The sequence below is a fragment of the Staphylococcus capitis subsp. capitis genome (assembly GCF_040739495.1).
Taxonomy (GTDB): domain Bacteria; phylum Bacillota; class Bacilli; order Staphylococcales; family Staphylococcaceae; genus Staphylococcus; species Staphylococcus capitis.
Genome location: NZ_CP145263.1, coordinates 1 through 57671 on the forward strand (window position 1 = coordinate 1; position 57671 = coordinate 57671).

The window sequence follows — 57671 nt, forward strand, 5'->3', positions numbered from 1 at the left end:
ATGTCAGAGAAAGAAATTTGGGACAAAGTTTTAGAACTTGCTCAAGAAAGAATTTCACATACCAGTTATCATACGTTTATTAAAGATACTCAACTCTATTCACTTAAAAATGACGAAGCCATTATTTTAACGAGCCTATCTTTTAATGCGAATTGGCTTAATCAAAAATACTCTGAAATAATGCAAGCTATTATATATGATGTCATTGGTTATGAAGTGAAACCGCTATTTATTACTGAAGATGAACTCGCCGACTATAACAATGGTGCATCTAATGAACCTCAAGAACCACAAACGTCAACATCTACAATTGAAGATAATGATGGTGGTAAAGAACAATTTAATATTCATAACACATTCGATACATTTGTTATTGGTCCAGGGAACCGCTTCCCACATGCTGCAAGTTTAGCTGTAGCTGAAGCCCCAGCTGAAGCTTATAACCCATTATTCATTTATGGGGGCGTAGGTTTAGGTAAAACACACTTGATGCATGCGATTGGTCATCATGTTCTTAGTAATCAACCTAGTGCTAAAGTGATTTACACATCTAGTGAGAAATTTACTAACGAATTTATCAAATCTATTCGTGATAATGAGACTGAAGCTTTCCGTGAGAAGTATCGAAACATCGATGTATTACTTATAGATGATATTCAATTCATTCAAAATAAAGAACAGACGCAAGAAGAATTCTTCCATACATTTAATGAATTACATCAAAACAATAAGCAAATAGTTATTTCAAGTGATCGTCCACCTAAAGAAATTGCTAAATTAGAAGATCGATTACGTTCACGTTTCGAGTGGGGATTAATCGTTGACATTACACCACCTGATTACGAAACAAGAATGGCGATATTACAAAAGAAAATTGAAGAAGAAAACCTTGATATACCACCAGAAGCGCTTAATTATATTGCCAATCAAATCCAGTCAAATATTCGTGAACTTGAAGGTGCACTCACTAGACTTTTAGCTTACTCCAAACTTCAAGGCAAACCGATAACTACAGAATTAGCTGCTGAAGCTCTAAAAGATATTATTCAAGCACCTAAATCCAAAAAGATTACAATTCAAGATATTCAAAAAGTCGTTGGTCAATATTATAGTGTACGCATTGAGGATTTCAGTGCTAAAAAACGTACTAAATCTATTGCATATCCGCGTCAAATTGCTATGTATCTATCCCGTGAATTGACTGATTTCTCACTACCAAAAATTGGAGAAGAATTTGGTGGACGAGATCATACCACTGTCATTCATGCACATGAAAAGATAGCTAACGACATCAAAGCAGACCCTACTTTTAAACAAGAAATCGAAAACTTAGAAAAAGAAATTAGAAATCAGTAACGGGAAATAACAAAATAAGTCTTATACTCTAAGCAACTAGATTTAAAAAGATAAATTTCGGGAATAATTACAATGAAAAAGAAGTAAATAATTTTCTCAAAATAAGAGGGTTAAGAAGTGGATAAAGCAAAGAATTGTGGATAATGTTTAAAAGTAATACACAGCATACACAGTTTATCCACATGTGCATAACTTTGCTATTTCGGACATTTATGGACTTATCCACCAATCCACAGTCCCTACTACTATTACTATGAATTTAAAACCTATATAATTATATATAAACGACTGGAAGGAGTTTAGAAATTAATGATGGAATTCACAATTAAAAGAGATTATTTTATTAATCAACTTAATGACACATTAAAAGCAATTTCACCTAGAACAACATTACCAATTTTAACTGGTATCAAAATTGATGCTAAAGATAATGAAGTGATTTTAACTGGTTCAGACTCAGAAATCTCAATTGAAATTACAATTCCTAAACAAGTTGACGGTGAGGACATCGTTGAAATCTCAGAAACAGGATCAGTAGTACTCCCTGGTCGTTTCTTCGTAGATATCATCAAAAAGTTACCTGGTAAAGATGTTAAATTATCTACAAATGAACAGTTCCAAACATTGATTACTTCAGGACATTCAGAATTTAACTTAAGTGGATTAGATCCAGATCAATATCCATTATTACCTGAAGTATCAAGAGATGACGCAATTCAATTATCAGTTAAAGTAATTAAAAACATCATTGCTCAAACAAATTTTGCAGTGTCCACCTCAGAAACACGCCCAGTGTTAACTGGTGTGAACTGGCTTATACAAGATAATGAATTAATATGCACTGCTACTGACTCACACCGCTTGGCTGTAAGAAAGTTACAATTGGAAGATACTTCTGAAAATAAAAATGTCATCATTCCAGGTAAAGCTTTATCAGAATTAAATAAAATTATGAGTGATAGTGACGAAGATATTGATATCTTCTTTGCATCAAACCAAGTTCTATTTAGAGTAGGAAACGTTAACTTTATCTCTCGTTTACTTGAAGGTCATTATCCAGATACAACGCGTCTATTCCCAGAAAACTATGAAATTAAGTTAGGCATCAATAACGGTGACTTCTATCATGCTATCGATCGTGCATCTCTTTTAGCACGTGAAGGTGGAAATAATGTTATTAAATTGAGCACTGGAAATGAGTTAGTAGAATTATCATCAACATCACCAGAAATTGGTACAGTAAAAGAAGAAGTAACTGCAAATGATGTTGAAGGTGGAAACTTAAAAATTTCATTCAACTCTAAATACATGATGGATGCTCTAAAAGCCATCGATAATGATGAAGTTGAAGTAGAATTCTTTGGAACAATGAAACCATTTATTTTGAAACCGAAAGATGACGATTCAGTAACTCAATTGATTTTACCAATTAGAACTTATTAGTTAGACTTTAAGAATTAAAACATAAAAATTTAATAATGCTATAATGAGTTTGGAGATTGTCACTTAGACAATCTCTTTTTAGTTACTTTAAATTCATTTTAAAGATACTGAGAGGCATTTTAAGAAACATCAATAAATTTTTTAGGGTAAACATCCTATTTGTTAAAATTAAGTAAAATACCCCTTTAAATTTAAATTAGAGAAGCATACACAATTAAAATATGATGTCTCTTAAAACTAAAAAAATTTACCAAGTAGATTGCAGATTTTGAAAAATAAAAATATATATCAAAGTAAACGATTTCATTCTTTATTTTAAATGAAATCTAAGGCAAAAAAAGGTATAATATATTAATGACACATAAAGAAATGGAGTGATAATTTTGGTTCAAGAAGTTGTTGTAGAAGGAAACATAACTTTAGGTCAATTTCTTAAAACTGAAGGCATTATTGAATCTGGTGGACAAGCTAAATGGTTCCTCCAAGATTTCGAAGTTTTAATAAACGGCCAACGTGAGACACGTCGCGGGAAGAAATTAGAACATAACGACCGAATTGATATCACAGAATTACCTGAAGATACTGGTTCTTTTCTAATCATCCATCAAGGTGAACAATGAAACTTAATACACTCCAATTAGAGAATTATCGTAACTATGAAGAGGTTACATTAGATTGTCATCCTGAAGTGAATATCCTCATAGGAGAAAACGCGCAAGGAAAGACAAATTTACTTGAATCAATTTATACGCTAGCGCTAGCTAAAAGTCATCGTACTTCGAATGACAAGGAACTCATACGTTTTAAAGCTGACTATGCTAAAATAGAAGGTGAGCTGAGTTATAGACATGGCACAATGCCACTTACAATGTTTATAACTAAAAAAGGTAAACAAGTTAAAGTCAATCACCTTGAACAAAGTAAACTGACTCAATATGTGGGACACTTGAATGTCGTTTTATTTGCTCCTGAAGATTTGAATATTGTTAAAGGTTCACCACAGATACGACGACGTTTCATAGACATGGAGTTAGGACAAATTTCAGCCGTTTACTTAAATGATTTAGCTCAATACCAACGTATTCTTAAACAAAAGAATAACTATTTGAAGCAATTACAAATTGGGCAGAAGACAGATACGACAATGTTAGAAGTGTTAAATCAACAATTTGCTCAATATGCTTTAAAGGTAACGTTACGTCGTGAGCATTTTATAAAAGAACTGGAAGAACTTGCGCAACCGATTCATTCAGGGATTACGAATGAGCGTGAGAAGTTAGGACTTAAATATTTACCAAGTTTAAAGTTAAGTGATTATGAAAAGGAAGAGTCAGAATTGCTCGAGGAGGTCATCGAATTATTAAACGATAACCTTCAAAGAGAGAAAGAAAGAGGTGTGTGTCTTTATGGACCACATCGAGATGATTTAGGATTCAATGTTAATGGCATGGATGCACAAACATATGGATCACAAGGACAACAAAGAACTACAGCATTGTCGATCAAATTGGCAGAGATTGAATTAATGAACATTGAAGTTGGAGAGTATCCAATATTATTACTGGACGATGTACTCAGTGAACTTGATGATTCACGTCAAACGCATCTTCTAAGTACAATCCAACATAAAGTACAGACATTTGTGACTACAACCTCTGTTGACGGTATAGATCATGAAATTATGAATAATGCTAAGTTATACCGTATAAGTCAAGGCGAATTACTAAAGTAATAAGAAAGTGATGGTGAATACATTGTCAGATGTAAACAACACAGATAATTATGGTGCTGGACAGATACAAGTATTAGAAGGTCTTGAAGCGGTGCGTAAAAGACCAGGTATGTATATTGGTTCAACTTCTGAAAGAGGCTTGCACCATTTAGTATGGGAAATTGTTGATAATAGTATTGACGAAGCATTAGCAGGTTATGCTAATCAAATAGAAGTCGTAATTGAGAAAGACAATTGGATAAAAGTTACTGACAATGGCCGTGGAATTCCAGTTGATATTCAGGAGAAAATGGGACGTCCTGCTGTCGAAGTTATCTTAACGGTATTACATGCTGGAGGTAAATTCGGCGGTGGCGGATATAAAGTATCAGGTGGGCTTCATGGTGTTGGTTCATCAGTAGTTAACGCGCTTTCCCAAGACTTAGAAGTATATGTGTACAGAAATGATACTATTTACCACCAAGCGTATAAAAAAGGTGTACCTCAATTTGACTTAAAAGAAATCGGTGAAACAGATCAAACAGGTACGGCAATTCGTTTTAAAGCTGATGGCGAAATTTTTACAGAGACAACTGTTTATAATTATGAAACATTACAACAACGTATACGCGAACTTGCTTTCTTAAACAAAGGTATCCAAATTACGTTAAGAGATGAGCGTGAAGAGGAAGGCCGTGAGGATTCTTATCACTATGAAGGCGGTATTAAATCTTACGTAGAATTATTAAATGAAAATAAAGAGCCACTTCATGAAGAACCCATCTACATACATCAAACAAAAGATGATATTGAGGTTGAAATCGCTCTTCAATATAACAGTGGATATGCGACTAACTTATTAACATATGCCAATAACATTCATACGTACGAAGGTGGTACGCACGAAGATGGCTTCAAACGTGCGTTAACACGTATTCTTAATAGTTACGGTATTCAAAGTAAGATTATTAAAGAAGACAAAGATAAACTTTCAGGTGAGGATACACGTGAAGGTCTAACAGCTATTATTTCAATTAAACACGGCGATCCTCAATTCGAAGGACAAACTAAAACAAAATTAGGTAACTCTGAAGTACGTCAAGTAGTGGATAAATTATTCGCTGAATACTTCGAGCGTTTCTTATTCGAGCATCCTGCCGTAGGTCGAATTATCGTTGAAAAAGGTATCATGGCGTCTAGAGCGCGAGTAGCAGCTAAAAAAGCACGTGAGGTTACACGTCGTAAATCAGCATTAGATGTATCAAGTTTACCTGGTAAATTAGCGGATTGCTCTAGTAAAAATCCTGAAGAGAGTGAGATTTTCTTAGTAGAGGGTGACTCTGCCGGGGGGTCTACAAAATCAGGTCGTGATTCAAGAACTCAAGCGATTTTACCGTTAAGAGGTAAAATTCTGAATGTGGAAAAAGCACGTTTAGACCGTATCCTAAATAACAATGAAATTCGCCAAATGATCACTGCTTTTGGTACAGGTATTGGTGGAGAATTTGATATTTCAAAAGCACGCTATCATAAAATCGTAATCATGACTGATGCGGACGTTGATGGTGCGCATATAAGAACGCTATTACTCACATTCTTCTATCGCTTTATGAGACCGTTAATTGAAGCGGGCTATGTTTATATTGCACAGCCACCTTTATACAAATTAACGCAAGGTAAACAAAAGTATTATGTATTTAACGATAGAGAGTTAGACAAGCTTAAAGCTGAATTAAACCCTACTCCTAAATGGTCAATCTCTCGTTACAAAGGTCTTGGTGAGATGAATGCAGACCAATTATGGGAAACGACTATGAATCCAGAACATCGTTCAATGTTACAAGTAAGACTTGAAGATGCAATTGATGCAGACCAAACATTTGAAATGTTAATGGGTGATGTTGTTGAAAATCGTAGACAATTTATAGAAGATAATGCAGTTTACGCCAACTTAGATTTCTAAGCATTATGAATTGAACTTTTGAAGGAGGATATCTTGATGGCTGAATTACCTCAATCAAGAATTAATGAACGAAATATAACCAGTGAAATGCGTGAATCATTCTTAGACTATGCCATGAGTGTTATCGTGTCACGTGCATTACCTGATGTTAGAGATGGTTTAAAGCCAGTGCACCGTCGTATATTATATGGTCTGAATGAACAAGGTATGACACCAGATAAACCATATAAGAAATCTGCACGTATTGTTGGGGACGTTATGGGTAAATATCACCCTCATGGTGACTCTTCAATTTACGAAGCCATGGTAAGAATGGCACAAGACTTCAGTTACCGTTATCCTCTTGTAGATGGTCAAGGTAACTTTGGTTCTATGGATGGTGATGGCGCAGCAGCAATGCGTTATACCGAAGCACGTATGACTAAGATTACGTTAGAACTTTTACGTGATATCAACAAAGATACAATTGATTTTATCGACAACTATGATGGTAATGAAAGAGAGCCGTCAGTCTTACCTGCACGTTTCCCAAACCTTTTAGTTAACGGTGCTGCAGGGATTGCCGTAGGTATGGCTACTAATATTCCTCCTCACAATTTAACAGAAGTCATTGATGGTGTATTAAGTTTAAGTAAGAATCCTGATATCACGATCAATGAATTGATGGAAGATATTCAAGGTCCTGAATTTCCAACAGCAGGTCTTATTTTAGGAAAAAGTGGTATCCGTCGTGCATATGAAACAGGTCGTGGTTCTATCCAAATGCGTTCACGTGCAGAGATTGAAGAACGCGGTGGTGGACGTCAACGTATCGTAGTAACTGAAATACCATTCCAAGTTAATAAAGCACGTATGATTGAGAAAATTGCTGAACTTGTTAGAGATAAAAAAATCGATGGTATTACCGACTTACGAGATGAAACAAGTTTACGTACAGGTGTTAGAATCGTTATTGACGTACGTAAAGATGCGAATGCAAGCGTTATTCTTAACAACTTATACAAACAAACACCGTTACAAACATCATTCGGTGTAAATATGATTGCCTTAGTTAATGGCAGACCTAAGTTAATTAACTTAAAAGAAGCATTAATTCACTACTTAGAGCATCAAAAAACAGTTGTAAGACGACGCACTGAGTACAATTTAAGAAAAGCTAAAGACCGTGCGCATATTCTAGAAGGTTTAAGAATAGCTCTAGATCATATTGATGAAATTATCACGACAATTCGTGAATCAGAAACAGATAAAATCGCGATGGAAAGCTTACAAGAACGCTTTAAGCTATCCGAACGTCAAGCACAAGCTATCTTGGATATGCGTTTAAGACGTTTAACAGGTTTAGAACGCGATAAGATTGAATCTGAATATAATGAATTACTTGAATACATTAAAGAATTAGAAGAAATTCTAGCTGATGAAGAAGTATTATTACAATTGGTTCGTGATGAACTTTCTGAAATCAAAGAACGATTTGGAGATGAACGTCGTACTGAAATTCAATTAGGTGGATTAGACGATATTGAAGATGAAGATTTAATCCCAGAAGAACAAATTGTAATTACTTTAAGTCATAATAATTACATTAAACGATTACCTGTTTCTACATATCGTTCACAAAACCGTGGCGGACGAGGTGTACAAGGTATGAACACACTTGAAGAAGATTTCGTGAGTCAGTTAGTTACTTTAAGTACACACGATAACGTGCTCTTCTTCACAAATAAAGGTCGAGTATATAAACTCAAAGGTTATGAAGTTCCTGAGTTATCTCGTCAATCTAAAGGTATCCCAGTCGTGAACGCGATAGAACTTGAGAATGACGAAACGATAAGTACGATGATTGCGGTTAAAGATCTTGAAAGTGAAGAACATTACCTTGTATTTGCTACAAAACGAGGTATTGTTAAACGTTCAGCGTTAAGTAATTTCTCACGTATTAATAAGAACGGTAAAATCGCAATAGGCTTCAAAGAAGACGATGAACTAATAGCCGTACGCTTAACAACTGGTAATGAAGATATACTTATCGGTACATCGCATGCATCACTTATTCGCTTCCCTGAATCTGCCTTACGTCCTTTAGGTCGTACAGCAGCAGGTGTGAAAGGTATCACACTACGTGAGGGCGACGTGGTTGTAGGTTTAGACGTGGCTCACGCAGAAAGTGAAGATGAAGTTCTAGTTGTTACTGAAAATGGCTACGGTAAACGTACGCCAGTAGATGAATACCGATTATCTAATCGTGGTGGTAAAGGTATTAAAACAGCAACAATTACTGAACGTAACGGTAATATCGTTTGTATCACAACAGTTACTGGTGAAGAAGACTTAATGGTTGTTACCAATGCAGGTGTAATCATTCGCTTAGATGTGGAAGATATCTCTCAAAATGGTCGTGCTGCACAAGGTGTACGTCTAATGAGATTAGGAGAAGGCCAATTTGTTTCAACAGTTGCTAAAGTTAAAGAGGAAGAAGATAATCAAGCAGACGCAGATGATACTGATGCGAGCGAGACAGCAACTGAAGAAGTTATTGATGACCAAACAACTGGTAATGCTATTCATACAGAAGAAGCCGAAGATGTAACTAATGAAGAAACAGATGATAACGCTAATGATGATAGAATCGATGTTCGACAAGACTTTATGGATCGTGTAAATGAAGATATTGAAAGTGCTTCAGACGACGATGATGACAACGAATAATAGATATCAAAGCAGGTTCTCGCTATATAGTGAGAACCTGTTAATTTTTAGACTACCCTGCTTGAGGGTAGTCTTTTTTATTATAAAAAAAGCACACCAGCAATAGGTATTCACAATAAGTGAACGCCATTAAGGTGTGCATCGTAAATAGAATTTAATATATAACGTGTCTATAACTTAACCTTCTAATTGTTTCATAACATAAGGAATTTCACTGATTAAACGAGAAGGTGGTACGACATACATAGACTCAGATAATTTCTCTCCAATATAACTATGTGTGTAAGTCGCACTTGTAACAGCATCTTTAAGACTATCAAATTGACCAACGAAGCTTGTAATCATACCAGCAAGTGTATCTCCCATACCACCAGTAGCCATTGCTGGTGTACCGATAGATAATTTGTAAGCATCATCTTTAAAGTAAATTTCAGTACCATGTTGTTTTAATACAACTGTAGCACCTAAGTTATTAACAGCTTCACGATTACGTTCATATGTTTGTTCTTCGATAGGAATGCCACTTAAACGTTCCCATTCTTTTTGATGAGGAGTGAAAATCACACGACATGTAGGAATTTGAGGTTTCAATTTACTAAATATAGTAATTGCATCTCCATCTACAATAAGATTTTGGTGTGGTTGAATATTTTGTAGTAAAAACGTAATTGCATTATTACCTTTAAAGTCCACACCTAATCCAGGCCCGATTAAGATACTATCGGTAGCTTCGATCATTTTAGTTAGCATCTTTGTATCATTGATATCAATCACCATTGCTTCAGGGCAACGTGAATGTAATGCTGCATGATTATTAGGATGTGTTGCGACTGTAATTAATCCACTACCACTATAAACGCATGCGCGCGCAGCAAGCATAATTGCGCCACCCATATTGGCAGAACCACCAATTAATAAAATCTTACCATAATCGCCTTTATGCGTTTCATCTTTTCTTATAGGAATGTTAACTGTATCTAACGTTTCCATAATGACATAACCTCCGTTAAAAAACTCACTTCTCGTATATCGTACACAAGACATCCGACCGTCTTAAATTTCACTTTATAAATTGTTGTGTACATCCATTTTTTAGAAATTAAAGTCCTTTAAAATTGCCCAATCTCTTTTAAATACAATAGAAAATACTATACCTGTAATACTCTTTAGTCAATAGCTATTTTAGAAATTTAATAATGAATACCTCTATCCTCACAAAATATCAAAAATACCATTTCCATCTACCTTATTAAAATAATAAATAATAATATTCCTATTTCTTTAACCTGTTAAATTATTACATTGATAATGCATTATAAAAAGTGCAAAAAGTGTTGTTAATATAAAAATGAAAACGTATACTTTCCTGTAATGGGGTTAAAATTTAAACAAAGGGGTTGTTTATATGACATTAATTTTAGATGGAGAGGCTTTGACTATTAAGGAAATTAAGACGTTTTTAAGCCAAGACTTACAAATTGATATTTCAGAGGATGCCATTGAACGAGTGACGAAAAGTCGCCAAGTCGTTGAACGTATCATACAGAATAAAGAAACAATCTATGGTATCACAACTGGATTCGGTCTATTTAGTGATGTTTTAATCGATCCAGGTCAATATAACGAATTACAAGTCAATCTCATTCGTTCACATGCATGTGGTATCGGGAAACCATTTTCAGAAGAAGTGGCATTAGTCATGATGGTGTTGCGCTTAAATACATTATTGAAGGGGCATTCAGGTGCGACACTTGAGTTAGTTGAACAATTAAAATTCTTCATTAACGAACGTATTATTCCAGTGATTCCGCAACAAGGTTCATTAGGGGCATCAGGGGATTTAGCGCCTCTATCACATCTTGCACTTGCACTCATTGGTGAGGGTGACGTTTATTATAACAATGAACAAGTTGACAGTCGCTACGTCCTTAATGAGTTAGGTCGTGAACCGTTAAAACTACAAGCTAAGGAAGGCTTGGCACTTATCAATGGGACACAAGCAATGACAGCTCAAGGTGTGATTAATTTCATTGAAGCGGAGGATTTAGGTTATCAAGTGGAATGGATTGCTTCACTCACGCATCAAGCTTTAAACGGTATTACAGATGCGTATAATCATAACGTGCACAAAGTCCGGAATATTAAAGAACAAGTAGATGTGGCAGCACGCATGCTTAACTGGCTTGAAGATTCACAGCTTACGACACGCCAAGCTGAATTACGAGTGCAGGACGCTTATAGTTTACGTTGTATTCCTCAAATCCATGGTGCAAGTTTCCAAGTATTCAATTATGTAAGAGAAAAATTAGAATTTGAGATGAATGCAGCTAATGATAATCCTCTTATCTTCGATGAGGATGATGAAACATTAGTGATTTCAGGTGGTAACTTCCACGGTCAACCAGTCGCACTTGCATTAGACCATCTAAAATTAGGCGTGAGTGAATTAGCAAATGTTGCAGAGCGACGTCTAGAACGTTTGATTAATCCTCAATTAAATGGAGATTTACCTGCATTTTTAAGTCCTGAGCCAGGGTTACAAAGTGGCGCTATGATTATGCAATATGCTGCTGCAAGCCTTGGCTCTGAAAATAAAACCCTCGCACATCCAGCGAGTGTAGATTCAATTCCATCTTCAGCAAATCAAGAAGATCATGTATCAATGGGCACAATTGCTTCAAGACACGGTTACCAAATGATTGAGAATACACGTCGTGTGATTGCGATTGAATGTGTCATCGCATTGCAAGCTGTGGAATTAAAAGGCGTAGATAAATTATCTCCTAAAACACGTGAAAAATATGAAGAATATCGTAAAATTGTGCCTTCAATCAATCAAGATCGACAATTCCACAAAGATATCGAAGCGGTAGCACAGTATCTAAAAGATGATGCTTATCACAGAGCATAAATACGAGGTAGTTTACACACATTTACATTTACTTGAAAAGTTCAAAAGACTTTGCTATATTAAAAATAACTTAATAAAACATTGTTCGTAGGCTAAGTAGCATTAACCGGACGATTTCAGAGAACTTGTGGTTAGTGAGAACAAGTAATCGACTTTGATGTGAATCTACCTACTTTATGAGAGCAATCGGTAATAACCGTTATTTTAGTTAAGTGCAGTTTAGAATAAGTGATTCAACGTTTATTTTAAATTGTTAAATAGGGTGGCAACGCGTAGACCACGTCCCTTGTCTGGGATGTGGTCTTTTTTTTATGATTTTATACATACGTGCCCCCAATAAATCTATATTTTATTTGGGAAAGGATGAAGGTTACATGTTAGATATTCGTTTATTTAGAAATGAACCAGAAAAAGTTAAGAGCAAAATTGAATTAAGAGGAGACGATCCTAAGGTCGTTGACGAAGTTTTAGAATTAGATGAACAACGACGTCAATTAATCAGTAAAACTGAAGAAATGAAAGCAAGACGTAATAAAGTCAGTGAAGAAATCGCTCAGAAGAAACGTAATAAAGAAGATGCTGATGACGTTATTGCAGAAATGCGTAACTTAGGTGATGAAATTAAAGAAAACGATGCTAAATTAAATGAAGTTGATAATAAAGTAAGAGACATTTTAATCCGTATTCCAAATTTAATTAACGACGATGTACCTCAAGGGGATTCAGATGAAGAAAACGTTGAATTGAAAAAATGGGGTACACTACGTGAATTTGATTTCGAACCAAAAGCACATTGGGACTTAGTTGAAGAACTAAAAATGGCAGACTTCGAACGTGCTGCTAAAGTATCTGGTGCGCGTTTCGTTTACTTAACTAAAGATGGTGCATTATTAGAACGTGCATTAATGAACTACATGATTACGAAACATACAACTCAACATGGTTACACAGAAATGATGACACCTCAATTAGTGAATGCAGATACTATGTTTGGTACAGGTCAACTTCCTAAATTCGAAGAAGATTTATTTAAAGTTGAAAAAGAAGGCCTATACACAATTCCAACAGCAGAAGTACCTTTAACAAACTTCTACAGAGATGAAATCATTCAACCAGGAGTGTTACCTGAAAAATTCACTGGGCAAACGGCATGTTTCCGTAGTGAAGCGGGTTCAGCTGGTAGAGATACAAGAGGATTAATTCGTTTACACCAATTCGATAAAGTTGAAATGGTTCGTATCGAAAAACCTGAAGATTCTTGGGATGCTTTAGAAGATATGACTAAAAATGCTGAATCAATTTTAGAAGAATTAGGATTACCATATCGTCGAGTTATCTTATGTACAGGCGACATTGGCTTTAGCGCTAGTAAAACATATGACCTAGAGGTATGGTTACCAAGTTACAATGACTATAAAGAAATTAGTTCTTGCTCAAACTGTACTGATTTCCAAGCACGTCGTGCTAACATTCGCTTTAAACGTGATAACTCAGCTAAACCAGAATTAGCTCATACATTAAATGGTAGTGGTTTAGCCGTAGGTCGTACATTTGCAGCTATCGTTGAAAATTATCAAAATGAAGACGGTACAATCACAATTCCTGAAGCATTAGTTCCATTCATGGGTGGAAAAACTAAAATTTCTAAACCTACAAAATAATAACTTAAAAATAGGCTGAGTAATTACTACAATACAACGATGAATGACTCAATTAATTATTTGAACTGTCGACAAGATCTTAACGATTTTGTCGACAGTTTTTTTGTTGAATAGGGTAGGGGAAGAGAAATAATTCAACTTCAAATCTTCAAAAATGATAGGGATGTCTAAAAGAAGAAACAAAATTCTGAAATTTTATAAATGTTGTAATTACAATGATTTTACTATGAGGTTTGTCTTACGTCGCACAAACCGTTGTCTAAAAAATATTGAACAACTTTTCCAAATATAATAGACTTATTTTACTATTTTAGAAAGTGGAATGGAGGCTGATCAAATGACCCATCTTTCATTTAAGCAAGGGGTAAAAGAATGTATTCCTACTTTATTTGAATACGCAGGAGTAGGTTTATCATTTGGTATCGTAGCAGCCTCTCAAAACTTTAGTATCTTAGAAATTATTTTATTATGTCTCATTATTTACGCCGGTGCCGCACAATTTATTGTTTGCGCTTTAGCGATTACAGGTACTCCAATATCTGCTATCGTGCTGACCACACTTATCATTAACTCACGTATGTTTCTATTAAGTATGACTTTGGCACCTAATTATAAACAATATGGATTATGGAATAGGGTAGGTCTCGGTACATTATTAACCGATGAAACCTTCGGAGTTGCCATTACGCCATATATTAAAGGTGAAAAGATTAATGATCGTTGGCTTCATGGTCTTAATATCACAGCATATCTTTTTTGGACTATTTCGTGTGTGGCCGGCGCCCTTTTCGGCAAATATATTTCTAATCCTAATGCACTTGGATTAGACTATGCGATTACTGCAATGTTCATTTTCCTAGGTATATCTCAATTTGAGTCAGTGAAGAAATCAAGATTTCGTATATATCATATTAATTATCTGTGTAATCACAATGATGCTTCTTTAAAGTTTAGTGATGCCTTCATATTTAGCAATATTAATAGCCGCAACATTCGCTGCAGCCTTAGGGGTGGTGATGGATAAATGACAACAGATTTACACACACTGATACTTATTATTTTATGTGGAATTGTAACGTTACTCATTCGAATTATTCCTTTTATGATGATATCTAGAGTTCATTTACCTGAAATTGTCGTTAAATGGCTTTCATTTATTCCTATCACATTATTTACCGCACTTGTCATTGATGGGGTCATACAACAACACGATAACACCTTTGGATATACGCTCAATTTGTCATATATTATTGCGATTATACCAACAGTTTTCCTTGCCATTTTCACACGTAGCCTTACTATCACAATAATTGGAGGTATTATTACTATCGCTTGTTTACGTTTAGTCTTTTAACTCCTGAAAATGACAGCAAAGTATTGAAGTCATAAACCATTTTAGTTAATATTATATTAATTAGAAAAATGCAGACTATTTAAGATTGAAACTTAATCAACATCAATATACAAATCAATCCAACAAATCTTATTTCGAGAAGCTGAGGGAATTGGCCCGACGATGCTTCAGCAACCGACTAATGATAGCACGGTGCTACAACCAACGAGAATCTCGAATGATAAGTACTGACCAGCTTCCTACTTTTTCATTTGAGTAGGAAGCTTTTTTGTAAGAGGAGGTAGCGTTAACGATGACGAATTACAGAGTAGATACGTTAGAATTAGGGACATTTACAACTGAATCAGGAGAAACCATTAATAATTTAAAATTACGCTATGAACACGTTGGATATAAAGGTCAACCATTAGTTGTTGTTTGTCACGCATTAACAGGTAATCACTTAACTTATGGAACAGACGAGAAACATGGATGGTGGCGTGAAATTATAGATGGTGGTTATATTCCACGTCATGATTATCAATTTCTAACTTTCAACGTCATCGGTAGTCCCTTTGGTTCAAGTTCCAAACTTAATGACCCTAATTTTCCACAGCATCTTACATTACGAGATATTGTTAAAGCGATTGAAAAAGGTATCAAAGCACTAGACTTCGATAAGATAAACATCCTAATTGGAGCAAGTCTAGGTGGTATGCAAGCAATGGAATTGCTGTATAATAATCAATTTCAAATCGACAAAGCCATTATTCTCGCAGCAACTGGTAAAACGTCATCGTACAGTCGTGCTTTCAACGAGATCGCCCGACAAGCAATTCATCTTGGTGGGAAGGAAGGCTTAAGTATCGCTCGACAACTAGGCTTCTTAACATACCGTTCCTCTAAAAGTTATGACCAACGTTTTACGCCAGATGAAGTTGTAACATATCAACAGTATCAAGGTAATAAATTTAAGAAAAACTTTGACTTACAATGTTATTTAACACTGCTCGACGTCTTAGATAGTCACAATATTGATAGAGGACGAGATGATGTTGATGAAGTCTATCAATCTTTAGATACAAAGGTTCTAACGATGGGGTTTATAGATGATTTACTTTATCCAGATGATCAAGTAAGAACAGTCGGAGAGAGATTTAAATATCATCGCCATTTCTTTGTGCCAGATAATGTAGGACATGACGGCTTCCTTCTAAACTTTAACGATTGGGCTCCAAACCTCTACCATTTCTTGAACTTAAAACAATTTAAAAGGAAGTAAACACAGCTATTTTTAAACATACTAAACTTTGGCTAAGCAAAGTAAGTACGTCTTTAGAATAAGTGCTACTAATTAATGACGAAGTCATTATTGAACTTTTAAAGATTACAATCGTTGATGCGATTGCATAATAGGTACTAACATTTGATACTCATCAAATGAAGCACCTATAATTGTTAATTTTGGGCAAAGAGGTTAAAATAGAAGTTATAGTCAAAAAGTATGGGAGTGGCGTGTGTGTTTTCAAAAATACAACCTAAAGCAACTATTATTGCAACTATTTCATTACTGATAGTCGCTTTAGTAACACATGTATTACCTATTCTCGGCTTAATTTTATGTTTATTTGCAACGATTCCTGGCATCGTGCTATGGAACCGCTCTGTACAATCATTTGGAATTAACGCTTTAGTAACAGTGATTCTAACAACGTTATTAGGTAATACATTTGTCTTAAGTATGATGGTACTTATCTTAATTTTAAGTTTTATCATCGGTCAATTACTTAAGGAAAGAACTTCAAAAGAAAGAATTCTTTATGTTTCAACGGCTTCATTAAGTTTAATAACATTGATTGGATTCATGTTATTACAAACATTCGAAAAAATTCCAAAAGCAGCCGTATTAATTAAGCCATTTAAAGATGCGATGTATGATGCCATCTTAACAAGTGGATTAGATTCTAACTATAGACAGATTCTTGAGGAAGGTTTCCGACAATCAACGGTCCAACTCCCTAGTTATCTTATTATAGTCATTTTCCTTTTAATCTTAATTAATCTGATTATTACATTTCCTATCTTACGTAAGTTTAAGGTCGCAACTCCGATCTTTAAGCCATTATTCGCATGGCAAATGAATCGTGTACTATTATGGATTTATCTTATAGTTCTTATTTGTGTAATGTTTGCGAACCAACCAAGTATATTCCAAAGTATCGTCTTGAACTTTGAGGTTGTGTTATCATTAGTGATGTATATCCAAGGTTTAAGCGTTATACATTTCTTCGGTAAAGCTAAGAGATGGCCGAATGCTGTAACGATTTTATTAATGGTAGTGGGGACACTACTTACACCGATGACACATATCGTTGGTTTACTTGGAGTTATTGATTTATGTATTAATTTAAAACGAATTATTAAAAAATGATTATTAACTAAGTGATTAGAGGTGGAAGAATGAACCGTCAATCCACTAAAAAAGCATTGCTCATACCTTTTATACTAATGGTACTTACAGCCATTGCATTAGTCATCGTATGGTTTATTTTCAACCAAATTGTCGCTGGCATTGGTGCAGCAATCCTCGTCGTGATGATTATCATTAGTGGCGTGTTATTGAGACAAGCTTTTCTTAAAATGGATAATTATGTGGATGATTTAAGTGGTCACATCTCGGCAAGTAGCAATAAAGCAATCAAACATTTGCCGATTGGGATGATTGTGTTAGATGAAGATAACCACATTGAATGGATGAACCAATTCATGACAGAACACGTTGAAACTAATGTGATTTCTGAAAATGTAAACGAAGTCTTTCCTAACATATTGAAACAATTAGAAAAAGTACAAGAAGTAGAAATTGAACATAACAATTATCATTACCATGTGCGATATTCAGAGAATGAACATTGTTTATATTTCTTTGATATCACAGAAAGTGTACATACCAACGAGTTGTATGAAGATTCAAAGCCAATTATCGCAACGTTGTTCTTAGACAATTATGACGAGATTACGCAGAATATGAACGATACACAACGTTCAGAAATCAACTCAATGGTTACACGTGTCATTAGCAGATGGGCACAAGAATACAATATTTATTTCAAACGTTATAATTCTGATCAATTCGTTGCATATCTTAACCAAAAGATATTAGCAGAACTTGAAGATTCAAACTTTGAAATTTTAAGTCAGTTGAGAGAGAAAAGTGTCGGTTACCGTGCACAACTCACTTTAAGTATCGGTGTCGGTGAAGGTACAGAGAACCTTATCGACCTAGGGGATTTATCACAATCTGGTTTAGACTTAGCACTCGGTCGAGGAGGTGACCAAGTTGCCATTAAAAATATGAATGGTAACGTTCGCTTCTACGGTGGTAAGACTGACCCTATGGAGAAACGTACGCGTGTACGTGCCCGAGTAATTTCTCACGCACTTAAAGACATCTTAACTGAAGGCGACAAGGTAATTATTATGGGACATAAACGCCCTGATTTAGATGCAATTGGTGCAGCAATTGGTGTCTCACGTTTTGCATTAATGAATAATTTAGAAGCCTTTGTCGTTCTCAATGATTCAGATATTGATCCGACTTTACGTCGTGTCATGGACGAAATTGATAAGAAACCAGAATTAAAAGAACGCTTTGTCACTTCAGATGAAGCTTGGGATATGATGACGTCTAAGACGACAGTCGTTGTCGTGGATACGCACAAGCCTGAAATGGTCTTAGATGAAAATGTCTTAAATAAAGCAAACCGTAAAGTCATTATTGACCACCATAGACGTGGCGAAAGCTTTATTTCAAACCCATTATTGGTATATATGGAACCATATGCAAGTTCAACTGCAGAGCTTGTTACTGAATTATTAGAATATCAACCAACTGAACAAAGATTGACACGTTTAGAATCAACAGTCATGTATGCAGGTATTATAGTAGATACTAGAAACTTCACATTAAGAACAGGTTCAAGAACATTTGATGCTGCAAGTTATTTACGTGCGCATGGTGCAGATACAATCTTAACGCAACACTTCTTAAAAGATGATGTAGATACTTATATTAATCGTTCAGAACTTATTAGAACGGTTCAATTACAAGATCATGGCGTAGCAATTGCTCATGGTTCAAATGATAAAATCTACCATCCTGTTACGGTTGCACAAGCAGCCGACGAGTTGTTAAGTTTAGAAGGTATCGAGGCATCTTATGTTGTGGCTAAACGTGAAGATAACCTTATTGGTATCTCTGCACGTTCACTAGGTTCTATCAACGTTCAATTAACGATGGAAGCATTAGGTGGTGGTGGACACCTTACAAACGCTGCCACTCAAATTAAAGGTGTCACTATAGAAGAGGCTATAGAACAATTACAGCAAGCAATTACAGAACAAATGAGTAGGAGTGAAGATGCATGAAAGTAATTTTCAAACAAGATGTTAAAGGTAAAGGTAAAAAAGGCGAAGTAAAAGACGTACCAGTAGGTTACGCAAACAACTTCTTACTTAAAAACAACTATGCTGTAGAAGCAACTCCTGGTAACTTAAAACAATTAGAACAACAAAATAAACGTGCTGAAGCAGACAGACAACAAGAAATTGATGATGCGAAAGCACTTAAAGAAAAATTAGAAAACATCGAAGTTGAAGTATCAGCTAAAACAGGTGAAGGCGGTAAATTGTTTGGTTCAATCAGTACTAAACAAATTGCCGAAGCATTAAATAAACAACATGATATTAAAATTGATAAACGTAAAATGGACTTACCACATGGTATCCATGCGTTAGGTTATACAAATGTGCCAGTAAAATTAGATAAAGAAGTAGAAGGTACAATTAGAGTACACACAGTAGAACAGTAATTCCAAAAATAACAAAGATGGATTGAAATAAGAGGTGTAAAACAAACAATGGATGGAATGTATGAGCAAAATCAAATGCCGCATAGCAATGAAGCTGAACAATCTGTCTTAGGTGCCATTATTATAGATCCAGAATTGATTAATACAACTCAGGAAGTCCTCCTTCCTGAGTCGTTTTATAGAGGCGCCCATCAACATATCTTCCGTGCAATGATGCATCTTAATGAAGATAACAAAGAAATCGACGTTGTCACACTTATGGATCAACTATCTAGTGATGGAAGCTTAAGTGAAGCGGGTGGCCCTCAATATCTCGCAGAGCTATCGACTAACGTTCCAACAACGCGAAACGTTCAATATTATACAGATATCGTCTTTAAACACGCGTTAAAACGTAAGTTAATTCAAACGGCAGATAGTATTGCAAATGATGGCTATAATGATGAATTAGAACTAGATACAATCCTAAGTGATGCCGAAAGACGTATCCTTGAACTTTCTTCTACAAGAGAAAGTGACGGGTTTAAAGATATTAGAGATGTCTTAGGACAAGTGTATGAGACTGCCGAAGAACTCGACCAAAATAGTGGTCAAACGCCTGGTATTCCAACAGGTTATCGAGATCTCGACCAAATGACTGCTGGGTTTAACCGTAATGATTTAATCATCTTAGCGGCTCGTCCTTCCGTGGGTAAGACTGCCTTCGCTCTTAATATTGCCCAAAAAGTTGCGACACATGAAGATATGTTTACAATAGGCATATTCTCGCTTGAGATGGGTGCAGACCAGTTAGCAACGCGTATGATTTGTAGTTCAGGTAACGTAGATTCAAACCGCTTAAGAACTGGTACGATGACAGAAGAAGACTGGAGTCGTTTTACGATTGCAGTTGGTAAATTATCAAAAACTAAGATTTTTATCGATGATACACCAGGTATTCGTATTAATGACTTACGATCTAAATGTCGCCGTCTTAAACAAGAACACGGCTTAGATATGATAGTGATTGACTATCTACAATTAATTCAAGGTAGCGGTTCTCGATTCTCAGACAACCGTCAACAAGAAGTATCAGAAATCTCACGTACACTTAAAGCCATTGCCCGTGAACTAGAATGCCCAGTTATCGCACTGAGTCAGCTTTCACGTGGTGTTGAACAACGTCAGGATAAACGTCCAATGATGAGTGATATTCGTGAATCTGGGTCTATCGAGCAAGACGCTGATATCGTTGCTTTCTTATACCGTGATGATTACTACAATCGTGGCGAGGATGAAGATGATGACGATGATACAGGCTTTGAGCCACAAACGAATGATGATAACGGTGAAATTGAAATCATAATTGCTAAACAACGTAACGGCCCAACAGGAACTGTGAAACTTCATTTCATGAAACAATATAATAAATTTACAGACATTGATTATGCTCATGCAGAAATGACATAAAATTTATTTTCCGTACAATAAACTTATTTTTTAGCTTTATTGTACGGTTTTTATTTTGTTTTCATTCTTTGCAATCACTTGAAGTATGTATATCATTTTCCGGAAAATGAACTCAAAAGCACTGATAACACAACGATGAAACTGTATAAAAAGCAAAAACAAGATGAATCAATTGCAAAAAACCTAAACAAATTTAATGTTCGATTTTTATTTGCAATCTCATAGGCATATTGGTAGAATATCTAATGGTTAAACGAGAAAAACTTGGAGGTGCTCTTATGTCATCAATCGTAGTAGTTGGGACACAATGGGGAGACGAAGGTAAAGGTAAAATCACAGATTTCTTAGCAGAACAAGCAGATGTTATCGCTAGATTCTCAGGTGGTAATAATGCAGGACACACAATTCAATTTGGTGGAAAAACATACAAATTACATTTGGTACCATCAGGTATCTTTTATAAAGATAAATTAGCAGTTATCGGTAACGGTGTAGTTGTAGATCCAGTAGCATTATTGAAAGAATTAGACGGTTTAAATGAACGTGGTATTTCAACTAACAACTTACGTATCTCTAACCGTGCACAAGTCATCTTACCTTATCACCTAGCTCAAGACGAATATGAAGAACGTCGTCGAGGAGATAATAAAATCGGTACAACTAAAAAAGGTATCGGCCCAGCATACGTAGATAAAGCACAACGTATTGGTATTCGAGTAGCAGACTTATTAGAGAAAGAAACATTCGAACGTCGTCTTAAAGAAAACATTGAATATAAAAATGCTTATTTCAAAGGAATGTTCAACGAAACATGCCCTACGTTTGATGAAATCTTTGACGAGTACTATGCAGCAGGTCAACGCTTAAAAGAATATGTCACTGACACAGCTAAAATCTTGGATGATGCTAATGTTGCAGACGGCAAAGTATTATTCGAAGGTGCCCAAGGTGTCATGTTAGACATCGACCATGGTACTTACCCATTCGTTACGTCAAGTAACCCAGTTGCTGGTAATGTCACAGTAGGTACAGGTGTAGGTCCTACATCAGTTTCTAAAGTCATCGGTGTATGTAAATCATATACGTCACGTGTAGGTGATGGTCCATTCCCTACAGAATTATTCGATGAAGATGGTCATCACATTAGAGAAGTAGGTCGTGAATATGGTACAACAACAGGACGTCCACGCCGTGTAGGTTGGTTTGACTCAGTGGTACTACGTCATTCACGTCGCGTAAGTGGTATCACAGATCTTTCAATCAACTCTATCGACGTTTTAACAGGTTTAGATACAGTTAAAATTTGTACAGCATATGAGTTAGATGGCGAAGAAATCACTGAATACCCAGCTAACTTAGATCAATTAAGACGCTGTAAACCAATCTTCGAAGAACTTCCAGGTTGGACAGAAGATATCACAGGCTGCCGCAGTTTAGAAGAACTCCCTGAAAATGCACGCAAATACCTAGAGCGTATTTCAGAATTATGTGGCGTACACATTTCAATCTTCTCTGTAGGCCCAGACCGTGAACAAACAAACCTATTAGAACAATTATGGTAAAACAAAGTATAAAAGAAAGCTGAGATCATAAATGATATCCTAGCTTCAAAAAGACCGACTCGTTTCATTACAACGAGTCGGTCTTACTTTATTTATATAGAAGAAAGTAGTTGAATACGTAATATATAATTCCGTTTTAAACGGTGCCATCAACACTTTTATAGCAATATTTCTCATTTATTAACCCTTAAAAAATATTGTTAAATTTATGTAAAAAATAGCTTGTCACGAAAAGATGAGCTATGCTATAATCTATTTTGTGCTTAAGAACGGCTCCTTGGTCAAGCGGTTAAGACACCGCCCTTTCACGGCGGTAACACGGGTTCGAGTCCCGTAGGAGTCACCATGATAGGTCCCGTAGTGTAGCGGTTAACACGCCTGCCTGTCACGCAGGAGATCGCGGGTTCGATTCCCGTCGGGACCGTATTGCCTACCCAATAGGGTAGGCATTTTTTTATACCTACATATCCGTTTTATTCCTGTTACAATCCATCCACTCATATAATATCCTCGCCCACACATAACGCTCACTTTACAATATCCATGACGTTGCAATAAAAACTTAACATTTACGCTATTTGTTTACATTTTCAAAAGGGAGAATCGCATAAGCATACGTCTTACACCAAATATTTATATTACAAAATAATGAAAATACTGATATATAGATAATTTGAGCTATTTGCAACTGTTCAACATATTTTGTAATACAGTATTTCAATGGTAAAATTATAAATAATATTATTCTATAATTTTTAATACAAAAATAGAATTACCCGTTCATAAATGGTAAATTATATATTAGGTAACTATGCGCTATATATATTACATACATCACCTTTCACAAGGTATAATAGAGAAAAATATAGCCTTCACATAATTAAACGAACGGAAGAATTACACTTTGAGAAAAGAGGTTAAAATATATGGCTAGAAAAGTTGTTGTTGTCGACGATGAAAAACCAATTGCTGATATTTTAGAATTTAATTTGAAGAAAGAGGGATACGAAGTATTCTGCGCTTACGATGGTAACGATGCAGTAGATTTAATCTATGAAGAAGAACCAGATATCGTACTCTTAGACATCATGTTACCAGGCAGAGATGGCATGGAAGTATGTCGCGAAGTACGTAAAAAATTCGAAATGCCAATCATCATGTTAACAGCGAAAGACTCAGAAATTGATAAAGTATTAGGACTTGAACTTGGTGCAGACGACTATGTAACAAAACCTTTCAGCACGCGTGAACTTATCGCACGTGTGAAAGCAAACTTACGTCGCCATTATTCACAACCAGCTCAAGAAGTGAGTGGCGCTACAAATGAAATAACAATCAAAGATATCGTCATCTACCCAGACGCTTACTCAATTAAAAAATGTGGTGAAGATATCGAATTAACACATCGTGAATTTGAATTATTCCACTACCTTTCTAAACATATGGGTCAAGTAATGACACGTGAACATTTATTACAAACAGTGTGGGGTTATGATTATTTCGGTGACGTACGTACAGTTGACGTAACGATTCGTCGTTTACGCGAAAAAATTGAAGACGATCCATCGCACCCAGAATACATTGTGACACGTAGAGGCGTTGGATACTTCCTCCAACAACATGATTAGAGGCAACATCCTATGAAGTGGCTTAAACAATTACAATCCCTTCACACTAAACTCGTTATTGTTTATGTATTACTGATTATTATTGGTATGCAAATCATCGGTTTGTATTTTACTAATAGTTTAGAAAAAGAATTACTCGATAATTTTAAAAAGAACATAACGCAATATGCGAAGCAGTTAGATGTTAATATAGAAAAAGTTTATAACGATAATGACAAAGGTACGGTAAACGCTCAAAAGGATATCCAAAACCTTTTGAGTGAATATGCCAACCGTCAAGAAATCGGAGAAATTCGCTTCGTTGATAAAGATCAAATCATTATGGCTACGACAAAGCAGTCTAACCGTAGTCTAATTAATCAAAAAGCGAATGACGGTTCCGTCCAAAAGGCACTTTCTCTCGGTGAAACCAACAACCACATGGTCCTTAAAGACTATGGTAGTGGTAAAGAACGTGTCTGGGTTTATAACATACCAGTTAAAGTCGACAAACAAACTATCGGTGATATTTACATAGAATCGAAAATCAACGACGTATATAACCAACTCAATAACATTAACCAAATCTTTATCGTCGGTACAGCTATATCATTATTCATCACAGTAATCCTCGGTTTCTTTATCGCCCGAACGATTACCAAACCAATTACCGATATGCGTAACCAGACTGTTGAGATGTCTAAAGGTAACTATACTCAACGCGTGAAGATTTATGGTAACGACGAAATCGGTGAGCTCGCACTTGCTTTCAACAACCTATCTAAACGTGTGCAAGAGGCGCAGGCCAACACCGAAAGTGAGAAACGCCGTCTAGATTCAGTTATCACACATATGAGTGATGGTATCCTCGCGACAGACCGCCGTGGACGCGTGCGTATTGCGAACGATATGGCGCTTAAGATGCTCGGTCTCGCGAAAGAAGACGTCATCGGCTACTACATGCTCGGTCTTCTTAACCTTGAAAATGAATTCTCACTAGACGAAATCCAAGAAAACAATGATTCCTTCCTATTAGATATTAACGAAGAAGAGGGCATTATTGCGCGTGTCAACTTTAGTACCATCGTGCAAGAAACAGGATTCGTCACAGGTTACATTGCCGTGTTACATGATGTAACTGAACAACAACAAGTTGAACGTGAACGTCGCGAATTCGTAGCAAACGTTTCACACGAACTACGTACGCCACTCACATCAATGAACAGCTATATCGAAGCACTCGAAGAAGGCGCTTGGCAAGATGAAAGCCTTGCACCACAATTCTTATCCGTTACACGTGAAGAAACAGAACGTATGATACGACTCGTTAACGACTTACTCCAATTATCGAAAATGGATAACGAGTCAGACCAAATTACTAAAGAAATCGTTGACTTCAACATGTACATTAATAAAATTATTAATCGACATGAAATGGCAGCGAAAGATACAACATTCGTAAGAGAAATCCCACAACAAACAATATTCACAGAAATCGATCCAGACAAAATGACACAAGTATTCGACAATGTTATCACTAACGCAATGAAATATTCACGTGGTGATAAACGAGTTGAGTTTCATGTGAAACAAAATGCACTTTACAATAGAATGACCATTCGTATAAAAGATAATGGTATTGGAATTCCAATCAATAAAGTAGATAAAATATTCGATAGATTCTACCGTGTTGATAAAGCACGTACACGTAAGATGGGTGGTACAGGACTCGGTCTCGCAATTTCCAAAGAAATTGTTGAAGCGCACAATGGACGCATCTGGGCAAACAGCGTAGAAGGTCAAGGTACGTCTATCTTCATCACACTTCCTTGTGAAATCATTGAAGACGGTGATTGGGATGAATAGTAAAGAACATATTAAATCAATTATCCTAGGTCTTCTCGTACTCATCAGTATCGTTTTGACATACTTGGTCTGGAACTATACACCAGACCTCAATAATGTTACTAACTCAGATAGCAGTAAAAAGAACGAGCTGAAACCACTAAGTAAACCTATGACAGCAAGCATGGAAGGCACGGTTACACCATTTCAGATCATTCATTCAAAGGATGATAAACCACAAGGAACGGCCTCAACAGGTGATGCACTTGATAGCATTACGAAGCCATTGAAGAACCAAGAAGTTAAATCTGTGTCACATATGCGCAGAGATCATAACCTTGTTATACCAGAACTAAGTAATGACTTTACCGTACTAGATTTCACATACGACTTACCTTTAACGACATACTTAAGTCAGGTATTGAACATCGATGCGAACGTACCCAACCATTTTAACTTCAATCGATTACTTATAGACCAAGACAATGATAATCACGTGGTGCTTTATGCGATAAGTAAAGACCGCCACGAAGTTGTGAAATTAAAAACATCAGCACAAGGTAAAAATATAGATAGCGCCTTAGACAGTATTAAGTCAGATATGCAACCATATACTGAAATCATCACTAATAAAGACACTATCGATAAAGCAACACACGTCTTCGCGCCAAGTAAACCTAAAGACTTAAAATCATATCGTATGGTCTTCTCAACAATGAACGTCGAACGAATGAATTCCATTCTCTTCGAAGATTCAACTATCGTACGAAGCTCTCAAAGTGGTGCGACAACATATAACAACAACACAGGCGTCGCGAACTATGACGATAACAGTGAAATGTATCATTATAAAAACCTATCTGAAGACGCGAAAAGCTCAAGCAATATGGAAGAAACCATTCCAGGAACATTTGAATTTATCAACGGCCATGGTGGATTCCTTAACGAGGATTATCGTCTATTCAGTACAGATAATAAGACAGGTAAACTGACTTACCAACGCTTCTTGAATGGTTACCCAACATTCAACAACCAGAATTTAAATGAAATTCAAGTCATATGGGGTAAAAAAGGCGTCTTCGATTACCAACGCTCATTACTTAAGAGCAGCGTTCAACTGAACAGTGAAGAACCTAAGACCTTACCTACAGCCGAATCCGTTCGTTCAGCACTTGCCAATAATAATAATATTGACTTTGAAAAGGTAACCAACATTGCAGTCGGCTATGATATGGATGACAAACCAGATAAAGATGATATAGAAGTTCAACGCAACAGTGAATTCACGCCACAATGGTACGTAGAATACGATGGCAATTGGTACGCCTATAAAGATGGGAGGCTTGAATAAATGAATTGGAAACGCACAAAGACGCTATTCATTTTCGTATTTATTCTCGTCAACATCTTACTCGTCATGATATACATCGATAAAGTCAATAAAGCACAGATTAATGACGCAGAAAGTGGGAACAACGTTAATTTTCAACAAGAAGAAATTAAAGTCCCTACAGACGTGCTTAATAAGAAGGTTAAAGATACGAAACTCGCACAAATCACAGCACGCTCTAAAGACTTCTCGAGCTACGCTAAAGAACATTCAAGCTTAGATACATCAGACAAAGACAAGACATTAGAAGGCGATATAGACAAAACTGTGAAAGTAAGCGATAAGAACCTAAAAGACATTAAAGATTTTATTGCAGATAGTATTTATAACGGTAAACAATATCAATTGAGTGATCTAAGTTCAGATAAAATCACTTACGAACAAACCTTTGAAGGTTACCCAATTATGAATAACAGTAAAGCACGTTTAACCTTTAATTTAAATGATGGAAAAGCAACAAGCTACAAACAAACAGCAATGAACAATATCCATATCGCAGAAGGTTCAAATAGTACAAAGAAACAAGTCATTAGCCCACGAAAAGCCGTCGAAGCACTGTACTTCAACAGATATCTAAAACGAAACGACCAAGTCATCGACGCACGCCTAGGCTATTACTCAGTCGTTAAAGAAACCAACGTACAATTACTACAACCCAACTGGGAAATTAAAGTCAAACACCACGGTAAAGACAACATAGAAACCTATTACGTCGAAGCCACCACCAAAAACCCAAAAGTTATAAATTAAGGTGCTGAGAAAAGCGCTTAGGTCGCGAGCAATAACTAGCATCAAGCGAAAATTGTTCCTCAAATTTTAGCGCGATGCGTATTATTGTCGAACGACCTGCTTTTCGAAGCCCGTCAATTAAGGTGCGAAAGTGAGCGTTTAGGTTTTGAGCAGAACCGAAAAGCGAGCAAAACTGTTCTTTAGTTTTGACGAGACTTTGAGAGTTTCTGCCGAAAAACCTGCTCACTGAAGCCCGTCTATCATTCCTGCAACACTCAGTATAATAACGTTCATCATAAACGACCACTCACCTCTGTAGAGTGGTCGTTTCTTTATGCTATGACGAAGCGGTCAGAAAATGATATTTCGCGACATTAATTATTCACAAACTGACAATTGGCACACACCTTCTAAAATTGGTATAGTATAATATAAAGGAATTTTAGAGAACGTTTCGTTTCGAGAATTCATATTTAGAATCAACACACCTCGAAACCTCATATATAACTCACATTAACGTGCAAAAAATTAAATAAGACTCAAGAACTACTAGAACCAAATGCACGTCTCACCCGCATCACACAAACAATTCTCAAACAAATACAGATTGTACATATTAGAAAGGATGAAGCCGCTTGATACGTATGAGTGTATTAGCAAGTGGTAGTACAGGTAACGCCACTTACGTAGAAAGTGAGAAAGGTAGCCTACTAGTAGACGTAGGTCTAACCGGCAAGAAAATGGAAGAGTTATTTAGCCAAATTGATCGAAATATCAAGGATCTAAACGGCATTCTAGTCACACATGAACATATCGACCACATCAAAGGACTTGGAGTTCTCGCACGTAAATATAACCTTCCAATTTATGCAAATGAGAATACATGGAAAGCCATTGATAAGAAAGATAGCCGAATCCCAATGGATCAGAAATTCATCTTCAATCCATATGAAACGAAATCTATCGCAGGATTCGATATCGAGTCATTCAACGTCTCACATGACGCGATTGACCCACAATTCTATATTTTCAACAATAACTATAAGAAATTCACGATACTGACGGACACAGGCTATGTGTCAGACCGTATGAAAGGCATGATTCGTGGTAGCGATGCATTCATGTTCGAGAGTAATCACGATGTTGATATGTTACGCATGTGTCGTTATCCTTGGAAGACAAAGCAACGTATCCTCAGTGATATGGGACACGTGTCCAATGAAGATGCTGGTCTCGCTATGACAGATGTCATCACAGGTAACACGAAGCGCATTTACTTGTCTCACTTATCTCAAGATAACAACATGAAAGACCTTGCTCGTATGAGTGTAGGCCAAGTTTTAAATGAACACGATATTGATACAGAGAAAGAAGTACTTCTCTGCGATACGGATAAAGCTCAAGCAACACCAATTTATACTTTATAATTGAATAACAGTAAGACACCCGACCTACTTAAGTATTTTTCTTAAGTAGGTTCTTTTTTTGAAAATATTCTGTAGAAAAGTAATGAAAAATAGAAAAAATAATACGTAAGTTAGTCTAAAAAGTAGGTTATATATGCTATAAATGTAATTATTGAGCTTAGACACCCTCAAAGTTATCCACTAAAATGTCCATAGTTATCCAGTATTGTGTACAATACACACATAAATACCCACATTATACACAGAGTTATCCACAAAATAACAGGTTATTACACAGAAAATGTGTATAAATCTCAAAAATAATTAAGAAAGTATGAATATTATTGTTATAATGAGAGGGAATAGTGTGCACAAGTGAATAACTTGTGGATAAGTTGGATAAATCATACATATTTACATGGAGGATAAAATGAAAATTACAATCCTGTCAGTAGGAAAACTAAAAGAAAAATATTGGAAACAAGCCATAGCAGAATATGAGAAACGACTAGGACCTTATACCAAAGTTGAAATTATAGAAGTTCCAGATGAGAAAGCCCCAGAAAATATGAGCGACAAAGAAATAGAACAAGTTAAAGAAAAAGAAGGACAACGACTACTCGCTAAAATCAAACCACAATCCACAGTCATTACATTAGAAATTCAAGGAAAAATGTTGTCTTCAGAAGGATTAGCTAAAGAATTACAAACACGCATGACACAAGGCCAAAGCGACTTTGTATTCGTCATAGGAGGATCAAACGGCCTACACCAAGACGTCTTAAAACGCAGCAACTACGCACTCTCTTTCAGTAAGATGACCTTCCCACACCAAATGATGCGCGTCGTCTTAATCGAACAAATCTACCGAGTCTTCAAAATCATGCGCGGCGAAGCATATCATAAATAATGTGTTTTTTGATATGCATCTCCCTATAAGTGATTTTACAAAAAATCCCTTCAAAGTTTGAATCTTTTTCAGTGTCTACTTTGAAGGGAGGATATAATTAAATATAAATTCGCATAACATGCTTATTATTTAATTATATTAATAACTTATTTAAGTTGATTCATCCTAAATTATGTGGCCACATTTCTATTCTTTTCTGAATGTTATTAAGTAAACTAAAATATTTAGGGTATGCTTCTACTTCAAGGGATTTATTGATATAGTAATATGCTTCCTTTAATATTTCAAGATTCGGTGTGTCTAGGCCGGCAACTGCGTATAACACTCCAACTAAAGCAATTCTAAAACTAACTTCTGCAGTTGGATATACTTGATAAAAATTTTTAGCAGTATAGTAAATTTTTCTGTATATTTGACGAGCTATATTTATATCATTATTTTTTGTTTCAATATTGTAACCTACCACTGTCAAATCATTTAAAATATTTACCATTTCATTATAAAGCATTTGAAAGTGTTTATTGAGATATAATATAATATCTAGCGCTTGAAGTAAATTATTACCTGCCTCATAATACATATCATTTTCACAAAAATGATCGCCAATATAACTGCATACCTTTGCTTTTTGCATTAAAAATTCCATATATTTAAACTTCGATAAAGTATTAGTCGTATTTTCATAAAAGTATTCTAAATATTCTTCTGCAGCCTCAATATATTTAATAGCCTCAAATGCTTTTCCTTCTTTTAATGAGATTTGGCTTTTTAAAAATAATGCATAGCCGGGATTAACTAAATCAGACATATATTTAATATTCAGCAGTTTTTTAGTAATATCAAAATAAATATAAAGATACTTGTTATCAATAATACCTCTATCTTTTAAAAGATTATATAATTGTAATGCATTTTTGGCTGCAGATATACCATAACTAATTATAACGCTTTCATATTCAGGGCGATTATAACTATTATCAAATTTTTGTAAGACGATTTGAAGACTTTTATCCAACCAATAAAAAGCTTTGTCTAAATTTTTTTGAAGTATTATTCCTTCTAAATATAAATTTCCCAATCTATACATAGCAGGATAATATCGTCGTTTCGCAGAGCTAAATAATAATTCTAATCCTTTAGAATTATTTTTATTTAGTTTTTGGTTATCTAAATAGTCAATTGCTAATACTCCCATTTCTTCTGCTGTTAGTTCATTTACGAATATTGTTGTTAAATTAGATATATCTCGTATACGTTGTTCTAATTCTTTAGAATTTTCATTAAGGTTAATAATTTCCTCTAACCCTCTATAAATTTCATTAATGTATGGCATTTTAACATCGTTAAAAGTAACTGGTATTATTTTCTTCCCATATTCAACAGCTTTAGGATATTCAATAGTTTCGATATAATTATTTTTTTCTAAGCAATTCTCAGTAATTAAAAACAGTACAAAATCACAATTTTTTATACTTTCATCAATAATCTCATTATATTTTCCCCTGGAATTAAGTATTCATCATACCAAATTTCTAAGGAGTCAAAATAATTTAAGTTTGAGATAAAATCTAATAATTTTATAAGCTGAATTTTATCTTTTTTTCTATAACTAATAAATACCTTCCCTTTGTATGGATTTTTTGTTTCAATTAATCTTATATAAACATTGAAATTTTTATCAAAAAATTCTTTTAATTGTTGATTATAAGTGGAATTATTTTTATCTATAAAATGATAATGCCCTACATAAGAATTAAAATCATTTTGTAAATTACTTTTAATTAAAATTGGTAGTACTATAAGTTTGTTTTCTTTTGCTATTTTAAAATCTATATTTAAACCTACATTAGTAGTAGAATTCATTAAAAATTTATTAGTTACTACTAATACTATAATATCCATTTGCTTAATATATGCCTTTCTCTCATCGATATTAATATCAGTTAAAGGATCTACATCAATATAACAACCACATTCAAAATTTGTTAAAATATCGTAAATAATCTGCTTAGCATACTTTAAATCTTCATGATGATGTGCTATATACAGGCGTTTTTTTTCGCCAATAATTTCTTTAGGTGTTTCTAATCTCTTCAAATTCATAAAATCAGCCCTTTAAATTATATTTTTACACTTTCATCAATTAACCTCTGGATTTTCTTAGAATATATACCATCTTTTTTCTTTTGTTCTAATGGCATTAGTTCATAATCAATTAACAAATTGTGTTTTTTTCTTTTATCATCTCTTTTAACACCATATGACCAATTATTATAATAATGAAATCTGCACCATCTTATATGCTCTAATTTTAAATAGTTTTCTTCATTCATGTTCGGATATAATTTTTCTAGTTTTTTTACAATCCAATAATGATCAGCCCTAGCAATACTAGAGCCTTTTTTAAATCCATTTAATTTATCCCAAGATTTTTGCATATCAATTTCATAATTTTGTTTTAAATCAGCTCCTTGATTTCTAAGAAAGTAATCATAATTAAATAACTTCCCTAAATAATAACCACGTTCATCTATTACATATTCTTTAGTTAAATATTTATCCATTCGCCCAAAAGTCACGATATTATCTCCATCAAATATATCTTTCAATTCTAGATTATTCTCACTAAAACAATGAACATTTAATTCTTTATTTTGATTAATTAAAAGCTGTAGATTATCGATTAATTTACTCTCATCAGCAATTATTACTCTATCCATTTGAGTTAAGAGCTTAATATTTTTGTTTATTGAATTACTATATATATAAATAGAATCCTCATTTTGAAATTTTAAATTTTCATAAAAATACATATCATTCTCATTAATATCCCATATATGATATTCAATTCTTTGATTTAAATTATATATATTATTTAAGTAACCATATTTGAACAATATTTGACCTATATTATCAAAACCAATTATAGCTATTTTAACTATATCTTTTTCAATATGAGAAAATAAATTATATTCTTTCCAATAATCCCTTGCTATATTTTCATAAGGATTAAAGAAATAAACATTTTGCTCATCTAATGATTTTAAAAGGTAAAAGTCTATTTGAGTTAGCATAATAAATACTTTGGAATCTTTAAAATTTATTTCATTATAATTAAATAAATTTATATTTTCTAAATCGTTTGAATACATTATTATGTGATAATTTGTTTTATCTATTTTTTTGTTTTTTTTAGAATTTAGATATCCATGTTTTACATTATTAGCTAGTGTTATTCCTTTTTCATTATCACTATATATAGCAGTAGAGTCTCTGAAGAATCGCTTATAAAAATGATTTAACGACTTAGATAAACTCTCTATAAAAGTTAAAACAATACTAGTTATAATAAGAACTGCTAACAATTTAGCTATCAGTGTAAAAACATTATCAATATCAGAAACAGGATTGACAAAATATAAAGCTGCAGAAGCATATATAGCATTCCAAAAAGTTAAATGTCCGATAATTCCATAACCAATAAATCCTAAAACGAACGGAAGCCATATTATTTTCGTTATTATCTTTTCTAAACTTATTTTCCCTTCTTAATATTAATTAAAATTACATTCTCAATTGCTTATATATAATAGTAAGCATAGTTATAAAATGTTTAATTTAGCTTACTATACGAAATAAATCTTTATTAAAGTACGCATTCGTAAATATTTATTTGACTTACTGGAAATTTAAATTTTGATGAATATTGATACTTTTAAATTGAAAAAAGTTATTATTTTGTAAATTGACTATATATTTTCTTATCATCCACCTAACAACTATAAATAATAAGAAAAATACTAACCACATTATATAAATTTATACCCCAAAATATTCATTATAAAATTACACCAATTTAACTTTATTAGCATTATACTAATATCACTTTTTAAAAATCAAAATAATACTATTTATTAGAAACTTAATATATTTATAAATAAATCTTTATTTTTTCTTCAAACTTTATCATCTAATTATATATTCATTATAATTAATTTTAAGAAATTAGGCGTACATACTATTAAATTGTTTATTATATATAAAGTAATATAAATTTAAGAGGCATTATTAATGGCAACTATAGGTTTTGAAGAAAAATTATGGTAGGCTACTGATAAATTAAGAGGAAGTACGGATGTTGATGAGTATAAAAATGTAGCCTTAGGTTTAATGTTTTTAAATATTTATTAGATTCATTTGAGGAAAAGTATGAAGAATTGAAACAAGATTCTTATGCTAATGAAGAAGATAAAGATTAAATATTTAGCAGAACCATTTTTGAGTTTCGAAAGGATTAAGATGGCAATATATTAATGATAATGCGAAAAACCAAAAATTGGGTAAATTATTGATAAAGCAATGATTGCAATTGAAAATTAATCACTCAAAGGCGTATTACTTAAAAAATATGTACGTCCTACTCTAATATCCGCATCTCTAACAGCATTTTTTGGAACTTCATACCACTTTAATAAGGGTTTAGATCTTCTACTAACGGACTATAAGCTTTATTTAAAGAATTAATCGCTCTTTTGCCAGCCACTTTATAATCCCTACCGCTTTGCTATTATTATTAATTACTACTTTAATAGAAGTTTTAATAATTTTTGTAGTACCTATTTGATTTTGTGCTTCAAGATTTTTAGGTAAGTTTTGATTTCTTTTAATTTTTTAGACGTATTCGTTTAACCACTGAACTATTGGACTCATACAATGATTCCAGTAGTTCTTTTTAATTTCTAAGTCTAAATTCGTTTTATAAGAACCATTGATACATATTCTATCTTCTTCATATGCGCGTTCATATTTCACCGTATTATTTGTTTGCGCCAATTTTTTTCTTTTATTTCTGTTGAGAACCATTACAAATATATATTGCCGAGCACTATTACATATTAAAAGTAGAGAATATTATAATAATTTGAAATGTTAAGCAATTGTAAACTTTATATTATTATAATTTTATAAATAATATAAATAATTATATCATTGTATTGCAAATTAATTGTACATATTATAATTTATATGAGGGGATTGTGCAATTCTCTGTATATAAAAATTATTGGAGTGATTTTGTTGAAAAGAAAATTAGACTTTTTACCAAACAAAATGAATAAGTATTCGATTAGAAGATTTTCAGTAGGAACAGCTTCTATATTAGTCGGTACTACTTTATTGTTTGGAATTGGAAATGAAGCCCACGCAGCAGAAGGTGATCAAACACCTAATGCTAATGAAAATGTAGCTGACAAAGATGTGAGCGGAACGCAATTAAAAGAAGAAGCCCAAAATAACGAAGTAACAAATGAAGAGCCATCAAAAGAAGAAGCAACAAGTAAGGAAGTAACAAATGAAGAGCCATCAAAAGAAGAAGCAACAAGTAACGAAGTAACAAATGAAGAACAACCAAAAGAAGAAGCAACAAGTAACGAAGTAACAAATGAAGAGCCATCAAAAGAAGAAGCAACAAGTAACGAAGTAACAAGTGAAGAACAACCAAAAGAAGAAGCAACAAGTAAGGAAGTAACAAGTGAAGAGCCATCAAAAGAAGAAGCAACAAGTAATGAAGTAACAAATGAAGGCCCTTCATCAGATGAAGCGAGTGCAAATGACTCAACTTCAAATCCTGACTTTAATTCTAAGGTACTAAATGATTCAGTTCAAGAATTTGATAATGATCAATCTTCTGATAGTGAAGATAGAAATGTAGCTTATGCAACACCTAATGGAACAACAGCAACGCGTTCTGTTAAACCAGTTTCTAGAGTTGCAGTTAATCGTTCTCAAGCACAACAACAAGGTAAAAACGTTAATGATTCTATTAAAGTGACTTCAGTTAATACTGATAAAGACTATGTAGAACCTAATAATGGTCAAGGTTTCTCAGCTGACGTATCATTTGAAGTTGATGGTAAAGTTCATAAAGGTGATTATTTCACAGTTGATATGCCAGAATATGCTGATTTTAATGGTATAGCAGATTATAAAGCAGCAAATAACAAAATTTATCCAACAATCAATGATGGAAACCAAGTTGTAGCCAACGGTGTTTATGATACTCAAACTAAAAAACTAGTTTACACATTTACTGACTATGTAAATAAAAAAGATAATATTAAAGGTAATTTTGAAATTCCGCAATTTATCGATAGAGCGAATGCTAAAACAAGTGGTAACTATGACTTAAATTATAATATTGCTGGTAACACAGTTACTAAACAAATGGAAGTTAAATATAACAATTATAACGATGGTAACGTAGTTGCTAACACTAGTTCATTAATTACAAAAGCAGACTTATTTAATGTTGGTTCACACGATTATACTCAATATATTTATGTGAATCCAAAATCTGAAGATAGTTATAACACACGCTTAACAATCCAAGGGTACCAAGAAGATATAAATGATAGTAGTACACTATTAAATCCCAATGATACTAAAATTGAAATATTGGATGCTAAGTCATCTGATAATATTGTGCCAAGTTTCCATATAAATGACGAAGACTTTGAAGATGTAACTGGCAACTTTGGAATTAACCAAACAGGTTATAAAAAAGCACAAATAGATTTTGGTCACATTGATCATCCTTATATTGTTAAAGTTACTTCTAAAATTGATTCAAATTCAAGTCAAGATTTACGTACACGTGTCATTATGGAAAATGAAAATGCAGAAGGTACTACAGACTTTTATGCACACGATAATACAGTTGAACGTTTAGGAGCAAACGGAGTTGCTACGGGCAATGAAAAACTCTATAACCTTGGTGACTATGTTTGGGAAGATACAAACAAAAATGGCATCCAAGACGAGGATGAACATGGTATCGAGGGTGTAGAAGTATCGCTTACACGTCCAAATGGTACAGTAGAAACTACTACGACTAATTCTGAAGGTAAATATGAATTTAATGATTTACAAAATGGTGATTATGTTATTAATTTCAAAACACCTGAAGGATATACAGCAACTAAATCTTATGAAGGTAATAATTCAGAAGTCGATTCAAATGGTTTAAGTACTGTGGGAACAATTAAAGATGCTGACAACTGGACTTTAGATAGTGGATTCTATAAAACGCCTTCTAAATACAGTTTAGGTGATTATGTTTGGTATGATTCTAATAAAGATGGCTATCAAGATGATGATGAAAAAGGTATTAAAGGTGTTAAAGTTACTCTAAAAGATAGTGAAGGTAACACATTAAAAACAACTGAAACTGATGAAAATGGTAAATATCTTTTTGATGACTTAGATAGTGGTGACTACACTGTTCACTTTGATAAACCAGAAGGACTTACTCAAACATCAATTAGTACTGGTAATGATGATGCCAAAGATGCTGATGGTGAAGATGTACATGTAACAATTACAGACCATGATGATTTCAGCATTGATAATGGTTACTTCGAAGATAGTGAATCAGAATCGGAAAGCCATTCAGATTCAGAAAGCCACTCAGACAGTGAGTCAACAAGCGAATCAGAGTCAGAGAGCCATTCAGATTCAGAAAGTCACTCAGATAGCGAATCAACAAGTGAATCAGAATCGGAAAGCCACTCAGATTCAGAAAGTCACTCAGATAGCGAATCAACAAGTGAATCAGAATCGGAAAGCCACTCAGATTCAGAAAGTCACTCAGACAGTGAGTCAACAAGTGAATCAGAATCGGAAAGCCACTCAGATTCAGAAAGTCACTCAGATAGCGAATCAACAAGTGAATCAGAGTCAGAGAGCCATTCAGACTCAGAAAGCCACTCAGATAGTGAGTCAACAAGCGAATCAGAATCGGAAAGCCACTCAGATTCAGAAAGTCACTCAGACAGTGAGTCAACAAGTGAATCAGAGTCAGAGAGCCATTCAGATTCAGAAAGCCACTCAGACAGTGAGTCAACAAGTGAATCAGAATCGGAAAGTCATTCAGATTCAGAAAGTCACTCAGACAGCGAATCAACAAGTGAATCAGAATCGGAAAGCCATTCAGACTCAGAAAGCCACTCAGACAGCGAATCAACAAGTGAATCAGAATCGGAAAGCCATTCAGACTCAGAAAGCCACTCAGACAGTGAGTCAACAAGTGAATCAGCTTCAGACAACCATTCAGATTCTGAACTACCAGAAACTGGTAAAGAAGACAATCACCAAGGATTAATCGGAGGAATGCTTGCAGCATTCGGAGGATTAACATTATTAGGTAGACGTCGTAAAAAAGAAGAAAAATAAATTTATTATAGTGACAGGGCAAGTTAATTGAGTTAGCTTGCCTTGTTGCACATACATATTTAATAGAAGTAGGGGTAATATGACGATTTATAATCTAAATTTTGGTATCGGTTGGGCGAGTAGTGGTGTTGAGTACGCACAACTTTATCGACGAAACATATTAAAGGGTTTAAATGAAGATTTTAAGTTTATATTCTTAGATTTTATAAATAAAGAAAACATACAAACACTTACGAGTAATTTAGGTATAGCAGATGATGAAGTGATATGGCTATATCAATATTTTACTGATGTAAAGGTTAAACCTACTTCTTATACAATTGAAAATATTATCGAAAACATTGAATCACATGACATACAAGTTAAAAATATAAAAGATAAAGTAACGAGAATTTATTTTAATAATAAAAGTTGTTATGTCAATTGTTATTTGAAGGATAAAAATATTGTTGATCGAGCTGAATTTGTTTCGAATGGGAAACTGATTCGAAAAGAATTTTATACATATACTAAAGTTTTTACTGAGTATTATGCTCCATATAATAAAAAAGCTAAAGTTTACTTACGAAAATTTTTCAATGAAAATGGAAGCGTAGCTTATGAGGAAATAGTTCGAGATGGCGATAATATGTATGTTTTTCCGAATAAGATTTTATATTCCAAAAAGGAATTCATTGGGTACTTCATTAGCCAACTTAATTTAACGAGTGATGATATTTTATTGGTAGACCGTTCTAAAAACGTAGGTCAGGTTATTTTAGAAAATAAAAACGAAGGACATATTGGAGTGGTCATTCACGCTGAACACTATAATCACTCAAATACGAATGACCAATATATTTTATGGAATAATAATTACGAATATATGTTTAATCATGTTCGGGATATAGATTTTTATATTGTTGCGACACAAGATCAAAAAAGAGTCTTACAACAACAATTTGAAAAATATAAGAATCTTAAACCCAAAATATATACAATTCCAGTGGGAAATATTAGCCGTTTGAATAATGAGCAGCAACGAAAACCTTACTCTATTATTACAGCTTCTCGTTTAGCAAATGAGAAACATGTTGATTGGCTCATCAAAGCAGTCGTCAAAGCTCATAAAGTAAATTCAGATATCAGCTTTGATATCTATGGTGAAGGTTCAGAAAGAAAAAAATTGCAGCAAATTATCGATAACTCCCAAGCTAATAGTTATATCAAGCTGAAAGGACATGTTAATCTTGCTGAAGTTTATAAACAATATGAATTATATCTTTCAGGTTCTACAAGTGAAGGATTTGGTTTAACACTAATGGAAGCCGTTGGTTCTGGTCTTGGAATAATAGGCTTTGATGTATATTATGGTAATACCACATTTATCAATAATCATATCAATGGTTTTAAAGTACCTATTGATACAGTAAATATAGATGAAAATAATCTAGTCACTGAATTAGCAAACAAGATATTATTGTTCTTCACTCAAAATAAAGAAAAAGTTAGAGCAGGGTCTTATCAAATTGCAGAAAAGTATTTGATTGAGAATATCAAAGAAGACTGGAAAAAGTTAATTAATGAGGTGCTAAATGATTAATTTATACGATAAATTAAATAGTCAAACGCTTCAATTACATCAATCATTTTTAAATGCGAATATTAATCCTAAAACTGTTGTTGTTGATGACGATGGATTCTTACCAAGTGATGTTTTGTCACCTTATAAATTTTTCTCTAGAAACACAATTGAAAAAGAAAGGCCTCTTTTCTTCAATGAAGTACCTGTTCCGAGATTTTGGGAAATAGAAGGTTCCAATCAATCAGCTGTAATTAAGGATAGGGATAAAATAAGAGGCAAAATAGTTTATCAAAAGGAATATGGTAATAGAGCTGTAGCTTCAGTAGAGTGGCTCAATAAAAGTGGACATGTTCAATTCATAGATTATTATAATCGACATGGTTTTCGATTTGCTCAATTAGTAATGGATGATCATCAAAATCAAATAATCACACGCTTTTTTGATCAAAATAATGATGAATTTTTGGTGGAGAATTTCGTTACTAAGGATTTAATTTTAAGATGGGACAATAAGGATATATTTTTTGATAATCGCATATCATTTTTGTCATTCTTTTTTGAAAAAGCGAATTTATCAATAGAAGATATAGTGCTTAACTCATTTGCCACATCATTTTTATTTGTATACCATCAACGAGAGACTAATTTGAAATGTAGAATATTTTGGCAAGAAAAAATTAAAGATGAGTTACCTGAAAATATGAAAGTTGCTCTAAAAAATATAGAGAATTTGAAGATTTTAATTCCTGATAAAAAGGCATATGATTGTGTGATGGATGCTGTTGAAGCCTCACATCAACATAAAATTGAATATATAGGTTACGTGTATGAATTTTTAAAAGTAAATCAATATAAAAATGAGGCTCTCATATTAACTAATTCTGATGATATACCACATATAGATAGTATTGCCAAAGAGAATCAAAATGTTACATTTCATATTGCATCTAAAACCGAAATGTCTTCAAAATTATTACAATTAGATAAAATACAAAATATAAAATTATATCCTGAAAGTGCTGAAGATAATATATTAAATCTATGTCAAAAATGTGATATTTACTTAGATATAAATAAAGGAAATGAAATTTATGAAAGTGTACGTTTAGCATTTGCACATAAAATGCTCCTGTTTGCATATGAAGAAACTGTACACAATAAACAATTTGTTGATGGAAATAATATATTTAAATTAGATAATTATCATAGTTTAAGTGACGTTATTGGTGAAATTAGTAGTAATAAAACTATATTTTCTAATAAATTAAGTATGCAGTTACAATTCGCTAATTCAAGTTCAATTGAATCATTTCAAAAGAGAATAGAGTAATAAATCTTGGTTTAATTTGTAAAAGTACTACAAAGTCTTTATTTTTTTAATTATTTATTAAAATTTTATTTAATTATAGTAAATTTTAAAAATAACATAATTTCTTTTGTTATACTCATTTCATCAAACGAAATGAGGTGTATGAATGAGGTATTTGAACTGGTCACGCAAATGTTTAATCACTACATTCCTAATTGTAATCAGTTTATTATTAGCATTTTCCACAATTACTTATGCTAATGAAAGTAAGTCTGAAGACAGTCTTAAAATCACAACACATAACGTTTACTTCTTACCTACAGCATTATATCCCAATTGGGGACAATCGCAGCGCGCTGATTTAATTTCAAAAGCTGATTATATACAAGGTCAAGACGTCGTTATTTTTAATGAATTATTCGATAAAAAAGCATCCAATCGTCTTTTAACAAATTTACAATCACAGTATCCTTATCAAACGCCTATTGTTGGTAAAGGTACAGACGGTTGGCAAAAGACTTCAGGTACTTATAGAAAAGTAAAACCAGTGAGTGGTGGCGTTGGCATTGTAAGTAAATGGCCAATCGTTGAACAAGAACAACATATCTACAAAAAGGGTTGCGGCGCTGATAAAGCTGGCAATAAAGGTTTCGCATACATTAAAATTAATAAGAATGGTAAATACCAACATATTATCGGAACACACCTTCAAGCTGAAGATCCAATTTGTATTAAAGGAAAAGATAAAAAAATTAGACAAAGTCAAATGGATGAAATTAAACAATTTATCAAAGATAAACATATTCCTAAAAATGAACCCGTATATATCGGCGGTGATTTAAATGTCATTAAAGGTTCAGAGGAATATCAACAAATGCCTGATAACTTGAACGTTTCGTTACCTACACAATTTGATGGCAACGCCTATAGTTGGGATACACAAAGCAATGGCATTGCTAAATATAACTATCCTAAATTAGAACCACAGCATTTAGATTATATTTTACTAGATCAAGACCATGCACAACCAAGCTCATGGCATAATTATGTACACAAAGTGAAGTCACCAGAATGGTCTGTGAAATCTTGGGGCAAGACATATAAATATAATGACTATTCAGACCATTATCCACTTTCTGCATATGCATCAAATTAGTATTGCTATGTATTTGAATATTAATACTTAAAATAGGAGCTATATGGAAATCATAATTTAAAATTGATTTCTCATATAGCTCTTTTTTTAAATTACCAATGCATGAGTATGGGCCCTCTTAAAGTAACTTTACAAAGGAATTATAAACCAAACATGTTAATATGTATGAAGTAAATAATAAATGTAATTGTATGATTGTGAGGACGCTCAAATTTAGATTGAGCAACTTATATATAATAAAAAAAAGGGAGTTTGATTATGACGAAAGAGGTATGTGCGTATCTAGCTGTCTCAGTGGACGGCTTTATAGCTGATAAAGATGAATCAGTTCAGTTCTTAGAAGAAGTCAAAGGCGAAGGGGATAATGGCTATTCAGATTTTTATAATAGCGTAGATGTTGTAGTAATGGGTGGACGTACCTTTAGATGGTTAATTAATAATGGTGTTGAAGAGAATCCGTATCAAGGTAAGAAGGTAGTAGTAATTTCCTCGAAAGTCACAGATATTGATTGGGATATTGAATTCTATAGCGGTGACTTAGACGAACTTTTTAATAGATTTAATAATAATGAAAAAATATGGATTGTTGGTGGAGGTAAGTTGATTTCAACTTTAATTAATTTGAAGATCATAACATCGTTAAAGTTGACTATAGCACCAACAATACTTACCCAAGGTGTTGAGTTATTAAATTCAATAGATGAGAAAGTAAAACTCCACTTACGTGACGTTACACAATATAATCAATTTGTCGAGTTAGATTATGAAATCATTTAATTAAACAAGGTAGTAGATTATTGCACCTGCTCAATTATAAGAGTCATGATTTACAAAAGGGGAAGTGTGACGGTTGTCTGAAGTAAGACAAACAGTAATGTTAAATTATGTTTTTTGATTTCAATTAGTTACGCATACTTTAATTAAGTATCATCACAAACTTTTACCTTCATACCTCTACTAAACATGTTAAAAGCCTATAATTACGAAAGTGTACGTTACATTTTAAACGCGCTATTCATTTCCGTGATTATAGGCTTTTCATCTTATATATTCATTAATTTTTCTTCTTGTTTAATACGCACATATAAGAAATATGCATAAGGTAATAATAGTATCATTGAATATGTAGCGTGTGTTAATAATAATACGCCGATTAACTCTGGAATGATATTTAAGAAGTAATTAGGGTGCTTGGTCACTTTATATAACCCAGATTTAATTATAGGATGATTTGGTAAAATAAATAATTTCAATGTCCAAATACCACCTAAAGTTTTGATTACAATAAATAACATGATATAAGCAAAAATTAATATGATTAAACCAATGCCATTTACTAAACTAAAAGTATCTTTATTAATAAGTGCTTCCACACCAGCACAAACGTAGATTAAAACATGAGTGATTGCTAGAAATTTTGAATTCTTGACGCCATATTCAATAGCGCCCTCAGCGATTAATTGTTGTGAATGATTGATAGATATCTTTAAACTAATTAATCTGATACAGAAAAAGATAAGTAAAATAGTTAAAATCATGGTGTCCTCCGTCTTTTATTTTATATATTAACCTTAAATGGATAACATACAGTATTTTATAAAGGAAACGCATGAAATACTATTAACTATTTATTAATTTTAGAACAATGATATTATTTAATTTTTAGTTTAATCATTAGAAGTCTATCATTCTTGAAGCAATCATTAATAAAATATCCCCCTGTTAACCGTATGATTAACAAAGGGACAAGTGTGTATTAAGATTCTGTATTATTTCTTTTAGCCTCGAACTCATCAAGCAATTCGCGTGCTTCGTCTATCGTTTCTGTACTCATCAACTTATGGCGCAATTGACTCGCGCCTTTAATGCCACGAATGTAGATTTTAAAGAATCTACGTAAAGCTTTGAATTGTTGAGTCTCCTCATTTGAATACTTTTCATACAATGATAAATGTAATCTAAATAAGTCTAATAATTCTTCACTTGTATGTTCACGTGGCTCTTTCTCAAATGCGAAGGGATTATGGAAAATGCCTCGACCAATCATTACACCATCAACACCATATTTATTAGCAAGTTCAAGACCTTTTTGTCTATCTGGAATATCACCATTAATCGTTAACAAAGTATGTGGTGCAATCTCGTCACGCATCGCTTTAATTGCTTCAATTAACTCCCAATGTGCATCTACTTTACTCATTTCTCTACGCGTACGAAGGTGGATAGATAAGTTTGCGATGTTTTGTTCAAAGACGTGTTTAAGCCAATCTTTCCACTCATCAATTTCGTAATAACCAAGGCGCGTTTTAACACTTACGGGTAGTCCACCTTCTTTAGTCGCTTGAATAATTTCAGCCGCTCTTTCAGGACGTAGTATTAGTCCAGATCCTTTACCTTTTTTCGCAACATTAGCTACTGGGCAGCCCATATTTAAATCAATCCCTTTAAAGCCCATTTCTTTCAAACCAATACTCATTTTTCGGAATTGCTCAGGCTTATCTCCCCATATATGAGCGACCATAGGTTGTTCATCTTCACTAAACGTTAAACGTCCACGAACACTGTGTATACCTTCGGGGTGACAATAACTCTCAGTATTTGTAAATTCAGTGAAAAACACATCCGGTCTAGCAGCTTCACTCACTACATGACGAAAGACGATATCCGTCACGTCTTCCATTGGTGCCAAAATAAAAAATGGACGTGGTAATTCACTCCAAAAATTTTCTTTCATAATATATTTAAACCTTCTTAATTATTAGTATCTCACACTTTTATGCATGATGATATTACCATAAAAAGTGAACTTACACAAAATGAATTTTAATAGTTATTATTTTTTAGAAGGGAGTCTACGAGTGGTCTAAAAAAGAATGAGTATATGATTATTTTTATTTAAAAATTATTACAAACGCTATGTTATTTAGCTTTTTAGATTGAGTTGAATTATTTATGACTACAAATTCTCAGAAGTACATTTATTATCTCCCATAGTTTAATAACTGCTATACTAAATTAATAATGCAGCTAAAGGAGTTATTATATGTTTCTTGCATGGAATGAAATTAAACGCAATAAGCTGAAGTTTGGTCTAATTATCGGTATTTTAGTTCTCATAAGTTATTTACTCTTTTTACTTTCGGGCCTAGCTAATGGTTTAATTAACATGAATACTGAAGGAATTAAAAAGTGGAAAGCGGATGCTATTGTTTTAAATAAAGATGCGCATCAAACCGTGCAACAATCTATTTTCAAAACATCTAAAACGAAAGATAAATTTAAAGAGACCTCCTCATTAAAACAAATGGGTGCCATCGCCTCTAATGGAAATAATGAAGAGAACGCACTACTCTTTGGGATTAAAGCAGATTCATTTTTAATGCCGAAAGTAGTAAAGGGTAAAAAATTTGCTAAAGATAATGAAGTCGTTATTGATCAGACTCTCAAAGATAAAGGATTTAAAGTAGGAGATAAGGTTAAATTATCTCAATCCGATGAAAAATTAAGCATCGTAGGTGTCTCAGAAAGTGCTAAATACAATGCTTCACCTGTTATTTTCACTAATAATAAAACGATGCAAAAAATCAATCCAACGTTAACTACAGATAAAACAAATGCAATCGTTGTGCGAGATAAACATTGGAAAAATAAAAATGTAAACAAAGATCTTGAAGTGGTAGGTATTAATAAATTTATTGAAGATTTGCCTGGATATCAGCCACAAAATTTAACAATGAACTTTATGATTACATTTTTATTTATTATTTCAGCAACAGTGATTGGCGTATTCTTGTATGTTATAACATTACAGAAGAAAAACTTATTCGGCGTTTTGAAAGCACAAGGCTTCACTAATGGCTACTTAATGAATATGGTTTTATCGCAAACGTTTATCCTAGCATTGATTGGTACATTGAAAGGTCTTGTTCTTACTATACTCACAGGATTTGTCTTACCAAAAGCGGTACCGGTTGAGTTTAATATTATGACACTCATAGTGTTTGGAATTGTTTTAATATTGACGTCCTTGATTGGCAGTTTATTCTCGGTATTATCTATCAGAAAAATTGATCCACTCAAAGCAATCGAATAAGGAGGTGCTACAATGTTGAAGTTTGATCAAGTATCGAAAGAATTTAAAGATGGTAACCAAATAATTGAAGCCGTTAAATCAACATCTTTGACCTTTGATAAAGGAGAATTAATAGCCATTGTAGGGCCTTCTGGTTCCGGGAAAAGTACATTCCTAACAATGGCTGGCGCACTACAAACGCCTACACATGGGGAAATATATATTAATGACAATCAAATTTCTCAATTGAGTCAGAAACAACTTGCTAAAATGAGAATGAAAGAAATAGGTTTTATTCTACAATCTACGAATCTAGTGCCATTTCTAACGATCAAACAGCAATTTCGCTTATTGAAAAATTATAAAAAAGAAGTTTTAAGTGCTGACGAATTTGAAAAATTATTAAATGATTTAGGGTTGAAAGAAATAGAAAATAAATTACCGTCTGAAGTCTCAGGGGGACAAAAGCAGCGCGTAGCAATTGCTAAAGCAATTTATACCCAACCGTCGATTATTTTAGCAGACGAACCAACAGCTTCATTAGATACAGAAAATGCGATGGCGGTAATGAGCATTCTTAAAGAACAATCTAAACAACGTCATAAAACATGTATCATTGTGACGCATGATGAACGTTTAACACAATTTTGTGATAAAACGTATCATATGGAAGATGGCTATTTAAAAGAAGAGCAGTAAATAACAAAATATAAAAAACAATTAGGAATAATCGTTATAATACACACCTCATCATTTAGAATCAAAATCTAGATGATGAGGTTTTTATTTTATTTCTGTGAATCGTGTTGATTATAAATTTGATTGTTGATATAACAGTATTTTATAATTATTTGCAATTTCAATTTAAACTGTAAAAAACTTTATTGATAAACAGTTGTTTATATTGTGCAAAACTCACTAATGCATTATAGTTAATATACATATAAAAAATATACTTATTTCGCTGAGAAAGTGGGGACATGTACAGTGTATAAAGGGGAATTATTGGGAAAATTCATCTACACTTCAATTGTGATGCTAGTTATTTTTAGTCTTTCTGCCTTATTACATATCAATGTGGCAGATGCTGCTACTAAAAGTAGTACTGTAATGGCAAAAGAGACGCCTAAACAACTAGTAGCAAAACAGTATACAAATCAAACACCTAAAACTAAAATTGGCATTCAATCAACACAAATAACTCATAAAAGTAATAATCATACTACAACGGCAAAATCTACAACACCAACAAAACAAACAACGTCACAGAATGTTAAACGTACGAAACCATCTTCAACTCGTGTGGTACCAAATCACAGCCACAAACTAAGTGTTACCAACCGTAAGGGGACATCATTTTCAAAGCAAACTGCTCAACCAAAGCAACATAAAACGGTTAAACACACAACTATCCATCACAAAGTTTCGCCAACGAAAGTTAAACCTCAAAAGACAACGAAAGCTGTCAAACCAACTAATAAGAAACCACATTGGTTATCAACAGCAACTAAAACGAAAAAGGCACCATCAACTTCAAAAGTTACTAAAACTACATCGAAGCGTACTTCCTCAACTGTAACAAAAACGAAATCCACAAAACCGAGTGTCAAAACTTCAGTCAAAACAACAACTAAGTCAAAAGTAAAACCAATATCAACAGTAAAAGTAAAATCAAAAGCAACGTATTCACAACCTAAAAAGAATTACTACAATAAGCCACCTAAACGTTGGCCATCTAATGTACCAGGCGGGGACAACGTTCGTGATTTCGGTCAAACGACTAAAGAATCAGGTATTGATGATGCTTTGAAAATCATGAAGAAATCGGGCAATACGGGCGTTACAATCGAGCATGCTAAAGCGAAAGACGCTAATATCGCAACCGTATTTAATTGGAACCCAACAGCCAAACAATTAACTTATGGTACAGGTACAGCAATTGGGAGACATACGATTTTAACTGCGAATCATGTAGTGAATGATCAGCGCGCACACAAACCGTTAACACCCGCACAACCTGAGAACATGAGAATCAACTTATTACAAGAAGGTTCCAAAGTCGTTCGTTCACTTCAAGTATTTGGCGTTCAAATGTTGCAATACGGAGATGTCGCATTAGTTTACACATATGAGGACATTTCTAAATATATGAAAATACGTAAAATTGCATCAGAAAATACCATTAAATCAATGAAAGCCAATACGCCAATTCATATGTATCACTATGGTACGCCATATGGGAAATATAAAAATGATCCAGCTGGTACGATGTATCATTCTAAAGGTAAATATTCCATGACTGCACGAAATGTAAATCCTATTGGCTACTATCAAATGATGGCAGAACCTGGCTCATCTGGTGGCGCAGTTTTAAATAGTAAGAACGAAATTATTGGTGTTCATGCGTTTAGAGTGGATTCAGGAGACTATAAGAAATATCATTTAAACACAATGGCAGAAATCAGAGGTAAATTACGTAAGGAGATCATTGATAATATCGTGTAATGTTAAGAGGTTAGGAAAACTTTTTCACAACTCATACTAATCAATAGGTCTTTAGGACATAATTAAGCACTTAAAACACAATATATATAAAACAAAGAGCGTTCTCAAAGAAAATTTTCTTTGAGGACGCTCTTTTAATTATAAAATATATATTAGTCTCTGCTAACTGATTCAGGTTTTTCAACACTATTCTGTTGATCATTATTTTGGTTGTTGTCAGTATCTTGAGCAGAGTTATCACTTTGCTGTTGCTGATCTTGTGTATTATCATCCTGACTTTGTTTTACTGATTGATTTTGTTCTTGTTCGCTATTTTGAGCAGCTTCGGTTTCTGATGTGCCTTCTTTACTTTGACTCGTATCATCATTATTCGTTTCTTGTTGTGATTGATCTGCTCTAGTTTGATTCTGTTGGTTATTTTCATTTTGAGATTGTTGCGAATTCTGATCATCGTAATTTGGATGGCTTAAATCTTTACCGAAAATTTTTCTATTATTACTATTCGGACCTTTATATAATGAACTTTCATTAGCATGTTTAATATGTCTTTCTTTATCTGCTTTAGTTCTTCTATCTATATAACCATTAACATGACCTGTCTGCTTATTAACAGTCGTAGCAGCCTTCATTGGAAAGCCTGTGGCATCATGTGCTGTAAAGGTAATGTAGTATTCTTTACTATTAGATTGGTTTGAATCAACCTGATAATCATCATTTGTGGCTGAATTTTTAAAGTGCTCTTTAGCATTTTGAATAGCTTCATCTTCTGAAATAGTCCCATTATTAGTTTGATTATCAGAATTTGTTTCATTATTGTTGCCTTCATTACCTTGATTTGAAGTATCATTATTTTCAGAAGCATTTGCTTGTCCTTGATTAGCTTGATTTGTTTGGTTATCTACCTTGTTATCATCACTTCTGTGTTTGTCTTTAGACTGACTTGAACTATGTTCACTACTTTCCTCATTATTCTTCTTACCTTCACCTTGATTATCGTCCGTACCGATATTGAGTGAACATGCCCCTAGTAAGAATGTACTTAATAATACAGTCCCTAATAATTGCTTTTTCATAATTATCCCTTCAATTATACATCGTACAATATTTTTAAATTGTTGTTAATATTACGCTGTTTTATATATTTATTATTATTTTTATATTTTAAATGATTTGAGTTTCTTCTGACGTAATAATCTTGATCTTTTGAAAATTGATTTCACAATAAACGTACTTAATTTTTATAAAACATTAATAATATATTTATACTAGTGACAATTTTATTATTTTATTTATAAATATATTAATAATTTTGATGTAAATTTACATATAAAAATTGAATTTACTCTTTTTCAGAATTATAATGAAAGCGGTTGCTACCCTATAACATCAGGAGGAATATATATGGAAAATATTTTAATCAACGGATATAGTCACTACACATCATCAAATAATATTCAACGAAGTGCAATAGAAGAAAGAGATTTAGGTGATGGTCGTACATCATCAATATCTGCGTCCGTTTCTTATACAGTTACTTGGAGTGCCGCTTAACGCAGTTAATCAGTAATAAAATTTAAATTAATAAGATTATAGGGTGGCAACTTTTTATATAAATTAAGAAATGACTACATGAGATATTGATATCTAATTAAAATGACACCAATCCTTACATAAAAATACCTTAAACATTTTAAAATAAAAAATTGAAATTTACATGAAAGGGGTTTAGATATTTTAATGCAAAAAGTTAAAGAAGGTCGCAATATGATTAGTCTTGAAGAAGATGGAGCAACGCCATATTTACATAAAGTAATTAAAGGACCTAAAAGTGATGCGCTCAGACGATACTATAATTGCTTGAAATGGGAAGACCTACGCACGAGCGCTATACAATTAAATTCTCCTAAGTTGATTGGCCATGATGAAGGCAATTTATCACTTAAATATCAATGGATTGAAAATGCTAAATCATTAGAAGAATTAGAACAACCTTCACCAAATTTTAAAAACAAAATTGTCAAAGCTGTAGATATGTTAGCGACATTACATTTATCTGATATCAATGATGTGGACATAGATTCAGAAGATCAATTGCCGCAACGTGAATCGTTGTTATATGCATTAAATAAATATGAATATGCCGGTTGTACGGGTGCGGAACTAGAGTTGTTTAGTTTATTGCAACAAGACTCTCAACTCGTAGGAACTGTAAGGAAGCAATCTCATGATAATGACGTTTGTATTTGTCATGGGGATATTCGTTTGGATCAGTTTATATTTACGGATGATGACATATGGATTATAGATTTTGAAGAATTGCGTAGAGGAGATCCAAGTAGAGATTTAGCGGGATTGATTGGTTCTATTTATTTCGACTGTTTATTAAAAACATTTACCGAAACGACGCAAGAAACTTCAGATGCTAAGGAGATAGAAGAGCAATTTATGGAACGAGGTCTTAATTACATTGAGCAAATCAGACCGTTAATTCAGTTAGCTTATCAAACATATTTATCTAAGAAAATGATTAATAAAATACATATTGCTCGAAACATCGGATGGTTTCTTGTGGAAAGAATTATGAGAAGAGCTAAATTTTCATTTCGTTTAACTGCCATAGATAAAGCAATACTTGGAATAGGTAGAGAAGTAATAGTGTTTCCAGAAAATCTAATAGAACTATTTGAATAAATAGGAGGGCGTACTATGACAGAAAAAGTGACTACGTTAGAAGATTTAGCACTCAAAATAGAATTTGAAACAGATTTAAACAAAGTTAAAATAGATAACGAAACATATGATGAGGTATTTGAAAATCAAAAAAGTAAGTTAAAACAATGGCTATATTCGATGTTACATACTGGAAATTTGAATAATCAAGTCAAGCAATCATCAAAAACATTCAATGATTTGAATCAGCAAATTGCCAGTAGTATTAAAGACCCTGGGATTCGAATTGAGACGAGTACTCAAATATTCAACGGTCAAACTTATCATGTTATACAGGGACTTCGAATCAAAGAGGAAATAACTGAAGATAATAGTATTGTTATACCTTGTTCTAGACCTAATTTGACTCCTGGGTTTTTTATGTTCGTACATACTAATAATGGTTTACATATAAATAAGGTTACACGACATTATATTTATGCAGATGAGCCTCAATATGCTATAGAGTTATGGAGTAAATGTGTTAATGAGTTAGTTGAAAAAAACGTGAGCTTTTCTGCTAAAATATTGTCCTCCTCTGATAGTTATCCTAGAAATGACGCACTCGTGTTTTATAGTAGTGAAGATAAAGATAGGGTTGAAAAAGTATTAATTAAATACGTTGAAAAGTCTCCTATAAAAATTAAAGAAGGCTCTCAACTTGCGAGTCAATTAACTTACAATCTCTATACAGCTGAAGAACCTATTCAAACCAATGATATACAACAGAGCTTTGGTGAACATCGTTGTAGCGCTATAGTAGATGCTATTCAAGACTACTTTATTACAGGTGCATCCTTCAAATTGTTACTAAAGCAAAGATTCATTGCGAATCAGATAGATATTAATGATGTGTCTAAAAATGTAGTGAAGTGAATATAGATGTAAGATGCGTGTGCTACATTCTGAAAATGCTCTATCCAAAAGTTTAAAAAAGCGTATGACGTATATTGATAGGAGTGACTCAGTTTATGAAAGTATTAGCTTTAATTAATACCAATTTAGTATCAGAAGAAGATGTAACGATGTTACCTGATGTAAATATTGCAGGAACATCCATTCATTGTGGTTTGATTGAATTAGAACGACCAAATTTTAACGAAAATGCATCAGAAAACGAACATTTCGTATTAGTAAAAGTTGATGCTTTTTCATGTAATTACAGAGATAAAGCTATTATTTTAAAAGCCGCTTTAAAAATGCAAGAAGATGCGAGTTTTCAAGCTCCACCGTTCGATTATTTTGGTTCAGACTTTGTAGGGAGAATTGTGGCCAAAGGAAATTCAGTTGATGAATTTGAAATCGGACAACGTGTTATTCCCAATTGTGCGTATCCCAAGCCTCCTTTTCCAGGAGTGGCCCCTGGAGCAGTAACAAACGAAGCTTCAAAAGGATGGCTCAGATTACATAAATCAAAGCTCATTAAAATACCAGAACATATGAATAACGCCGTTGCAGCAGGCTTCTCAATAGGTAGTCAAACGTCAACAAGTATGGTGAGACGTGTAAATCTTAAGCAGAATGAACGTGCACTAGTTCTGAGCGGTCGATCTAATACGTCTATGTTTATTATTAATAATTTAATCAGTAAAGGAATCGATACAACAGTATTGACCACATCTGAATGGACGCCCGAGGAACAAGCACTTATTAAACCAGCTAAATTACATAAAATAGATAGGAACGTGCAGAAGTGGGATGAAGACTTAGGTGAATTTGATGTGATATTTGATCCTTATTTTGATTTGCATTTAGAAAAGGCAGTCAATCAAATGAAAGTAGGAGGACGCTACATTACATGCGGTTTTAAAAATCAGCATCCTGACTTTTTCGAATATGAAGATAAGAATACACCAAATCATCTTAAAAATATTATGTTAAAAGTTATGCTTAACAATCTGTCATTAATAGGTAACTGTATTGGAACATGGGAAGACTTAGAAAAGGGCATTTCAGACTATAATGAAAATGAATTTATTGTTCCCATCGATAGAAGTTATTCCATTGAGGAAGGCAGTGAGTTTGTTAACCGTACCTATAACACGCGAGGACGTTTAGGCAAAGCAATAATGCTATATGATTAAAAGTTGAAAATAAATGCAATGATAACCACAAAAACGCCACAATTCTCTTCAACAAAGATTGTGGCGTTTACATTGCTATTAATATATTCAAAACTTTACAGTCACTCCAAATGTTGCATTTGATAACCAATTCTTGGGTGGGTGATAATGAGCTTTTTCATATTACCCTCATACGTCGTATCACTGTTATTAAGCTTCTTCCGCAACGAGGCCATATGAACTCGTAATGACGACATGTCACACTTATTGACGTATCCAAATAGTGCTTTTAATAAAACTTGGTATGTTAATACTTTACCCACATGCTGACTTAAAATCTCTAATAATTGGAATTCATAGGGTGTTAAGTGGATAGCTCGTCCCATCATATACACAGAATTACCACTAAAATCAATAATTAGTGGACCGTTCTCAAAGTTATTCTGCATCGTATCAGGTCGTTTCGTTACACGAAGTGCCACTCTTATACGTGCTTGTAATTCATCAATATTAAAGGGTTTAGTCATATAATCGTTTGCGCCATAGTCTAAAGCCTTAACTATTGTTTCCTCTTCCGTTCGTGCACTAATAACGATAATAGGAGTATCCACACATTCTCTTAATCGTTTAATTAAAGAAAGTCCATCAATATCTGGCAATCCTAAATCGAGTAATATAATATCTGGATGTTCTGTTCGAATGCGGAAGTCTGCTTCTCTACCTGTTTTCGCTTTGATTACTTTATAGTAATTCATAGTTAATGCGACATCGATTAAATGTAAAATTGCTTCATCATCTTCAACAACTAAAAGTGTAGATTTCATTATCTCACCCTTCCATTTCTATTTGTTCTTTATCTAAATAAAAATAAAATATACTGCCACTTGGTTCATTGGGCTGATATTCTAATTTACTGTGATGCTGTTTTAATATAAGTTGAACTAGATACAAACCGAGCCCCAAACTATCTTTTTTATTATCTTTAAAGTAATCCCCTGAATAATATGGATTGAAGATTAAATCCCGCTCTTCTTTAGGTATACCTTTACCATTATCAATAATTTCAAATAATATCTTTGAATCTTGTTCGTGCACACGTAGGGTAATCACAGAGTGAGATTCAGAATGTTTCAACGCATTGTCTACCAAGTTAAATAAAACTTGTAGCATTAATTTACTGTCGGTATAAACCAATGCGAACGTGCCATCCTCTTCAATAGTGACTTTATGATTTTGATGACGTCGCACGAGTCCATATTCAAACTCTTCTAATAGCTCCTCTACAAGGTATGATGTGCGCTTAATTTGAATATCAGAACGCTCCAATTTTGTTAAAGATAGGATATTTGTGACTAACGTATATAAATATTGTGCCTCTTCGTATGAAGCGGTTAACAATTGCGCTCGTTCATTTTTATCTAAGCCATCATTATGATACTTCACTACATCTAAGTTACCGATAATGGATGTTAATGGCGTTCTAATATCATGTGAAATAGAGTGCAAGAAGTTTGATCTAGTTGCTTCTCTTTCGGCTATCACCATCGACTGTCTTGTTTGTTTGAGTAGGGCGACATTTTCAACGGCAAGGGTTAGATCGTTTAACATGGAATCTAAGATAGAATTGTCGTATGTATCGATGTAGTCCTCATCTGTAAACTGAATCGAAATGATACCCTTTACTGGTCTTGTACCAATAGGAATGCATAGAAATTTACTACCTGGGAAGGTATCGGTGAGTCTACCCGCACGTCTTTCGTTCTCTATTACCCAACTCAGCGTTTCAGCATCCTCAGTCCCTTGGTTATGCACACTCGCGCTAACACCGAACGACGCGGACTGCACCACCTTCTTAGCTTCGATTTGAAATACGGTAACGTCCTGCTTCAATAATTGATGAATTTGACCCCCGGCCACTCTCAGCAGCTTCATAGTCGAATATGATTCCTTAATCGATTGATTAAATTGTAACATAATATCCGTACGATATAACTGCCGTTCGGTTAAAGAGTGTTGATATTTTAAATTTTTTAATATGCCACTCGTGAAAATGCTAGCAAATATGCTCGTCACAAAAGTGATGGGATATTCAAAGCGATACATTTCAAGCGTAAACCTCGGCACAGTAAAGAAATAGTTAAAGACGAAGACGTTTAATATCGACGCGAAGAAACCAATTAAATACGACTGCGTCCAAATGGAGAGCACGATAATACCAATAAAGAACATTAAAAGAATGATGGCACTAGACTCATTCTTATCCATCTTATAAATCCACATTCCTAATAACACGCACACGATTTGAATAGTTAACATTTTAACGATATCGACTGATAACGTGAGTTGATATGGTTTGTTATCTCTTTTACGACTACTACGGTCACGATTTTGTTTATCCGAATAAATCTGATGTATCGGAACAATCTCTAATTTAAAGTGATGCGTAGTATGATTAATCTGTTCAATTAATGACTTCTTAAAATACTCTTTCCAAGGTGGTTGTTCAGACTGGCCGAGCACCAATTTAGTCACAAATGAATTGTCGCACCAATCAATCAAGGTCTTCGCAATATCTTGTGCATATAACACCTTAATCTCAGCACCAAGTGATTTGGCAAGCATCAAATTTTTATGAACATAGTGATCTTGTGCACGACTTTCAGAACGTGTTTCAAAGGTGTCGATATAAATAGCGGTAAACTTTGCATGCTCTTTATACGCAGCGCGTCTTGCTTCACGAATCACGCGTTCATTATAAATACTTCCACTTACAGCTACTGCAATATGAGGCGTAACATCCGTATGCTTCGTTTTATACTGTTGCTCTTTTTGACTCATAATATCCGCAACAGTTCTTAGCGTAAGTTCACGTAACTCTGTCAGATTCTCATAGGTGAAAAAATTGGAAAAAGCAGTATCCAAACGTTCTTTTTTATAAACCTTTCCAGCTTTGAGACGTTGAATTAACATATTCGGCGAAATATCAACGACTTCGTAAGCATCAGCAGACATTATAAATTGATCCGGAACACGTTCTGACACTTGGATACCTGTCATCAACGCTATTTGTCCGCTCAAACTTTCAATGTGTTGAATGTTAAGTGTCGTCCAAACATCAATACCATGAGAAAGAATTTCTTCAATATCCATGTAACGTTTTAAATGTCGTGTTTTTGAGATATTCGTATGAGCTAACTCATCGATAAGC

Annotated in this window: 43 protein-coding genes, 2 tRNA genes, 2 pseudogenes, 1 riboswitch and 1 other annotated feature (1 of these 49 running past the window's edge); of the genes and pseudogenes, 37 read left to right on the forward strand and 10 right to left on the reverse strand. The window is 33.7% G+C overall.

The genetic code is table 11. The features are described 5' to 3' along the window. From dnaA to gyrA, 6 genes are all read left to right on the forward strand, one after another. Nucleotides 1-1356 (forward strand): chromosomal replication initiator protein DnaA, encoded by a 1356-nt coding sequence (gene dnaA / locus V6C74_RS00140; protein WP_016898446.1) that lies wholly within the window; start codon nt 1-3, stop codon nt 1354-1356. A 309-nt stretch (nt 1357-1665) separates the two neighbouring features. After that, the gene (gene dnaN / locus V6C74_RS00145; RefSeq protein WP_016898447.1) at nt 1666-2799 is read left to right on the forward strand and encodes a DNA polymerase III subunit beta; all 1134 of its coding nucleotides are present in this window, start codon (nt 1666-1668) and stop codon (nt 2797-2799) included. Nucleotides 2800-3173: 374 nt separating this feature from the next. Continuing rightward, complete coding sequence (gene yaaA, locus V6C74_RS00150; RefSeq protein ID WP_002454368.1) at nt 3174-3419, forward strand: S4 domain-containing protein YaaA; 246 nt, start codon at nt 3174-3176, stop codon at nt 3417-3419. Beyond that, nucleotides 3416-4531: a DNA replication/repair protein RecF gene (recF, locus tag V6C74_RS00155; protein ID WP_002454367.1), complete on the forward strand. Its 1116-nt coding sequence runs from the start codon at nt 3416-3418 to the stop codon at nt 4529-4531. Before yaaA ends, recF begins: the two co-directional genes overlap by 4 nt. A 10-nt stretch (nt 4532-4541) precedes the next feature. Then, a complete protein-coding gene (gyrB, locus tag V6C74_RS00160) occupies nt 4542-6473 on the forward strand; it encodes a DNA topoisomerase (ATP-hydrolyzing) subunit B (protein WP_023349973.1) in 1932 nt (643 codons plus the stop codon). 36 nt (nt 6474-6509) lie between these two features. Next, nucleotides 6510-9182 (forward strand): DNA gyrase subunit A, encoded by a 2673-nt coding sequence (gyrA, locus tag V6C74_RS00165; RefSeq protein WP_016898449.1) that lies wholly within the window; start codon nt 6510-6512, stop codon nt 9180-9182. 177 nt (nt 9183-9359) lie between these two features. Here gyrA and V6C74_RS00170 read toward each other — a convergent pair whose 3' ends face one another. Beyond that, entirely contained in the window at nt 9360-10172 is an 813-nt protein-coding gene (locus V6C74_RS00170; protein WP_016898450.1) for an NAD(P)H-hydrate dehydratase, read from the reverse strand. 415 nt (nt 10173-10587) lie between these two features. On the opposite strand from V6C74_RS00170, the gene hutH reads away from it, so the two are divergent. The 18 genes and pseudogenes from hutH (at nt 10588) to rlmH (ending at nt 30856) form a co-directional block, all read left to right on the forward strand. Further along, entirely contained in the window at nt 10588-12093 is a 1506-nt protein-coding gene (gene hutH, locus V6C74_RS00175; RefSeq protein ID WP_002454363.1) for a histidine ammonia-lyase, read from the forward strand. Between the two features lie 74 nt (nt 12094-12167). Beyond that, nucleotides 12168-12383 (forward strand) — a binding site (T-box leader). Between the two features lie 84 nt (nt 12384-12467). Continuing rightward, nucleotides 12468-13754 (forward strand): serine--tRNA ligase, encoded by a 1287-nt coding sequence (serS, locus tag V6C74_RS00180; protein WP_002454362.1) that lies wholly within the window; start codon nt 12468-12470, stop codon nt 13752-13754. Nucleotides 13755-14091: 337 nt separating this feature from the next. Beyond that, nucleotides 14092-14782, forward strand: a pseudogene (locus tag V6C74_RS00185) (AzlC family ABC transporter permease). Continuing rightward, nucleotides 14779-15108 carry an AzlD domain-containing protein gene (locus V6C74_RS00190; RefSeq protein WP_002454360.1) on the forward strand — a complete coding sequence of 110 codons (330 nt, stop codon included), beginning with the start codon at nt 14779-14781 and terminating at the stop codon, nt 15106-15108. The pseudogene V6C74_RS00185 and the gene V6C74_RS00190 overlap by 4 nt, the downstream one beginning before the upstream one ends. 126 nt (nt 15109-15234) lie before the next feature. Continuing rightward, nucleotides 15235-15335: riboswitch (SAM riboswitch) on the forward strand. A 65-nt stretch (nt 15336-15400) separates the two neighbouring features. Continuing rightward, complete coding sequence (locus V6C74_RS00195; protein WP_002454359.1) at nt 15401-16369, forward strand: alpha/beta fold hydrolase family protein; 969 nt, start codon at nt 15401-15403, stop codon at nt 16367-16369. Between the two features lie 222 nt (nt 16370-16591). Further along, a complete protein-coding gene (locus tag V6C74_RS00200; RefSeq protein WP_029625738.1) occupies nt 16592-17518 on the forward strand; it encodes a YybS family protein in 927 nt (308 codons plus the stop codon). Between the two features lie 29 nt (nt 17519-17547). Then, a complete protein-coding gene (locus tag V6C74_RS00205) occupies nt 17548-19515 on the forward strand; it encodes a DHH family phosphoesterase (RefSeq protein WP_002454357.1) in 1968 nt (655 codons plus the stop codon). After that, complete coding sequence (rplI, locus tag V6C74_RS00210; RefSeq protein WP_002434521.1) at nt 19512-19958, forward strand: 50S ribosomal protein L9; 447 nt, start codon at nt 19512-19514, stop codon at nt 19956-19958. Before V6C74_RS00205 ends, rplI begins: the two co-directional genes overlap by 4 nt. 48 nt (nt 19959-20006) lie before the next feature. Next, the gene (gene dnaB / locus V6C74_RS00215) at nt 20007-21407 is read left to right on the forward strand and encodes a replicative DNA helicase (protein WP_002454356.1); all 1401 of its coding nucleotides are present in this window, start codon (nt 20007-20009) and stop codon (nt 21405-21407) included. A gap of 278 nt (nt 21408-21685) precedes the next feature. Then, nucleotides 21686-22969, forward strand: coding sequence for an adenylosuccinate synthase (locus V6C74_RS00220; RefSeq protein ID WP_016898453.1), 1284 nt, complete (start codon nt 21686-21688; stop codon nt 22967-22969). Nucleotides 22970-23240: 271 nt separating this feature from the next. Continuing rightward, nucleotides 23241-23315: transfer RNA gene (locus V6C74_RS00225), tRNA-Glu, on the forward strand. Nucleotides 23316-23320: 5 nt separating this feature from the next. Continuing rightward, a tRNA-Asp gene (locus V6C74_RS00230) sits at nt 23321-23393 on the forward strand. 502 nt (nt 23394-23895) lie between these two features. Then, nucleotides 23896-24597 carry a response regulator YycF gene (gene yycF, locus V6C74_RS00235; protein WP_016898454.1) on the forward strand — a complete coding sequence of 234 codons (702 nt, stop codon included), beginning with the start codon at nt 23896-23898 and terminating at the stop codon, nt 24595-24597. Between the two features lie 12 nt (nt 24598-24609). Beyond that, nucleotides 24610-26442, forward strand: coding sequence for a cell wall metabolism sensor histidine kinase WalK (gene walK / locus V6C74_RS00240; protein WP_002434451.1), 1833 nt, complete (start codon nt 24610-24612; stop codon nt 26440-26442). Next, entirely contained in the window at nt 26435-27772 is a 1338-nt protein-coding gene (gene yycH, locus V6C74_RS00245; RefSeq protein ID WP_103175462.1) for a two-component system activity regulator YycH, read from the forward strand. Before walK ends, yycH begins: the two co-directional genes overlap by 8 nt. Continuing rightward, nucleotides 27773-28561: a two-component system regulatory protein YycI gene (locus tag V6C74_RS00250; protein ID WP_016898456.1), complete on the forward strand. Its 789-nt coding sequence runs from the start codon at nt 27773-27775 to the stop codon at nt 28559-28561. A 623-nt stretch (nt 28562-29184) separates the two neighbouring features. Then, nucleotides 29185-29967 (forward strand): MBL fold metallo-hydrolase, encoded by a 783-nt coding sequence (locus V6C74_RS00255; RefSeq protein WP_029625739.1) that lies wholly within the window; start codon nt 29185-29187, stop codon nt 29965-29967. A 409-nt stretch (nt 29968-30376) separates the two neighbouring features. Further along, nucleotides 30377-30856, forward strand: coding sequence for a 23S rRNA (pseudouridine(1915)-N(3))-methyltransferase RlmH (rlmH, locus tag V6C74_RS00260; RefSeq protein WP_016898458.1), 480 nt, complete (start codon nt 30377-30379; stop codon nt 30854-30856). A gap of 160 nt (nt 30857-31016) precedes the next feature. Here rlmH and V6C74_RS00265 read toward each other — a convergent pair whose 3' ends face one another. The 3 genes from V6C74_RS00265 to V6C74_RS00275 form a co-directional block, all read right to left on the reverse strand. Beyond that, nucleotides 31017-32189, reverse strand: a complete 1173-nt coding sequence (locus V6C74_RS00265; RefSeq protein ID WP_016898459.1) for an SEL1-like repeat protein — start codon at nt 32187-32189, stop codon at nt 31017-31019. 134 nt (nt 32190-32323) lie between these two features. Continuing rightward, a complete protein-coding gene (locus V6C74_RS00270; RefSeq protein WP_016898460.1) occupies nt 32324-32959 on the reverse strand; it encodes a hypothetical protein in 636 nt (211 codons plus the stop codon). 17 nt (nt 32960-32976) lie between these two features. Next, nucleotides 32977-34221: a RyR domain-containing protein gene (locus V6C74_RS00275; RefSeq protein WP_016898461.1), complete on the reverse strand. Its 1245-nt coding sequence runs from the start codon at nt 34219-34221 to the stop codon at nt 32977-32979. A 706-nt stretch (nt 34222-34927) separates the two neighbouring features. Here V6C74_RS00275 and V6C74_RS00280 point away from each other — a divergent pair. Then, nucleotides 34928-35233 (forward strand): annotated as a pseudogene (locus V6C74_RS00280) (type I restriction-modification system subunit M N-terminal domain-containing protein); the annotation flags it as partial. Nucleotides 35234-35527: 294 nt separating this feature from the next. Here the strand turns inward: V6C74_RS00280 and V6C74_RS00285 are convergent. After that, nucleotides 35528-35689 carry a hypothetical protein gene (locus tag V6C74_RS00285; RefSeq protein WP_157769419.1) on the reverse strand — a complete coding sequence of 54 codons (162 nt, stop codon included), beginning with the start codon at nt 35687-35689 and terminating at the stop codon, nt 35528-35530. A 243-nt stretch (nt 35690-35932) separates the two neighbouring features. Between V6C74_RS00285 and V6C74_RS00290 the strand changes: the two genes are divergently transcribed. From V6C74_RS00290 to V6C74_RS00310, 5 genes are all read left to right on the forward strand, one after another. Continuing rightward, entirely contained in the window at nt 35933-39085 is a 3153-nt protein-coding gene (locus tag V6C74_RS00290; RefSeq protein WP_143978097.1) for an SdrD B-like domain-containing protein, read from the forward strand. A gap of 79 nt (nt 39086-39164) precedes the next feature. Continuing rightward, a complete protein-coding gene (gene gtfA / locus V6C74_RS00295) occupies nt 39165-40667 on the forward strand; it encodes an accessory Sec system glycosyltransferase GtfA (protein WP_016898463.1) in 1503 nt (500 codons plus the stop codon). After that, a complete protein-coding gene (gene gtfB, locus V6C74_RS00300) occupies nt 40660-41979 on the forward strand; it encodes an accessory Sec system glycosylation chaperone GtfB (protein WP_016898464.1) in 1320 nt (439 codons plus the stop codon). Before gtfA ends, gtfB begins: the two co-directional genes overlap by 8 nt. Before the next feature lie 154 nt (nt 41980-42133). Continuing rightward, nucleotides 42134-43114, forward strand: coding sequence for a sphingomyelin phosphodiesterase (gene sph, locus V6C74_RS00305; RefSeq protein WP_029625740.1), 981 nt, complete (start codon nt 42134-42136; stop codon nt 43112-43114). A 258-nt stretch (nt 43115-43372) separates the two neighbouring features. Next, nucleotides 43373-43891, forward strand: coding sequence for a dihydrofolate reductase family protein (locus tag V6C74_RS00310; RefSeq protein ID WP_103175464.1), 519 nt, complete (start codon nt 43373-43375; stop codon nt 43889-43891). 266 nt (nt 43892-44157) lie between these two features. On the opposite strand, the gene V6C74_RS00315 is transcribed toward V6C74_RS00310, so the two are convergent. After that, the gene (locus tag V6C74_RS00315) at nt 44158-44652 is read right to left on the reverse strand and encodes an isoprenylcysteine carboxyl methyltransferase family protein (RefSeq protein WP_016898467.1); all 495 of its coding nucleotides are present in this window, start codon (nt 44650-44652) and stop codon (nt 44158-44160) included. Nucleotides 44653-44870: 218 nt separating this feature from the next. Then, a complete protein-coding gene (locus V6C74_RS00320; RefSeq protein WP_016898468.1) occupies nt 44871-45848 on the reverse strand; it encodes a tRNA-dihydrouridine synthase in 978 nt (325 codons plus the stop codon). A gap of 309 nt (nt 45849-46157) precedes the next feature. Here V6C74_RS00320 and V6C74_RS00325 point away from each other — a divergent pair, with 309 nt between their 5' ends. The 3 genes from V6C74_RS00325 to V6C74_RS00335 all read left to right on the forward strand — a co-directional run bounded on the left by V6C74_RS00325 (nt 46158) and on the right by V6C74_RS00335 (nt 49691). Continuing rightward, complete coding sequence (locus tag V6C74_RS00325; protein ID WP_016898469.1) at nt 46158-47207, forward strand: FtsX-like permease family protein; 1050 nt, start codon at nt 46158-46160, stop codon at nt 47205-47207. A gap of 12 nt (nt 47208-47219) precedes the next feature. Next, nucleotides 47220-47885, forward strand: coding sequence for an ABC transporter ATP-binding protein (locus tag V6C74_RS00330; RefSeq protein WP_016898470.1), 666 nt, complete (start codon nt 47220-47222; stop codon nt 47883-47885). A gap of 336 nt (nt 47886-48221) precedes the next feature. Beyond that, entirely contained in the window at nt 48222-49691 is a 1470-nt protein-coding gene (locus tag V6C74_RS00335; protein ID WP_103175502.1) for a trypsin-like peptidase domain-containing protein, read from the forward strand. 152 nt (nt 49692-49843) lie between these two features. On the opposite strand, the gene V6C74_RS00340 is transcribed toward V6C74_RS00335, so the two are convergent. Then, nucleotides 49844-50764: a hypothetical protein gene (locus tag V6C74_RS00340; RefSeq protein ID WP_016898472.1), complete on the reverse strand. Its 921-nt coding sequence runs from the start codon at nt 50762-50764 to the stop codon at nt 49844-49846. A 328-nt stretch (nt 50765-51092) separates the two neighbouring features. Between V6C74_RS00340 and V6C74_RS00345 the strand changes: the two genes are divergently transcribed. The 4 genes from V6C74_RS00345 (at nt 51093) to V6C74_RS00360 (ending at nt 54484) form a co-directional block, all read left to right on the forward strand. Continuing rightward, the gene (locus tag V6C74_RS00345) at nt 51093-51242 is read left to right on the forward strand and encodes a hypothetical protein (protein ID WP_002454314.1); all 150 of its coding nucleotides are present in this window, start codon (nt 51093-51095) and stop codon (nt 51240-51242) included. A 186-nt stretch (nt 51243-51428) separates the two neighbouring features. Continuing rightward, nucleotides 51429-52382, forward strand: coding sequence for a phosphotransferase (locus V6C74_RS00350; RefSeq protein WP_016898473.1), 954 nt, complete (start codon nt 51429-51431; stop codon nt 52380-52382). Between the two features lie 15 nt (nt 52383-52397). Beyond that, the gene (locus V6C74_RS00355; RefSeq protein WP_016898474.1) at nt 52398-53276 is read left to right on the forward strand and encodes a T3SS effector HopA1 family protein; all 879 of its coding nucleotides are present in this window, start codon (nt 52398-52400) and stop codon (nt 53274-53276) included. 95 nt (nt 53277-53371) lie between these two features. Beyond that, nucleotides 53372-54484: a zinc-binding alcohol dehydrogenase family protein gene (locus tag V6C74_RS00360; RefSeq protein ID WP_016898475.1), complete on the forward strand. Its 1113-nt coding sequence runs from the start codon at nt 53372-53374 to the stop codon at nt 54482-54484. A 101-nt stretch (nt 54485-54585) separates the two neighbouring features. Here V6C74_RS00360 and V6C74_RS00365 read toward each other — a convergent pair whose 3' ends face one another. Both V6C74_RS00365 and V6C74_RS00370 read right to left on the reverse strand, forming a co-directional pair. Then, nucleotides 54586-55287 carry a response regulator transcription factor gene (locus V6C74_RS00365; protein WP_016898476.1) on the reverse strand — a complete coding sequence of 234 codons (702 nt, stop codon included), beginning with the start codon at nt 55285-55287 and terminating at the stop codon, nt 54586-54588. A 4-nt stretch (nt 55288-55291) separates the two neighbouring features. Beyond that, a protein-coding gene (locus V6C74_RS00370) for a sensor histidine kinase KdpD (protein ID WP_016898477.1) crosses the window boundary here: on the reverse strand, nt 55292-57671 show its 3' portion. The gene runs 275 nt beyond the window's last position; the window shows 2380 of its 2655 coding nt (coding positions 276-2655); its start codon lies off the right edge, out of view — the gene reads right to left on this strand; the stop codon is at nt 55292-55294.

Bases quoted from the DNA above. Each gene is read 5' to 3' on its own strand.
- recF (WP_002454367.1), top strand. From the start codon at position 3,416: ATGAAACTTAATACACTCCAATTAGAGAATTATCGTAACTATGAAGAG.
- gyrA (WP_016898449.1), top strand. From the start codon at position 6,510: ATGGCTGAATTACCTCAATCAAGAATTAATGAACGAAATATAACCAGT.
- dnaA (WP_016898446.1), top strand. From the start codon at position 1: ATGTCAGAGAAAGAAATTTGGGACAAAGTTTTAGAACTTGCTCAAGAA.
- yycF (WP_016898454.1), top strand. From the start codon at position 23,896: ATGGCTAGAAAAGTTGTTGTTGTCGACGATGAAAAACCAATTGCTGAT.
- V6C74_RS00315 (WP_016898467.1), bottom strand. From the start codon at position 44,652: ATGATTTTAACTATTTTACTTATCTTTTTCTGTATCAGATTAATTAGT.
- yycH (WP_103175462.1), top strand. From the start codon at position 26,435: ATGAATAGTAAAGAACATATTAAATCAATTATCCTAGGTCTTCTCGTA.
- V6C74_RS00350 (WP_016898473.1), top strand. From the start codon at position 51,429: ATGCAAAAAGTTAAAGAAGGTCGCAATATGATTAGTCTTGAAGAAGAT.
- V6C74_RS00345 (WP_002454314.1), top strand. From the start codon at position 51,093: ATGGAAAATATTTTAATCAACGGATATAGTCACTACACATCATCAAAT.
- dnaB (WP_002454356.1), top strand. From the start codon at position 20,007: ATGGATGGAATGTATGAGCAAAATCAAATGCCGCATAGCAATGAAGCT.
- V6C74_RS00320 (WP_016898468.1), bottom strand. From the start codon at position 45,848: ATGAAAGAAAATTTTTGGAGTGAATTACCACGTCCATTTTTTATTTTG.
- V6C74_RS00200 (WP_029625738.1), top strand. From the start codon at position 16,592: ATGGGAGTGGCGTGTGTGTTTTCAAAAATACAACCTAAAGCAACTATT.
- V6C74_RS00360 (WP_016898475.1), top strand. From the start codon at position 53,372: ATGAAAGTATTAGCTTTAATTAATACCAATTTAGTATCAGAAGAAGAT.
- V6C74_RS00255 (WP_029625739.1), top strand. From the start codon at position 29,185: ATGAGTGTATTAGCAAGTGGTAGTACAGGTAACGCCACTTACGTAGAA.
- V6C74_RS00365 (WP_016898476.1), bottom strand. From the start codon at position 55,287: ATGAAATCTACACTTTTAGTTGTTGAAGATGATGAAGCAATTTTACAT.
- V6C74_RS00340 (WP_016898472.1), bottom strand. From the start codon at position 50,764: ATGAAAAAGCAATTATTAGGGACTGTATTATTAAGTACATTCTTACTA.
- hutH (WP_002454363.1), top strand. From the start codon at position 10,588: ATGACATTAATTTTAGATGGAGAGGCTTTGACTATTAAGGAAATTAAG.
- V6C74_RS00250 (WP_016898456.1), top strand. From the start codon at position 27,773: ATGAATTGGAAACGCACAAAGACGCTATTCATTTTCGTATTTATTCTC.
- rlmH (WP_016898458.1), top strand. From the start codon at position 30,377: ATGAAAATTACAATCCTGTCAGTAGGAAAACTAAAAGAAAAATATTGG.
- V6C74_RS00270 (WP_016898460.1), bottom strand. From the start codon at position 32,959: ATGAATTTGAAGAGATTAGAAACACCTAAAGAAATTATTGGCGAAAAA.
- gtfB (WP_016898464.1), top strand. From the start codon at position 40,660: ATGATTAATTTATACGATAAATTAAATAGTCAAACGCTTCAATTACAT.
- V6C74_RS00335 (WP_103175502.1), top strand. From the start codon at position 48,222: ATGCTAGTTATTTTTAGTCTTTCTGCCTTATTACATATCAATGTGGCA.
- V6C74_RS00220 (WP_016898453.1), top strand. From the start codon at position 21,686: ATGTCATCAATCGTAGTAGTTGGGACACAATGGGGAGACGAAGGTAAA.
- V6C74_RS00325 (WP_016898469.1), top strand. From the start codon at position 46,158: ATGTTTCTTGCATGGAATGAAATTAAACGCAATAAGCTGAAGTTTGGT.
- rplI (WP_002434521.1), top strand. From the start codon at position 19,512: ATGAAAGTAATTTTCAAACAAGATGTTAAAGGTAAAGGTAAAAAAGGC.
- V6C74_RS00170 (WP_016898450.1), bottom strand. From the start codon at position 10,172: ATGGAAACGTTAGATACAGTTAACATTCCTATAAGAAAAGATGAAACG.
- gtfA (WP_016898463.1), top strand. From the start codon at position 39,165: ATGACGATTTATAATCTAAATTTTGGTATCGGTTGGGCGAGTAGTGGT.
- V6C74_RS00355 (WP_016898474.1), top strand. From the start codon at position 52,398: ATGACAGAAAAAGTGACTACGTTAGAAGATTTAGCACTCAAAATAGAA.
- V6C74_RS00190 (WP_002454360.1), top strand. From the start codon at position 14,779: ATGACAACAGATTTACACACACTGATACTTATTATTTTATGTGGAATT.
- V6C74_RS00330 (WP_016898470.1), top strand. From the start codon at position 47,220: ATGTTGAAGTTTGATCAAGTATCGAAAGAATTTAAAGATGGTAACCAA.
- walK (WP_002434451.1), top strand. From the start codon at position 24,610: ATGAAGTGGCTTAAACAATTACAATCCCTTCACACTAAACTCGTTATT.
- serS (WP_002454362.1), top strand. From the start codon at position 12,468: ATGTTAGATATTCGTTTATTTAGAAATGAACCAGAAAAAGTTAAGAGC.
- V6C74_RS00195 (WP_002454359.1), top strand. From the start codon at position 15,401: ATGACGAATTACAGAGTAGATACGTTAGAATTAGGGACATTTACAACT.
- V6C74_RS00265 (WP_016898459.1), bottom strand. From the start codon at position 32,189: ATGCCATACATTAATGAAATTTATAGAGGGTTAGAGGAAATTATTAAC.
- V6C74_RS00310 (WP_103175464.1), top strand. From the start codon at position 43,373: ATGACGAAAGAGGTATGTGCGTATCTAGCTGTCTCAGTGGACGGCTTT.
- dnaN (WP_016898447.1), top strand. From the start codon at position 1,666: ATGATGGAATTCACAATTAAAAGAGATTATTTTATTAATCAACTTAAT.
- V6C74_RS00205 (WP_002454357.1), top strand. From the start codon at position 17,548: ATGAACCGTCAATCCACTAAAAAAGCATTGCTCATACCTTTTATACTA.
- gyrB (WP_023349973.1), top strand. From the start codon at position 4,542: ATGGTGAATACATTGTCAGATGTAAACAACACAGATAATTATGGTGCT.